38 protein-coding genes (2 of these 38 running past the window's edge) are annotated in these 57,671 nt (G+C 67.3%); 16 read left to right on the top strand and 22 right to left on the bottom strand.

From position 1 onward, the window contains the following. From OG225_RS38775 to OG225_RS38745, 7 genes are all read left to right on the top strand, one after another. On the top strand, window positions 1–1,199 hold the 3' portion of the coding sequence (locus OG225_RS38775; protein ID WP_405179605.1) for a hypothetical protein. It extends 343 nt beyond the left edge of the window; only the last 1,199 of its 1,542 coding nucleotides appear in the window; its start codon lies off the left edge, out of view; its stop codon occupies window positions 1,197–1,199. Between the two features lie 509 nt (window positions 1,200–1,708). Next, window positions 1,709–2,713, top strand: coding sequence for a 3-oxoacyl-[acyl-carrier-protein] synthase III C-terminal domain-containing protein (locus OG225_RS38770; protein ID WP_405179604.1), 1,005 nt, complete (start codon window positions 1,709–1,711; stop codon window positions 2,711–2,713). Then, window positions 2,703–4,373 carry an AMP-binding protein gene (locus tag OG225_RS38765; protein WP_405179603.1) on the top strand — a complete coding sequence of 557 codons (1,671 nt, stop codon included), beginning with the start codon at window positions 2,703–2,705 and terminating at the stop codon, window positions 4,371–4,373. Before OG225_RS38770 ends, OG225_RS38765 begins: the two co-directional genes overlap by 11 nt. Before the next feature lie 14 nt (window positions 4,374–4,387). After that, on the top strand, window positions 4,388–4,666 hold the full coding sequence (locus tag OG225_RS38760) for an acyl carrier protein (RefSeq protein ID WP_405183508.1): 279 nt from the start codon (window positions 4,388–4,390) through the stop codon (window positions 4,664–4,666). After that, on the top strand, window positions 4,663–5,901 hold the full coding sequence (locus OG225_RS38755; RefSeq protein WP_405179602.1) for a cytochrome P450: 1,239 nt from the start codon (window positions 4,663–4,665) through the stop codon (window positions 5,899–5,901). The genes OG225_RS38760 and OG225_RS38755 overlap by 4 nt, the downstream gene beginning before the upstream one ends. Beyond that, window positions 5,898–7,190 (top strand): cytochrome P450, encoded by a 1,293-nt coding sequence (locus OG225_RS38750; protein ID WP_405179601.1) that lies wholly within the window; start codon window positions 5,898–5,900, stop codon window positions 7,188–7,190. Before OG225_RS38755 ends, OG225_RS38750 begins: the two co-directional genes overlap by 4 nt. 18 nt (window positions 7,191–7,208) lie before the next feature. Further along, complete coding sequence (locus tag OG225_RS38745; RefSeq protein ID WP_405179600.1) at window positions 7,209–7,595, top strand: hypothetical protein; 387 nt, start codon at window positions 7,209–7,211, stop codon at window positions 7,593–7,595. Between the two features lie 55 nt (window positions 7,596–7,650). Here the strand turns inward: OG225_RS38745 and OG225_RS38740 are convergent, their stop codons facing one another. The 6 genes from OG225_RS38740 to rplN all read right to left on the bottom strand — a co-directional run bounded on the left by OG225_RS38740 (window position 7,651) and on the right by rplN (window position 12,840). Then, window positions 7,651–8,853, bottom strand: coding sequence for a histidine decarboxylase (locus OG225_RS38740; protein WP_405179599.1), 1,203 nt, complete (start codon window positions 8,851–8,853; stop codon window positions 7,651–7,653). A 152-nt stretch (window positions 8,854–9,005) separates the two neighbouring features. Continuing rightward, a complete protein-coding gene (locus OG225_RS38735) occupies window positions 9,006–10,088 on the bottom strand; it encodes a GDSL-type esterase/lipase family protein (protein WP_405179598.1) in 1,083 nt (360 codons plus the stop codon). Window positions 10,089–11,364: 1,276 nt separating this feature from the next. Further along, window positions 11,365–11,550, bottom strand: coding sequence for a type Z 30S ribosomal protein S14 (locus OG225_RS38730; RefSeq protein WP_109525397.1), 186 nt, complete (start codon window positions 11,548–11,550; stop codon window positions 11,365–11,367). Window positions 11,551–11,554: 4 nt separating this feature from the next. Then, entirely contained in the window at window positions 11,555–12,151 is a 597-nt protein-coding gene (rplE, locus tag OG225_RS38725; RefSeq protein WP_405179597.1) for a 50S ribosomal protein L5, read from the bottom strand. A gap of 1 nt (window position 12,152) precedes the next feature. Continuing rightward, window positions 12,153–12,470 (bottom strand): 50S ribosomal protein L24, encoded by a 318-nt coding sequence (gene rplX, locus OG225_RS38720; RefSeq protein WP_109525395.1) that lies wholly within the window; start codon window positions 12,468–12,470, stop codon window positions 12,153–12,155. Window position 12,471: 1 nt separating this feature from the next. Continuing rightward, window positions 12,472–12,840: a 50S ribosomal protein L14 gene (rplN, locus tag OG225_RS38715; protein ID WP_109525394.1), complete on the bottom strand. Its 369-nt coding sequence runs from the start codon at window positions 12,838–12,840 to the stop codon at window positions 12,472–12,474. Window positions 12,841–13,201: 361 nt separating this feature from the next. Between rplN and OG225_RS38710 the strand changes: the two genes are divergently transcribed. Continuing rightward, window positions 13,202–15,250, top strand: coding sequence for a M13 family metallopeptidase (locus OG225_RS38710; protein WP_405179596.1), 2,049 nt, complete (start codon window positions 13,202–13,204; stop codon window positions 15,248–15,250). Window positions 15,251–15,298: 48 nt separating this feature from the next. Here OG225_RS38710 and OG225_RS38705 read toward each other — a convergent pair whose 3' ends face one another. Next, entirely contained in the window at window positions 15,299–17,080 is a 1,782-nt protein-coding gene (locus tag OG225_RS38705; RefSeq protein ID WP_405179595.1) for an MFS transporter, read from the bottom strand. Window positions 17,081–17,283: 203 nt separating this feature from the next. Between OG225_RS38705 and OG225_RS38700 the strand changes: the two genes are divergently transcribed. Further along, the gene (locus OG225_RS38700) at window positions 17,284–18,663 is read left to right on the top strand and encodes a SagB family peptide dehydrogenase (protein ID WP_405179594.1); all 1,380 of its coding nucleotides are present in this window, start codon (window positions 17,284–17,286) and stop codon (window positions 18,661–18,663) included. On the opposite strand, the gene OG225_RS38695 is transcribed toward OG225_RS38700, so the two are convergent. The 9 genes from OG225_RS38695 to OG225_RS38655 all read right to left on the bottom strand — a co-directional run bounded on the left by OG225_RS38695 (window position 18,638) and on the right by OG225_RS38655 (window position 37,136). Then, the gene (locus OG225_RS38695; RefSeq protein ID WP_405179593.1) at window positions 18,638–19,714 is read right to left on the bottom strand and encodes a DUF6545 domain-containing protein; all 1,077 of its coding nucleotides are present in this window, start codon (window positions 19,712–19,714) and stop codon (window positions 18,638–18,640) included. The genes OG225_RS38700 and OG225_RS38695 overlap by 26 nt on opposite strands. 120 nt (window positions 19,715–19,834) lie before the next feature. After that, on the bottom strand, window positions 19,835–23,377 hold the full coding sequence (locus OG225_RS38690; protein WP_405179592.1) for an amino acid adenylation domain-containing protein: 3,543 nt from the start codon (window positions 23,375–23,377) through the stop codon (window positions 19,835–19,837). 108 nt (window positions 23,378–23,485) lie between these two features. After that, window positions 23,486–24,274 carry an ABC transporter permease gene (locus OG225_RS38685; RefSeq protein WP_405179591.1) on the bottom strand — a complete coding sequence of 263 codons (789 nt, stop codon included), beginning with the start codon at window positions 24,272–24,274 and terminating at the stop codon, window positions 23,486–23,488. Continuing rightward, on the bottom strand, window positions 24,271–25,059 hold the full coding sequence (locus tag OG225_RS38680) for an ABC transporter permease (protein WP_405179590.1): 789 nt from the start codon (window positions 25,057–25,059) through the stop codon (window positions 24,271–24,273). Before OG225_RS38680 ends, OG225_RS38685 begins: the two co-directional genes overlap by 4 nt. Beyond that, the gene (locus OG225_RS38675) at window positions 25,056–26,015 is read right to left on the bottom strand and encodes an ATP-binding cassette domain-containing protein (protein WP_405179589.1); all 960 of its coding nucleotides are present in this window, start codon (window positions 26,013–26,015) and stop codon (window positions 25,056–25,058) included. The genes OG225_RS38680 and OG225_RS38675 overlap by 4 nt, the downstream gene beginning before the upstream one ends. A gap of 7 nt (window positions 26,016–26,022) precedes the next feature. Then, window positions 26,023–30,312 (bottom strand): nocobactin polyketide synthase NbtC, encoded by a 4,290-nt coding sequence (gene nbtC, locus OG225_RS38670; protein ID WP_405183507.1) that lies wholly within the window; start codon window positions 30,310–30,312, stop codon window positions 26,023–26,025. A 34-nt stretch (window positions 30,313–30,346) separates the two neighbouring features. Then, window positions 30,347–31,690 (bottom strand): polyketide synthase, encoded by a 1,344-nt coding sequence (locus OG225_RS38665; RefSeq protein ID WP_405179588.1) that lies wholly within the window; start codon window positions 31,688–31,690, stop codon window positions 30,347–30,349. After that, window positions 31,687–32,445, bottom strand: a complete 759-nt coding sequence (locus OG225_RS38660) for a thioesterase II family protein (RefSeq protein ID WP_405183506.1) — start codon at window positions 32,443–32,445, stop codon at window positions 31,687–31,689. Before OG225_RS38660 ends, OG225_RS38665 begins: the two co-directional genes overlap by 4 nt. Window positions 32,446–32,570: 125 nt before the next feature. After that, complete coding sequence (locus tag OG225_RS38655; protein ID WP_405179587.1) at window positions 32,571–37,136, bottom strand: amino acid adenylation domain-containing protein; 4,566 nt, start codon at window positions 37,134–37,136, stop codon at window positions 32,571–32,573. 231 nt (window positions 37,137–37,367) lie between these two features. Here OG225_RS38655 and OG225_RS38650 point away from each other — a divergent pair, with 231 nt between their 5' ends. Beyond that, on the top strand, window positions 37,368–38,345 hold the full coding sequence (locus tag OG225_RS38650; protein ID WP_405179586.1) for an ABC transporter substrate-binding protein: 978 nt from the start codon (window positions 37,368–37,370) through the stop codon (window positions 38,343–38,345). 70 nt (window positions 38,346–38,415) lie between these two features. On the opposite strand, the gene OG225_RS38645 is transcribed toward OG225_RS38650, so the two are convergent. From OG225_RS38645 to OG225_RS38635, 3 genes are all read right to left on the bottom strand, one after another. Next, window positions 38,416–43,503, bottom strand: coding sequence for an amino acid adenylation domain-containing protein (locus OG225_RS38645; RefSeq protein WP_405179585.1), 5,088 nt, complete (start codon window positions 43,501–43,503; stop codon window positions 38,416–38,418). Between the two features lie 69 nt (window positions 43,504–43,572). After that, window positions 43,573–44,508: a methionyl-tRNA formyltransferase gene (locus tag OG225_RS38640; protein WP_405179584.1), complete on the bottom strand. Its 936-nt coding sequence runs from the start codon at window positions 44,506–44,508 to the stop codon at window positions 43,573–43,575. Window positions 44,509–44,579: 71 nt separating this feature from the next. Further along, on the bottom strand, window positions 44,580–45,866 hold the full coding sequence (locus tag OG225_RS38635) for a SidA/IucD/PvdA family monooxygenase (RefSeq protein ID WP_405179583.1): 1,287 nt from the start codon (window positions 45,864–45,866) through the stop codon (window positions 44,580–44,582). Between the two features lie 154 nt (window positions 45,867–46,020). On the opposite strand from OG225_RS38635, the gene OG225_RS38630 reads away from it, so the two are divergent. Together OG225_RS38630 and OG225_RS38625 are read left to right on the top strand one after the other, a co-directional pair. Continuing rightward, complete coding sequence (locus tag OG225_RS38630; protein WP_405179582.1) at window positions 46,021–46,491, top strand: hypothetical protein; 471 nt, start codon at window positions 46,021–46,023, stop codon at window positions 46,489–46,491. A 132-nt stretch (window positions 46,492–46,623) separates the two neighbouring features. Next, window positions 46,624–47,331 (top strand): siderophore-interacting protein, encoded by a 708-nt coding sequence (locus OG225_RS38625; RefSeq protein WP_405179581.1) that lies wholly within the window; start codon window positions 46,624–46,626, stop codon window positions 47,329–47,331. 60 nt (window positions 47,332–47,391) lie between these two features. Here the strand turns inward: OG225_RS38625 and OG225_RS38620 are convergent, their stop codons facing one another. After that, a complete protein-coding gene (locus tag OG225_RS38620; protein ID WP_405179580.1) occupies window positions 47,392–49,128 on the bottom strand; it encodes an ABC transporter ATP-binding protein in 1,737 nt (578 codons plus the stop codon). Next, window positions 49,125–50,969: an ABC transporter ATP-binding protein gene (locus OG225_RS38615; protein ID WP_405179579.1), complete on the bottom strand. Its 1,845-nt coding sequence runs from the start codon at window positions 50,967–50,969 to the stop codon at window positions 49,125–49,127. Before OG225_RS38615 ends, OG225_RS38620 begins: the two co-directional genes overlap by 4 nt. Before the next feature lie 168 nt (window positions 50,970–51,137). On the opposite strand from OG225_RS38615, the gene OG225_RS38610 reads away from it, so the two are divergent. From OG225_RS38610 to OG225_RS38595, 4 genes are all read left to right on the top strand, one after another. Then, window positions 51,138–51,590 carry a TIGR03667 family PPOX class F420-dependent oxidoreductase gene (locus OG225_RS38610; RefSeq protein ID WP_405179578.1) on the top strand — a complete coding sequence of 151 codons (453 nt, stop codon included), beginning with the start codon at window positions 51,138–51,140 and terminating at the stop codon, window positions 51,588–51,590. Window positions 51,591–51,697: 107 nt separating this feature from the next. Further along, entirely contained in the window at window positions 51,698–52,639 is a 942-nt protein-coding gene (locus OG225_RS38605; RefSeq protein ID WP_405179577.1) for an RluA family pseudouridine synthase, read from the top strand. Between the two features lie 95 nt (window positions 52,640–52,734). Further along, window positions 52,735–53,478, top strand: a complete 744-nt coding sequence (locus OG225_RS38600; RefSeq protein ID WP_405179576.1) for a CPBP family intramembrane glutamic endopeptidase — start codon at window positions 52,735–52,737, stop codon at window positions 53,476–53,478. Between the two features lie 430 nt (window positions 53,479–53,908). Further along, window positions 53,909–56,857: a hypothetical protein gene (locus tag OG225_RS38595; protein WP_405179575.1), complete on the top strand. Its 2,949-nt coding sequence runs from the start codon at window positions 53,909–53,911 to the stop codon at window positions 56,855–56,857. A gap of 14 nt (window positions 56,858–56,871) precedes the next feature. On the opposite strand, the gene OG225_RS38590 is transcribed toward OG225_RS38595, so the two are convergent. Beyond that, window positions 56,872–57,671 carry the 3' portion of a phosphatase gene (locus OG225_RS38590; RefSeq protein ID WP_405179574.1) on the bottom strand. 4 nt of this gene lie beyond the right edge of the window, so the window shows 800 of its 804 coding nt (coding positions 5–804); the start codon falls outside the window, past its right edge — the gene reads right to left on this strand; the stop codon is at window positions 56,872–56,874.

Below are 57,671 nucleotides of genomic sequence, written 5' to 3'. Positions count from 1 at the left end.
GGGAACTCGCGGCGAGCACCATCCGCAATGCCTGCCACACTTATCGCCAGGTAGCGCAGGAATATCCGCACGTGGCGGGCACCTGCGCGGACGGCCTCGGTAAATGCGGAGTGTGGCTGGGCAGGCTCGACCAGAATTCCGCCGTCGCCGCCACCGCGGACGCGGCCCGTATCCGCGCAGAACTGGCCGGCGCGACCCCGGAACTCGCGGGGAAATATCTGGCCAGTCTGAGCACACTGTTGCGCACCCTGATGGTAGGACGTTCGCGCAAACAAGCGATTTCGATGTACCGGGAGCGGTACTCGTCGTTCACCCCGATGAGTTTGCAGATCCGTTTGCGCGCGTGCGCGGTCAAAGATCTCGATCTCACCCCGAAATCGTTGAACGCCCTGCTGGAACTGGAATGCCGGACACTGGAACAGGCGGGACGGCTGACCCAGCAGCAGATCCTACGTAAGACCTCGGGCGATCTGTCGACCGTCGAGGAGATCAACTGGCGGCTGGCCCTGGTCGGCATGCGCCCGTTGATGCCGGGATCGGATCCCGAACCGCCCTCGATGCCGGTGGAGATCGGGGCGACCTTCGGCGCACTCGGAGTACGCTGCCCCGACCGCGACGCGATCGCCAAACTCAAAGCCGCCATCACCGTGGCCTACGGGACCGACGATGTGCAGCCGGTCGACAACGCCACCTACGCGGCGGAGGCATCCGAGTCCGCGATCGGAGCGGCCGAACTGAATACCGCCGCCACCCTCGGCGAGGATGTCGTCGTCATCGAGATGTCCGACGGTGGCTGGGTCACCGTGATGAGCCTGAACTGGGAACTCACCCCCGTCGGCAAACATCCACTGGCCCTGCGGCTTTCGGAGTACTGGCCCGTCATCACGGTGAATGCCACCGAGAATCTGTCCTACGAACTGTGCCGCTACGACGGCGGCAAGCCGACCGAGTACGCGGCACTCGGCCGTCCGCCGGGTTCCGCCGCACTGGATGAACCGTTGCGGCCGTTGGATTTCGAATGGCTGTCGGCCTACGGCGCGCATTTCGCCACCGAGAACAAGTTGCGGGTCGCCTTCGGCAACACCAAGAGTTTCGCGAATCTCACCTATCTGCCGGAGTCGGGCATCCGCCAGATCCGCAAGACAGTGCCGCTGATCGACCACGATCACGTGCTGTACTTCCGCAAAAGCGCGCCCTGATCCGTCAAACCCGCGGCCGGATAGCGTGCCGCCGGAAGATCGCCCGGCCGTGTCGCTGATTTCTCCCCTCCGACTTGCGGGCTCGATTTTCGGCAGCGGCACCACGAACCCCGGCGGCCGGGACATCCGCCTGTGGTTGCAGCGCCACGGCTCAGCGGCGCCGTCACGGCACCGGTAGCAGCACCACGCCTTCGCAGAACCGGAGCCCAGCGGCAGCACCCGGCTCCGACGGTAGCTGCGGTGCCGTCTCCGGGGACGGCAATCTCGTGCCGGGCACCGCGGCGATCATGCAGGGGTGGGCGAAAATGTTTGCCAGTTCACATATCTACCCGATTGCACCAGGTAGAGCCGTGAGCTGTCGACAAGCTACGAAAGAGATGTCACCGGCCGGAAAGGCTACATTTCATTATTTCCCCCCGTTCGGACGCACTTCACGGCAACGCTTTTCGGTGTAAAGCACTATCGGCCCGAACTCAGGGACATGACATGCTCTCAGCACAGGACAGCGCATGCGAGTAGGCGGTCGGTTATTCATTTCGGCGGCGACAATAGCGTTACCCGAGGGATGTGAGGCACTCGCCGACGCCGTCGCAGCGGGTGTGATCACCGCGGAACTGGCCGCGTCATCGGATACCGAGAAGCTCCGGGTCGCCGAGACAGGGCAGACCGCGCTGTCGTTGGCCCTCATGGCCGCGCGAGAAGCTCTGGCGGACGCGGAGCTACCGGCAGCGGATATCGGGCTGCTCGCCCACGCCTGGATGGTCGATACCGCCGACGATTGGAAGTTCGCGCCCCGCCTGGCCCGACTGCTCGGAGCCAAGCACGCGATGGCCTCCAGCACCCGGCAGATGAGCAACGGCGGTGCTGTCGCCACCCAGTTCGCGCTCGCCCAACTACTCACCGAACCCAGGATCGACAACGCGCTCGTCGTCACCGCCGACGTCCTCGGCCCCGGCGCGACACAGCGCTGGCAACTCGGCGATTCCGGTGCCGCACTGTCCGATTCGGCGACCGCGCTGGTACTGAGCCGCACCTTCGGCTCGCTGTCGGTGCGGTCGATCGTCTCGCGCGGCTGCCCGGAACAGGAGGCGTCGTTCGTCGACGACGATCCGCTGCTGCACGCTTCCCCGTTCTCCGACACCTCCAACAGCGCCTTCTCCGGACCGTTCGCCTTCCGACTGCGCGGTCGCGTCCGCACCGCCATCCACCAGGCCCGCGAGGACGCCGATCTCGCCGAGAACGATCAGCGGCTCACCGTGACGGTGCTGCCCCGAGTCAATTCGACACTCATCGCGACCCTGACCGAGGGATTATTGCCGACCGAAGAGGTCGTCCATCTCTCGGCCGACACCGGCCATCTGTTCGCCGGTGACCTCACCGCGAACCTGAACCATCTACGAACCCGACGACCGCTCGCCGCAGGCGAATACGCGTTGCTGCTCAATATCGGACTGGGATTCACCGTCACAGCGATGATTGTGCGCGGCGAAGAGGAGGAACAAAGTGGCCGATAAGCCACGGACACTGGTCGAACTATCGGATTCGCTGCACCGCAGCGACCGCGCTATCACCTTCGCCGAGACCAATACCGTCCTGGCGCACCGGGATCTGCCCGCCACCACGCGTCCGGTCATACACGCTCTGCGCGCCGCGGGCGCCGGTCCCGGCGATGTGGTCGGCCTGCTGATGCCGACCAGCCCGCAATGGCTCGCCGGATTCTTCGGCGTCGTCGGCACCGGCGCGGCGGTCACCGCGCTGCCACTGCCGCCGATGGTGCTCGATCCCGTCCCGGTCGCCGAACATCTGGAACCGATCGTGCGGGCAGGCGGGTTGCGACATGTGCTCGCGGTCGGCATCGGACTCAAGGTCGCCGCGGCACTCGCGGCGCGGGTGCCCGGCCTGCTGGTGCTCGATATGGATCGGCTGCCGGAAGCCGAAGCGGACCCGGTTTCGGTCGCCGAGGACACGCTGGCCGTCGTGCAGTTCAGTTCGGGCAGCACCTCGCGTCCCAAGGGCGTGCGCCTGACCCACGGTCAGTTCCTCACGGGCGTGGACGCGATCAACACCCATATCACGACCACGGCCGATGATGTTCTGGTGCAGTGGGTTCCGCTGTTCCACGATATGGGCTTGGTCTCGCTCATGTGCTCGTTGCTCACCCCGAACGACGCGCATCTGTTCAACGCTCTCACCTTCATCAAGGATCCCGGTGCGATCCTGCGGCGCACCGCGGAGGCGGGCGGCACCATCACCAATGGCCCGAATTTCTCCTTCGACAAACTGATCGCCGCGGCGGCGACCACTTTCGGGGCCGAATCGGGCAAGCCGCTGTCGAAGTGGCGACTCGCGCTCAACGGCGCGGAACCGGTTCGCCCGCATACTGTTCGGGAATTCGCGCGCGTCTTCGGCCCGCTCGGTGTGCCGGAGACGACGATGTTCCCCGGCTACGGTATGGCGGAGGCGACGCTGGCGGTCACCCTGCCCCGCCCCGACACCGTCCCGCGCACCCTGACCGTCGACCGCAACGATCTGGTGCCGGGCAGGCCCTATCGGCTGGCAGCGCCCGATTCCCCGAACGCTCGGGATCTGGTCGGCGTCGGTGTCGCGGTACCGGGAATCTCGTTGCGCATCACCGGACTAGACGGTGTCGAACTGCCGGACGGGCATGTCGGCGAGATCCGGATCCAGGGCCCCGCGGTCACTTCCGGCTACCTGCGTGACGACGAGATCACCGCGGCCACCATCGAGGACGGCTGGTTGCGCACCGGCGACCTCGGCCTGCTGGAGAACGGTGAACTGATCATCGTCGGTCGGGTCAAGGAGATGATCGTGGTCCAGGGCCGCAATTTCTTCCCCGATGACGTCGAGGAGGCCGCGCGTCGGGTCCCCGGCGTCTACAAGGGCCATTGCGTCGCGGTGGCCGACTCCGATGCCGAACGCATGATCGTGGTGGCCGAGAGCGAACACGAGGCCGCGACACCGGAAGGCGACGCCGTCGTCGCCGATATCAGCAGCGCGGTATCGCGCACGCTGGCACTGTCCGCGGTGTCGGTACTGCTGGTGCCCGCGAAATCCCTTCCGCGCACGACGAGCGGCAAATGGCAACGAACGCTGGTCGCCGAACTCGCTCGCGCATACCTGTCCAGCCAGTCCCCCAGCACGCCCGTTGCTTAGAAAGTGAGTTCGTGATGACTCAGTCCCTGACCGAACAGACCACCGAAATCGCCAATGTGCTGCGCGAGGAGCTGGCCCGGCTGCTCGAATGCCGGCCCGAACAGGTCGATCTCGGCCTCCGACTCACCGAACTGCCCGGTGTCGACTCCATGCGCCTGGTACAGACCGTCGTCGCCTGCGAGAAGCACTGGAATATCGTCCTCGACGAGGACGAGCTGGTGGAGGTCCGCACCGGCGAGGATCTGCGTGATCTGATCGCCCACACCGTGGCAACGGCCTCCGCGTCGGCATGACAGCGCCCATCGACAGCGGCACGACCGCGACGAAGTTCCAGTTCCCCGACACCCCGGACCAGAACCGGTTCGAAGCGGTCTGCGAGAATCTGCGTGAGCTCGCACCGGTGGTCTGCGTCGATCTGCCGGATGGCCTGGAAGCCTGGGTCATCACCCGGTACGCCGACGGCAAACGCGCCTTCATGGATCCGAGGCTGGTGAAGGATCTGCGCAATCTCACCGATCCCTCGCACGGCCTCGGCGGCGCGCGGTACGCCGAGGATACTTTCGCCGTCGAAGGTCGCCACATGCTCAACAGCGACGGCGTCGAACACACGCGGCTGCGCAAAGCGGTGGGGTCCGAGCTGTCATCGGCGGCCATCGCGCGACGTCGACCCGAGATCGAACAGGTGTGCCGGGATCTCGTCCGCGATTTCCGCGACGAGCCCACCGCCGAACTGATGGACGCCTACGCCAGGCCGGTTCCGGAGATCGTCATGGCGCGGGTGCTCGGTATCGAGGACGATATCCTCCGCTCGGCGGCCGTGTTCAGCCGCAGGCTGGGCGAGCGGGCAGATCCGGCGGCACCGGATATGCGCAAGGCCTACCACGATCTGGTCGATATGATCGTCGACTGCACACGTAATCCCGGCGACGCACCTGAGGGTACCGTGCTCTCCGCCCTGCACCGGGCGCACGCGGCGAAGACGATCAGCCGTCGTGAACTCCTTTCGACGGTCTCCATGCTGCTCGGCGCCGGGATCTCCTCCACCGCCATCGCGATCGGCCACAGCGCATCGACCCTGCTCAGTAGCGCGAGCACATTACGCGGGCTGCTCGATGACGAGCGCGAAGCCGCGGTGCTGGTAGAGGAACTGCTCCGGCACCATCCGCCATTCCCGTTCTCCCCGTGGCGCTTCGCACGCGAAGCCGTCGAGGTGGCCGGGGTGACGATTCCCGCCGGTGCGGTCGTATTCGTGCTGCTGGCGGCGGTGAACCGCGACCCGGCGGTGATCGCCGACGCCACCGCCCTCGTACCCGACCGGCGGGATCGGGCAACACATCTCACCTTCGGCTACGGCCCGCATTTCTGCATCGGCGCGCACCTGGCCCGCACCGAGATCGCCGTCGCACTGTCTGTGCTCTTCGAGGAATTGCCGCACCTTCGGTTGGCCTCGACCGAAACACAGTGGTACGGACTCCTGTTCGACCGGACCCCGGCGACGCTGCCGGTCCTTACCGGAGCGATGTCATGACCTCCATGTTGCAGACCTCGTTCATGCAGGAATCGACCCGGATGGCGCGCGAGCACGGACCGGTGTTCAAACGTGAATTCTTCAACTTGGAATTCACATTCGTCACCGGCGCCGAACTCGTCGGCGAACTGTCCGATGACCGTCGGTTCGAGAAACACGTGCTGCCCGCGCTGGAAGTCGCCAGGCCCGCGATCGGCGACGGACTACTCACCGCCTACAACCACGAACCCAATTGGCGCAAAGCGCACGACCTGCTGATGCCCGCGTTCTCCCAGTCGGCCATGCGCATGTATCACCCGCTCATGCTCGATGTCTGCCGTCAGTTGATCGAGGCGTGGGATCGGGCGGCGGGCCACGAATCCGTGCACGTCACCGATTCGATGGCCAAGCTGACGCTGGAGGTCATCGGCCGAACCGGATTCGGCTACTCCTTCGGCTCTTTCGAGCGCGCCACAACCCATCCGTTCGTGGTCGCGCTCGAGGACGTGCTCAATCACGGTCAGCGCCTGGTCACCCGGCCGCCGATGGCGGGCGGTTTCCTCGGTAAGCGCGCGGCCGAACGCAACGAGGAGAATATCGCCTACCTCAACGGCATCGTCGACGAAGTGATGGCCAACCGCGTCGGCGGCGATCACGGGAACGATCTACTCGGACTCATGCTCGATTCCGATGTGCTCGACCCGGTCAACGTCCGCAATCAGGTGCTGACCTTCCTCGCGGCCGGGCACGAGACGACTTCGGCGGCAATGTCTTTCACGCTGTACTACCTGGCCGCCGATCCGGAGATCATGGATAGAGCGCGCACCGAGGTCGATTCGGTCATCGGCGACGCCGAACCCACCTTCGAACAGGTCGCCAAACTGCGCTACCTGCGGCGCGCCATCGACGAATCACTTCGGTTGTGGCCGACCGCGCCCGGCTATTCGCGGGTGGCCAAAGAGGACACGGTGCTCGGCGGAAAATACGAGATGCCGGCGGGCGAACCCTTCTTCGTCCTGCTGCCCGCCCTGCACCGGGACTGGGTCTGGGGCGACGAACCCGAGCGCTTCGATCCGGATCGCTTTCTGCCCGAACAGGTTCGATCCCGGCCCGGCCACGCCTTCAAACCGTTCGGGACCGGAATTCGCGCCTGCATCGGCCGCCAGTTCGCGCTGCACCAGATCGCGCTGGTCATGAGCAGGATCTTGCAACGCTACAACGCGACACTGCCCGCGGACTACCGGCTGCGCGCTTCGGAGGGACTGACGTTCTCCCCGATCGGGCTTACCCTCGACCTGACACCGCGTTAGCGAAATGAGGACGCAGACATGGCAGATCGCATCGAAGTCGACCCGACGGCATTGGAGAAGGCGGCATTCGTCACCGACGGTCTGGCGAAATCGGTCAAGGGTGTCGCCGACCGTCTGAGACAGCGTCTCGATGCCATCGAGATCCCGTCGACCGGACAGCCGTGGGGAAACGACAAGATGGGCAAGACGTTCGTCGAAGGTAAGAATCAGGACGGCTACGGTCCCGCGAAGACCAATACCTTCGGGGGCCTCGCCGGAATCCAGACCACCCTGGAGAAATTCGCCACGGGACAGGTCGACGCCGCGAAAACCTTGCGGAACGCGGAATCGGGGTCGACCTTCAACCTCACTCCGGGTAACAACGCGCACGGCGGTAGGCGGTCGGGACCGCCCAGTTCGCCGTAGCCCGCACCACGGGCGTACTGCGAGGGCACGGACATCATGTCCGTGCCCTCGTTCGTTATCCGCGAGCGCCCGCCGCACCCGATTCCAGGATGTCGAGGCACAGCGAATCGATCATGGACTCGCGAACATGCGGCAACGTGACGATATGCGCGCGCTCGCCTTCGGTGGCGAGATGATATTTGCGGCAGATGCTCTCGGCGGGCCGGTCGAAGACGACGATGATCGACTCCTCGTGCCGCATCGGATCCAACCCGGACGCGGCCAGGGCGGTCACCGCGTACGCGGCAGTCCTCAGCGAGCGCCTGGCATGCTGTTCCAGACCGGCGAATCCCTTATCGGACAGTGCGTACCACAACAGGACACTGGCCATCCCCGCACGGGAACAGCCGAGTGTGGCATCGGTCGCGCCGACGTACTCACCTTCGACCTCGGCGCGCACCAATTCCGCCCGGCACAATGCCAACGCGCACGGCACCGGCATTCCCAGCCCCTTGTGCATACTGATCGCCAGACTTCCGACCTCGGGCCTGGCGAACCCCCACTTCGCACCGTGCGCGGTGAACGGCACGACCAGCCCGCCCAGCGTGGCGTCCAGATGCACATAGAACCGACCCGTGGAACCGGCGGCGGCGGCGATGGCGTCGACATCGTCGATGGCACCGGTCATGGTGGTCCCCAGGGTCGCCACCACCACCGCGCCACGGCCCGCGTCGTGGCGGCAGACTTCGGCGAGCGCGTCGACATCCATTCGGCCCGACTCGTCACAGTCGACGACCACGAGTTCCCTTCGCATCAGCCGCGCCGCCTTGCGGACCGAGTAGTGTGCCGCACTGCTGCAATAGATCTTCGCTTCGGGTAGTAGCGCGCATCCCCGATCCAGTCCGAAGAGATTCGCCTCACTGCCACTCGCGCTGACATAACCGTAGGTGTGTTCGGGACGACCGTTCGCCAATTCCGTGATGGCGTCCACGACAGCGCATTCCATCGGTTTGGCGCTGATCGCTGCCTTCTCCGCACTCCTGGGATCACCCACATTGTTGACGAATATGTCGAGAAGTCCGCTCAGCTCGCTGAACGAGAAGTCCATATTGGCCGGGAACCCGAGGAAGTAGGGCTTATCCGCCCGCATTGCGGCGATGAAGGTGTCGATGCGGTCGCGAATCTCCCCGACCGGACGTGGGAAAGAACCGATGGCATAGTCGTCGGCCCCCACCCAGACCGACCCGCCCCCACTTCCGAGTTCAGCTGTCGTGTTCACCAGTTCTCCAGTTCTCCAGGCACTTTCGAGCTACCACAACGCGGTCAAGCTATCGCTGGTCGCCCGCCTGCCACTGGCCCACCGGTGAACCCGCAGTGAACTCTGCCGGTCGGTGCAGATGCCCGATCACCGACGACCATGCCGATCACGCACTACGGAATCAGCGCCGCGAGCGGGACGATGTCGGCCATCATGGCGTAGCCCGCGGCCCCAGGATGGATCGCATCAGGTGATCCGGTCTCTGGGCGCTGACGGTTTTCCGAAGTCTCGGTGAGTGCTCGATCGAAGTCGATGACGGTGACATCGGTCCGCGCACGAATCCAGGCGTTGAGCGCTTGCCTCTGATCATCGCCGAACGAGTCCGGCACCATATCCGCGAAGATCACCGTACGTGAGACACGAGGAACGTAAGTTCCCAGAAAAACCTTCAGCCCCGCGGCGTGCGCTGCGTCGATCAATTGTCGAAGCCCGGCCTGCACCTCGACGGCGGTCCGCCCGCAGAAGCGCACATCGTTGCCACCTTCGTTGATGATGACCGTTCGCACATTCGGCACAGCCAGGACGTCGCGAGCGAACCTGTCGAGCGCGGAACGGCCGAACAGTGGTTCCAGTTGGCTGCAAGGCAGCACCGAGTTGCCCCCGATCCCCGCATTCACCACCGAGACGGGCATGCCTGCCGCCTGAATACGGTCGGCCAGCCGGGCCGGGTAATCGGTGTTGGAGTCCGGCGTGGACAGGGTCCCCTCGGTGATGGAGTCACCGAAGGCCACGACCGTTGCCGCGGTAGCCGGGCTGTCGGCGTCGAGCCTGGTCAGGAACGGCACAAACGTGTTTACGGTGGGGAACTCGGCACCGGTGGTGTCTCCCGCTCGGTCACCCGCGCCGGGCGCGGTGCCATAACTGGTCTTGCTGAAAGCAGTGACGCCGCTGCCGGTCACCTGCGGAACAATAGACGGCACATGATAGGAAACCGCGAGATCCTGGCCGAAGGCGAAATCGATCGCCACGGCGTCGCTGAGTACCGACGCGCCGGCGGCCACGACGACCTCCCTCGCACCGCCGAACGTCACGGTTACCGCCGTGCCAGGCCGTATCCCAGCGTCGGAGGCCCTGATGGCAACCGAGGCGGCGCGGAAGGTCACCGGTGCGATGCCGTACTCGTTGGATAGGGTGATCCGTGCGGCCCGCCCGCTTATCGATGGATGCACGATCGTACGGAACGACTGGTCGGACACGGGAGGGTAGGTCGCCCCCGACGGTGCTGATTGCCAAGCCCCCGACCAGATTCGGCTGATTCCGGGATCCGCGGCCACGATACCTGTGAATGAGGCCGCCGCCGCCACGACGACGAGAGCGGCGCACATACCGGCACGGACCGCGTGACGCATCGCGCGTCCACTCAGGCTGTGCGCGTTGCGCTTCGGGAATGTCGAAATCATTCGGTTTCCTCTTCGGTTCGATGTGCGGAACAACCGCATCGACATTGCTGAGCGCGACTCGGTACCGGGCCGAGGTCGACTTCGAGCAGCGACGTCGTCAACCCTGACACCCATCGGGGAAACCGGCGGCGCAGTCGTCGAACCCCGACCGAACCGCAGGGCTTCCGAGTCCTACGGTCGGGTTCACAAGTTCTCCAGGCACTTTCGAGCTACCGCAACGCGGTCACGTTATCGGTGATCGCCTGCCTGTGAATTGCCAGCAGGTGCACCAGCGGTGAACACTGTCGGTACCCGAAAGCGCCGCTCCGCAGCGCGGACGACGGTCGGGATATAATCAACAGCGTGGCCATGGGAGATCTGGTGATGGCCGGGTTTGCAGAACTCGGATTCAATCGCTACGCGGGAATGTAGGCATAGATTTCGCAGCGGGCCGCAATGTCGTATCGATCGATCCAGGTTCCGAACACCCCAACCAGAACGGTGATCTGCACGCCCGCTGCTGTTCGGCCTCGCCGAGACCGCGGCGATGGGCGCAGCCCTCTCCACATCGGTGACCTACTGAATGAGACCTTCGTCGTGGCCAGGGGCGGCAAAATCGACTACCTCGCCCGGGCGAGGCCTGATCACGGACCGTTCCTCGCGACATCGGAACTCGCCACAGACCTCGTAGGGCAAGTGCGTAGCGACATCGTGGCCCGGACACCGATCGAGTTCGACGTTCCGGTGCGAATCACCGACTGTACCGAGAAGCTCGTCGCGGACGCGTCTTTTACCGCCGTGATCCGCCCACGCCGATCCCAACCTCACTCGTGATCCGGGCCGACTACCCATTCCCAATCAATATGCCCTGTTCAGACATCGAAGTCATGCACCCATGGGCGACCGCGCCACCGTAGCCCACACGCCTGCGCCTGATGCGGAGAACCGCGGGACGAATCCGGGAACACCGCTCCCTCCCAGGCGGTCGGGCACCCGGCCACGTGATCACCACCGGAACGCGTCAAGGCACGGACTCGACTAGTCCGTGCCTTGACGATGTGTTCAGTTGGGTGCGCCCACTACGGGCGCGGGCTCACCAGGAGCTCTTGTGCACGCCGGGGAGCTCGCCGCGGTGCGCCATTTCGCGCAGGCAGATGCGGCAGAGGCCGAACTTGCGGAAGACCGCGTGCGGGCGACCGCAGCGCTGGCAGCGGGTGTAGCCGCGGACCGCGAACTTCGGCTTGGCGTTGGCCTTGTTGACCAGTGCTTTCTTAGCCATGTGCTCAGTTCTCCTTGAACGGGAAGCCGAGGTGCTTGAGCAGGGCACGGCCTTCTTCGTTATTGGTCGCGGTGGTGACCACGGTGATGTCCATACCGCGCGGGCGGTCGATGGAGTCCACGTCGATCTCGTGGAACATCGACTGCTCGCTCAGGCCGAACGTGTAGTTGCCGTTGCCGTCGAACTGCTTCGGCGACAGGCCGCGGAAGTCGCGGATACGGGGCAGCGCGATGGAGACCAGGCGGTCGAGGAACTCCCACATGCGATCGCCACGCAGGGTGACCTTCGCGCCGATGGGCATACCCTCACGCAGCTTGAACTGCGCGATGGACTTGGTCGCCTTGCGGATCTCCGGCTTCTGACCGGTGATCAGCTCGAGATCCTTGACGGCGCCGTTGATCAGCTTCGCGTCACGGGCGGCGTCGCCGACACCCATGTTCACGACGACCTTGACCACGCCGGGGATCTGCATGACGTTGGCGTAGTTGAACTCGCCGTTCAGCGCGTCCTTGATCTCGGCGCGGTAGCGCGCCTTGAGCCGGGGCTGGGCAGGAGCGGAGCCTGCGGAGCTCCCGGATACAACAGTCTCGGAGGTGGTCATATCAGATGTCCTTCCCGTTCTTACGGGAGATCCGGACGCGCTTGCCGCTCTCCTCGTCGGTGCGGTAGCCGACGCGAGTCGGGTTGCCGTCCGAGTCGACGATCATCACGTTGGACACGTGGATCGGAGCTTCCTGGGTCACGATGCCGCCCGAGGAGGCGCCGCGCTGGTTGGCCGAATCCGCGACGTGCTTCTTGATCCGGTTCACGCCTTCGACGAGGACCTTGTTGTTCGCCGGGTAGGCCTGGATGACCTTGCCCTTGGCGCCCTTGTCCTTGCCCGCGATGACGAGAACGGTGTCACCCTTGTGCACCTTCATGTCAGAGCACCTCCGGAGCCAGCGAGACGATCTTCATGAACTTCTTGTCGCGCAGTTCGCGCCCGACCGGGCCGAAGATGCGGGTGCCGCGAGGATCGTTGTCCGGCTTGATCAGCACGGCCGCGTTCTCGTCGAACTTGATGTAGGAACCGTCCGGACGGCGGCGCTCCTTGACGGTGCGCACGATGACGGCCTTGACGACGTCACCCCGCTTGACGTTGCCACCGGGGATGGCGTCCTTGACAGTGGCGACGATGATGTCGCCGATTCCGGCATAGCGGCGCGACGAACCACCGAGAACGCGGATGCAAAGGATTTCCTTCGCTCCCGTGTTGTCGGCGACGCGCAGCCGCGACTCCTGCTGAATCACTTCAGCCTCCTTGACCTGGACGTATAAGCACGCCGGATTGCCGACCCGACGGGCATGGTCATGTCACCACCCGAACGCGCGCCTACCAGCGGTTTCATCGGATCCGAGCGGAAACTCGAACGCCGACCACTGGGGGTTCACGGCCGGATTGCGGGTACAGCTCCCGCAGGCAACCGGTCAAGCATAGGCGAAGCCCCAGGTCCGGCCAAAATCGGGGTCGGTCGGGAGCCGGTCGGTGGCCGCGAGCTGAGGTGGCGCTGTGAATTCGCGCCCGCCACCCGTCACCCCGGTAGCCTCGGTCCGAATACCGGCTGCCATTTCGTAACACGTGCGGCGTCGCCGCATCGGGGAGAGGATTCTCGTGACATCATCCGGTCGTCCGGTCCAACTGGATCGCCGTACCTTCCTGGTCGCGCTCGGTGTCGCCGCGCCCGCCGCCGCCTTCCTGGCTTCTTGTTCGACGGATTCGGACAACCAGCAGGTACGGCTGACCGGCGTCGACATGGGCGGTGCCGACAACGCGATCCGGCCGCAGGACGATCTGTACCGGCACGTCAACGGGACCTGGCTGCGCGACTACAAGCTGCCGCCGGACAAATCCACGGTCGGCGCGATCACCGAGGCGAACGACCGCACCCTCGACCAGCTGCGCGCGATCATCGAGGGCATCGAGAATCCGAAGTCGGGTACCCCGGAACAGCAGATTCGCGATCTCTACGACGCCAGGCTGGACACCGACGAGATCGAACGGCTCGGCATGACGCCGCTGGCCGATCTGTACGCCGCCATCGACGGCGCGACCACCAAGGCCGATCTGGCCAAGGTGATGGCGCAGCTGCCGATCGGCGGGCTGATCGGGATAGGCATCGGCATCGATCGGAAGAATTCGACGGCCTATATCCCGACCATCGGCCAATCCGGGCTCGGCCTCGGTGAGCAGTACTACCGCAAACCCGAATTCGCCACCCAGCTCGCGGGCTACAAGACGTATCTGGAGAAGATGGCCGCTGGCGCGGGATTCCCCGATCCGGTCGGCATGGCCCAGCGGGTGGTCGCGCTGGAGACCAGGATGGCGGCGGCGCACTGGGACAATGTCCGGCTGCGTAATACCGATGCTACCTACAACCCGATGAGCTGGGCCGAATTGGTCGCGCTCGCGCCCCAATTCGACTGGGAACCGTGGATGGCGGGCAATACCGACCGGCCGCGGGCGCTGTTCGAGCGTCTGGTCGTCGGGCAGCCGTCGTATGTCACGGCGGCGGGCCGGTTGTGGACGGAAGTCGATATCGCGCAGTGGCGTGAGTACCTGAAATTGCAGACGACCGCGTCGTTCGCGCGCTTCCTGCCCAAGGCCATCTCCGACGCCCGATTCGATTTCGTGGGCAGGGTGCTCAGCGGGCTGGAGGAACGCCCGGAACTGTGGAAGTCGGCGGTCGGCGTCGTCGACGACAATCTCGGCGATCAGCTCGGCAAACTGTATGTCGCCAAGCACTTCCCGCCCGCGGCGAAGGAGCGGGCCAAGGAGATGGTGGCCGACCTGATGGCCGCCTACAAGGACAATTTCACCCATTCCTCGTGGATGTCGCAGCCCACCCGCGACGCGTCGATCGCCAAACTCGACAAGATGAACGTGAAGATCGGCTACACGGACAAGTGGGACGACTACTCCAAGCTGGTCATCACGCCGGGCAAACTGGTCGAATCACTGCGCGCGGTCAATGTCTTCGAGTCGAAGCGGGCCTTCGACCGGCTCGGCAATCCGGTGGACAAGGCGGAGTGGTCGATGTCGCCGCAGACGGTGAACGCCTACTACTCCCCGACCAACAACGAGATCGTCTTTCCCGCCGCCTATCTGCAACCGCCGTTCTTCGACAAGGACGCCACCACCGCGGTCAATTTCGGCGCGGTGGGTGCGACGATCGGCCACGAGATCGGCCACGGCTTCGACGACCAGGGTTCCAAATACGACGGTGACGGCAATCGGCGCGACTGGTGGACCCCGGAGGATCTGCGCGCGTTCGAGGTGAAGACCGAACAGATCATCGGCCAGTACAACGCGCTGACCCCGGAGGGGCTCGATCCGGCCACCTATCACGTCGACGGGGCTCTCACGGTCGGCGAGAACCTGGCCGACCTGCGCGGATTGCAGATCGCGCTGGCCGCGTACCGGATCGCCGCGCGGCGCGAGGGCGTCGAACCGAACTACCGCGAGATGTTCCTCGCCCACGCGAGGGCATGGCGGGAGAAGCAGACCGACGAATACACCATCCAGTTGTTGCAGGACACTCACTCCCCCAACGAGTTCCGGTGCAACCAGGTGGTCCGCAACATCGCCGAGTTCTACACCACGTTCGGGGTGCTAGAGGCCGACAAGTTGTTCCTGCCCGCGGATCAGCGCGTCACGTTGTGAACCGCGTCCGGCGGCACGCCACGCGTGCCGCCGGGGTGGGAGTTCCGGTCAGCGGGCCGCTACCGGGACCGGGACGACCCGGTCGGCCTCGGCGAGTTCCTCGTCCTCGTCGCGCGCGCGGTCGTTACCCGCGAACCAGGAGGCGAAGGCCGCGAACAGCATCATGACGGCGGCCGCGATGAAGACCACGACCAGTCCGGAGTGGAACGGCCCGGTGAGCAGGTTCGGGAAGAATTCCTGACCGGTCAGCACGTCGGCGTTCACGCCGGGTTTGCTCAATTCGCCCGAAGGGCCGAGTAGTTCCTCGATCGGATTGAAGCCGAGGAAGGCGGCGAACATACTCGCCACCGGCGGCATCCCCGCCAGTTCCGAGGCCGCTCCCGCCGAGACGCCCTGGGCGCGCAGGCCCGCGTCGAGGGCCGACGGCAGGGTCGCCGCGAGGCCGACGACCATGAGGGAGAAGAAGATTCCCATGGACAGGGCATTGCCGCCGTTGAACAGCGTGCCGCGCATTCCCGACGCGGCCCCGCGCTGCGACGCGGGCACGCTCGACATGATGGCGGCGGTGTTGGGCGAGAGGAACAGTCCACTGCCGATACCGTTGAGCAGGATGATCAGCGCGAAGACCCAGTAGTCGAAATCGACGGGGATGACGAGCATCAGGATGAAGGTGAGGCCGGTGAGCAGCGCGCCGCCGGTGGTGAGCAGGCGCGCGCCGTAGCGATCGGAGAGCCAGCCCGATACCGGCCCGGCGGCCAGGAAGCCCACGGTCAGCGGCAGCAGGTAGATACCTGCCCACAGCGGAGTCGTCTCGAAGTCGTACCCGTGCAGCGGCAACCAGATGCCCTGCAACCAGATGATCAGCATGAACTGCATGCCGCCGCGGCCGATGGAGGCCATCAGATTCGCGAAATTTCCGAGTCCGAACGCGCGGTTGCGGAACAGCGCGAGGTCGAACATGGGTTGTGCGACGCGTTTCTCCACCACGCAGAACGCGACGAGCAGGGCGAGCCCACCGAGGACGGAGCCCAGGACGAAGGGGCTGGTCCAGCCGGTGGCGTGGCCGCCGTGCGGCTGGATTCCATAGGTGATGCCGGTGAGCAGGGCGGTGAGACCGAGACCGAAGGTGATGGTGCCCGCCCAGTCCAGCCTGCCCGAGGTACGCACACCCACTTCGTGCAATGAGCGATACGACCACACCGCGCCGATGATGCCGATCGGGACGCTCACCCAGAACACCGCGCGCCAATCCCATTCGGAGAGCACACCGCCGATGAGCAGGCCGAGGAATGATCCGGCCACCGCGGCGACCATATTGATCCCCAGTGCGGTGCCGCGCTGATTGGCCGGGAAGGCGTCGGTCAGGATCGCCGAGGCGTTCGCCATCAGCATGGCGCCGCCGACACCCTGCACCACCCGCCAGACGATGATCCACATCGCCCCGGCCCCGCCGTGCCACGGGTCGAAGGACAGCGCGACGGCGCAGATCGCGAATACCGTGAAGCCGAGGTTGTAGATCCGCACCCTGCCGTAGATATCGCCGAGCCGCCCGAACATGACGACGAGGACGGCGGTGGCGAGCAGATATCCCATCAGCATCCACAGCAGATAGCCGACATTGCCCGCGTCCAGCGGATTCAGGCCGATTCCGCGGAAGATGGCGGGCAGCGAGATCAGCAGGATGGACGAGTTGACGGCGGTGAGCAACACCCCGAGGGTGGTGTTGGTCAGCACGATCCATTTGTAGCGGGGATGGTCACGGTCGTAGCGAAGTCGGCGCCGGATGGTCCGGACATCGCCCTGGTCGAGATCGACGGATTGATTGGTCACGGCAGCCCTTCGGAGATATTTACCTCAGCAAACTATATAATTAGCGTATGTAACGATCAAGTCGCGATCCCGCCATTCGGACCCGGACCACCCCTTCGGCGGGAGGGGTTGAATAGGTTAGGCTTGGCTGACTTGCCCTGTCGGCTCCGTGCCGAGCCGGGGATGTCTCGCCCAGATCGGCTCGACCAGCGGAGGTAAGCGGCTTGTCCGCCGTCACATATCCCGAACAGACCAGGTTCGCGCTGCGCACCGGCGTCACCTGCCTGACCACACCGGCGGGCGCGATACTGCTGAACCCACCGCACAACGAGAAGCTGACCGGCCTCGCGGGCGGACAACTCCACGCGCTCAAAACCCTGAACAAAGGGCCCGCGACCGTCGCCGAGATGGCGGCCGGAGCGGACGGCGCCGATGTGGCGGGCCTGATGGATCGGCTCGCCGACGCGGGCTGGCTCGCGGTCACCGTCCGCGACAGCGGACGCGACCTGTATACGATCCGCCCGTTCGGCCAGCCCGCCCCGCGCCCGACGACCCCGCCGCGCTGGTCCGCGACGCTGTCGAAATTCGCGGTACTGCACCGGGATTCGGAAGGTTTCGTCCTCGAGCACCCGCGCGGCTGGTGCGATCTGCGGATCCACGACCCCCGACTGCTCGCCCTGCTCGACGGGCCGGGCGCGGCCGACGCCAACGTGCCGATCGCGGTGAAGACGCAATTCGCCGAAGACCTGCACTGGTGCGGATTCATGGTTCCGGACGAGACCAGCGAGGACCGCGAGTTCGGCACCCGCAGCTGGAGCGCGCCCGATCTGTGGTTCCACCGTCGCAGCACGCTCGGCGAACGCACCGTCACCTGGGAACATTTCGGCCCGACCAAATGGGGTAAGGGCCAGTTCCCGCAGCCTGCGGCGCGCAAGCCGAACTACCCGGGCGAGCCGGTCGCGCTGACCACACCGGATCTGACCGCCAGACGCGAGCAGGATCCGAGTTTCACGGCCGTCCTCGAGGACCGGGTGTCGACGCGGGCATTCGATGACGCGCGCCCGATCTCGGTGGAGCAGTTGGCCGAACTGCTCTACCGCACGGGACGCACGCGCGGCAGCCAGACCGTCGGCGAAGGCGAGGAACTCCTCTCGCGGCCCTACCCCTCCGGCGGCGGTGTCTACGAACTCGAGCTGTACCCGGTGGTGCGTAACGTCGCCGGGTTGGCGCCGGGCATGTATCACTACGACTCGTTCGACCATGTGCTGCGGCCGGTCGCCGACGCGGATTCGCCCGCGGTGTCACGGCTGCTGAAGTCGACGCGCGCGACGTTGGCCGAGGGCGCCGATCCGCAGGTGCTGCTCATCATGGCGGCCCGCTCCGGACGGGTCATGTGGACCTACGAGCAGGTCGCCTACGCCGCCATCCTCAAACATGTCGGCGTGCTGATGCAGACCATCTACCTGGCGTCGACGGCGATGGGCCTCGGCGCGTGCGCCCAGGGGTTCGGCGATACCGCCGCCTTCGTCTCGGCGGCCGGTGTCGACGAGCTGGAGGAATGCAGCGTCGGGAGCATGATCATCGGTTCCCCGGCACCGCGCTGAGCCCCGAGCGATCGGTGGCGATGTAGGCCAGTTCGGCCTCGGGCCACCGATCCGCCAGTGCCAAGAGATGGCGCAATTCCACATCGTGGCTGTCCGCGCTCGAACGCGCGGGGAGTCCGAGCTGCGCGCCGCCCAGGATCACCAAGGCGCGGCGGCCGATGTCGTCGTCGTGATCACCGTCGGCCTGCCTGCGCAGATGTAGCAGCGCGTCGCGGATCTCGATCGCCATCCGGTATCGACGCTCGGCCGGTTCGCGAGGCGTGTCGTCGGGGGTCAACGCGACGTGGGGCACCGCTGCGGTGAGCGCGGACCACAGCGGACGCAACCTGCGGCAATCCCGGCTGTCCCGGTCCCACCCGAGCCCTACCGCCGCCATGCGCGCCAGCGGGATCGCCAGCAGCGTCGTGATGACGGCGAGGGAGGTGAACCCGGCCAGCGCCAAGCCCTTTCCCGGATCGTCCGGCCGGACCCCCATCCCGTACAGCACGACCAGTGCCACCGAGTAACAACTCCAGAACACGCCCACGCAGATCAGCGCGCCGTAGGCGACCCGTTCGACCATCGGGGTATCGGCGGAGCGGACCTCACGCAGACTCGCGCGCATCAGCAGGAATCCGGACACCGCGAGCGGCAGACCCGAGGTGGCGGAGCAGATACTGTGCCAGCGCGACGAGAGTTCCACCGGTATCAGGTGCAGCACGACCGCCAGATTGACCAGCACGGTCGACGCCGATCCGCACAGGGCGACCAGGTCGTATCGGCGCTGACGACGGTAGGCGCCCTGCCCGCTCCCGGCGTCGAACATCCGCGCCGCACCGTATATCGCGCTCGCGGTGAAGAACCCGGTGATCGCGCCCAGGTGGCCGACGACAACGGGAACTGCGGACCACGTGGTCGCCAGCGCGATGAGCATGCCCGCCCCGGCCAGACCGAGCGCCCGATTGATCAGGCGATCGACCGCGCTGTCGCGCACGAAGAACAACCGCAGGATGGTGACCACGATCGCGAAAGCGGTGATCACCAGCACCGGAAGGACGGGTACGCCCGTCACGAGCGCGTATCCCGCTCGGCCGCCACCCCGGTTACGCCAACGGCCGGATTCCTCATGGACCGAAACGATAGGCGCGCGCGCCACCGAACGCACCGCCGGGTGCGGTGCCCCGCCATCGGCTCAGGCCTCGGCGAGGATCTCCTCGTCCGACATCGCGGCGACCTCGAGGTAGAGGCGCGCGACGGCGGGCAGCCGGTCCGGGGTGCAACGATCGGCTTCGCGTTTACCGAGCCGCTCGGCCAGACTCGCGACGGTACGGGTCGCGAAGATATCGGCGACCAGCGCGTGGTCGACCTCCAGCCATGCCCTGACCCTCGCGATGACCGTGGTGGCCAGCACCGAATCGCCGCCGAGAGCGAAGAAGTCGTCGTGCACGCCGACCGATTCCGCGCCGAGTACCCCGGCGACGATATCGGCGAGCGCGGCCTCGACCTCGTTGCGCGCTGCACTGTTCGCGGTATCGCCCGCACCCGGTTCGAGGAGCGTGATCACGGCCCTTCGATCCAGTTTGCCGTTATCGGTGAGTGGCATCCGATCGAGGTATTCGACCCTGGTCGGAATCATGTAGCCGGGCAGAAGATCCGCGACGGCTGCGGTGATGTCGCCGACGGTGATGTCGCCGACGGCGTCGCTGTCCCCCGCGATCGCGGCGACCAGTGTGGGCGCGCCCGCGCCGACGACGGCCGCGACGGCGTGCCGCACACCGGGCACCGTGCGCAACGCGCTCTCCACCTCACCGAGTTCGACCCGGTAGCCGCGGATCTGCACCTGGTGATCGGCGCGGCCGAGGAATTCGATGGTGCCGTCGGGCCAGTATCTGGCCATATCGCCGGTCCGGTACCAGCGCAAACCCTCGTATTCGACGAATCGCTCGGCGGTGCGTTCGGGATCGTTGCGATAGCCCGCGGCGACATTGGCTCCGCCGACCCAGAATTCGCCAGGCACCCAGTCGGGGCAGTCCCGCCCGGCAGGCGAGACGACCCGGCACCGCACATTGCGCAGCGGAATTCCGAACGGCACCGTCGCCCACTCGGTGGGCGGTTCGCCGACGACCTCGCAGATGGTGTTGTGGATGGATGTCTCGGTGGCCCCGCCCAATCCGGAGAAGCGGGCGCCCGGCACCTGGGCGGCCAGCCGCCGCGCCAGATCCGCGCCGACCCAGTCGCCGCCGAGCGTCACCGCCCGCAGCGAATCGCCCAGCCGGTCACCGCCGATCTCCAGGATCATGTCGAGCATGCTCGGCACGCAGTTCAGGATCGAGACACGGTGGTGGCGTAGCAATTCCACCCAACTGGTGGCTTCGGCGCGCTGCTCGGGGTCGACGGCGACGATCGAACCGCCGACGGCGAACATGCCGAAGATGTCGTAGACCGACGCGTCGAATTCCAACGCGGACAGGGCGAGTACGCGATCGGCGTCCCCGACGTCGAACCATTCGTTGACCGCGTCGATGGTGTTCATCGCGCCCCGGTGCGGCACATCGACGCCCTTGGGCACACCCGTGGAACCGGAGGTGAAGATCACGTAGGCGATCGCGTCGGTCTCGGGCACGACCGGTGCGGGGAGGGGTTGCGCGTACTCGCTCGCGGCATCGATGCTCAGGCACGGGATCGGCACGCCCATATCCGCACCGGGGACCGTCAACGCCGCGACGATCGCGCCGGTGCGCAGGATTTCGGCACGCCTGCCGACCGGCTGATCGAAGCCGATGGGCACGTAGGTCGCGCCCGCGGCGAGGACACCGAGGACGGCCAGGATCTGATTCGGGCCCTTGGGCAGCTGGACCGCGACGGCGTCACCGGGCCGCACGCCTTCGGCTTTCAGCGCCCCGGCGACGGCGAGCGCGCGGGTGGCGAGTTCGCCGTAGGTCCATCGGCCCGTCTCGGGTCCGAGGCCCCACACCACGGCGGGAGCGCCGGGGGTGTATCCGGCGTAGTCGAAGAAACCCTCGTGTAGGCAGCGCCCGCTGACCGGGCCGTCGGTCGCGTTGACCGCGGCCCTGACCTCGACCTGCGCGCGCGGCAGCCGGACCGCGGCTTCGGCGTTCCAGCCCGCCTCGCCGTCGCCGAGCCGCCCGATCGCCTTGGTGTAGTGGTCGAACATCGCGTCGACCAGACCGGGCGGGAACGCCGACTCGCGAACGTCCCAGTTGAGCAGCAGACCGCCGCGCACCTCGGTGACCTGGGCGTCGAGCAGGACCTGCGGGCCCTGCGAGATGATCCACACCGGTTCGCCGAAGGTTTCGGTGACCCGGTCGGCGAACAGTTCGCCCAGGTTCAGCGCGCTGGTGTAGACGACGGGGGCCAGTACCGGTTCGCCGCGATGCCTGCCCAGATCACGCAGCACCTCCAGACCGGAATAGGCGGTGTGCGCGCCGCTTTCGTGCATGGCGCGCTGCAACGCGGCGGCCCGTTCGGCCACCGACATGTTCTCGGTGACGTCGACCTCGAGCATGATCGAGGAGGTGAAATCACCGATCACCCGGTCGATTTCGGGATGCACCGGCTCGCGGTGGAACAGCGGGACGTTCAACAGGAATGTGCTCTGCGCGGACCAGCCGCCGATGGTCTCGGCGAAGATCGCCGCCAAGGCCATGGCCGGGGTGATGCCGCGCTGATGCGCCGCGGCGAGCAGTCGGTCCTTGGCCTCGGGCGCCAGCCAGTGGTCGTAGCGGACCGTGCGCTCGGGTGCGCTGCGGTCCCCGACGGGGACGGTCGGAAGTTCCGGCGCGCCCGGCAGTTCCGGCAGGCGCTGTTGCCACCATCGCCGGTCGCGTTCGCGGGCGGCGGTGTTGCCGTCGCGTTCGGTGCGGTACCGGCGATAGGTGTAGCCGGGGGCCGACACGGTCGCGCCGTGGTAGAGCTCGGCGAGTTCGGAGATCAGCACGCGGTAGCTCATCGCGTCGCCCGCCAGCATGTCGACGTCGAGATGCAGTCTGGCGCTGTCCTCGTCGCGCAGGGTGAGCGCGATGTCGATGACCTGGCCGTCTTCGATGGCGAGGCGCTGGTGGGTCTTGCGGTCGCGCAGTTCCAGCAGGGCGGCCTCGGTCGCTTCGCAGGTCGCACCGCGCAGATCGACCACGGCGAAAACCGGTCGGCCGGGCTTCGGCATTGTCTGCTGGGTGCCGTCGGGCAGGAATCTGGTTCGCAGCATCGGGTGCGCGGCGATCAGATCGGTCACCGCGCGTTCGAGGCGCACCGGATCGATACGGCCGCCGTCGAATTCGACGTAGAGGTGGGCCGCGACGCCGCCGAGTTCCTGTTCGTCGGACCGCCCGATCCAGTACGCGTGCTGCATGGTGGCCAGCGGGAACGGCGCGTCCGAGGTATCGGTGGTATCGGTGGTGTCGGTGGCCTCCGGTTCGACCGAGGACCGTTCTTCGACCGCCTCGGCCTGCGCACCGGCGGCGTCGACGCCGAGCAGCGCGTGCCACGACTCCACCGTCGGAGTGGCGGCGAGTTGCGCGAAATTGATGTCGGCTCCGCGTTTGCGCCAGCCGCCCGCGAGTTTCATCGTGCGGATCGAGTCCAGGCCCAGCTGGATGAGATCGTCGTGATCGGCGAAATCGCCCGCCGCGATACCGAGTTGACCCGCCACGGCGGCCCTGATCTCGTCCCTGCTGATACTCGACGTGCCGTCACCCGGCTGCCGTGCCGACTCCATGCCGCTGTCACTCCTTGCCTGCCGCCGCTTCCGGCGGATCGAGTCTGCCCGAGAGGCAGCTTAACGCATTTAGATAGGGTTGCCTAACCTATCTTTCCGGATCGGCGCTCAGCTACGCGCGGCCTTGCGGTACCCGCGTACCGCCAGCGCGCCGAAGACGAGGACCAGGCCGATCGACCAGACGACCGTCCACAACAGCGGGGTCGCGATGGGACCGCCGAGGGTGAACCCGCGCATGGCGTCGATGGCACAGCTCATCGGCTGCCATCGCACGACCGGCTGCAACCAGCCCGGATAGTTGTCCACCGGAACGAATCCCGAATTGAAGAACATGCCGAGCAGCACCACGATGGCGAAGAACTGCACGACCTTGTCGCCCGCGCGGCTCACCCCGACCACGATCACCAGCGGTGCGAAGCCGATGATCACGATCACCGGTACCGCTAGCACGCCGAGCGCCCCGAGCAAACCCTGCTGGAACCGCAACCCGAGTACGACACCGACCACCAGCACCACGGCGGTCGCGGCGGCGGCGCGCGCGCATTCGGCGATCAGGCGGCCCGCCAGACCGGTGGCGCGGTGGATCGGCAGCACCCAGAACCTGCGCAACAGTCCGTTCTCCCGCTCGCGGAACAGCGACATGCCGGTGCCGGTCGCGCCGTACATCGCCCCGGCCACCGCGATCATCGGCACGAAACCGTAGGTGGGATCGACATCGGAGGCCGAGTCCAGCGATTTCGCCAGAACCAGTTCGTACATCAGAAGCAGCAGAATCGGCAGCACGAGCGTGGTAGTGATGACGTCGGGTTGCCGCGACCACCGCCGCAGCAGCCTGCCCGCCTCGATCAGGCTCTGCGAGAGCAACGACGGCGCGGGCGGATGGTCGACTGTGGTCACGATCGCCGTCCCTGTGCCAGCACCGCGAAGGTGGCGCCGAGGACCAGCAGTCCGGCGATCCAGATCGCGGCGACGCCGAGGGTCGCGGTGAACCGGCCGTCGGCCAGTTCGCGCAGCGCGTCGGTCACCTGCGATACCGGCTGGTTGCGGACCCACGGCTGGATCCACCCCGGAAACCCCTCCGCCGGAACGAAACCCGTTGAGGTCATGACGAGCAGCAGTTGCGGGCCGAAGAGTACGGTGCCGCTGAGATCGGAATTCCTGGTCACGGTGCCGAGCGCGTCGGTGTTGAGTACGAGGGCGGTGCCGAAGGCCAGCGCGACCGCGACGAAAACCAGCGCCGCACCGACATCGTGGAACCGGAAGCCGAAGACGGTGCCGATCACCAGCGAACCCGCGAGCGCCGCGAGCGCGCGCACCGCGTTCGCCGACATCCGCGCCGTCAGCGGCACCCACGCGGGTACCGGCATCGCGCGCAGCCGGGTGGCCATGCCGCCGACGACCTCGCGCGCCGCGCGGTCCCCGGCGAACATCCCGGTGAAGAACATGGCGTACACCGCGATCAGCGGCAGCAGATACTGGGCGTAGTCGATGCCGCCCGCCTCCATCGACCGCCGCAGCGGCACGTAGAAGCACAGGTAGAACACCAGCGGGGCCGAGAAGGCCAGCGCGAGATCACCTTCGCGCACCGTCGTGCGGATACCGCGGCCGCTCAGCGCGCTCCACTGGGTCGATGCCGGGATGCGCGACTCGTCCCCGGGGATCGGCACCGAGGAAACCGTCACGACGGCACCCCGGATTCGGCCAACGCGCCGGGTTTGGTCAATTCGATGAAGACCTCGTCCAGCGACGGGCGGCGCAGCGCGATATCGATCAATTCGATACCGGCGGCGTTGATCCGGTTCAGCGCCTCCGACAGCGTCACCGCACCGTCCGGCGCGGGCAGCGCGACCCGGTCCGCCGATTCGGCGACGGTGACCGCGCCGAGTCCGGACAGCGCCGTCACCACCGCGGGCACATCCCCCGCGTCGACCGGAACCACCTCGCAGTAGCTCGATCCCGAACGCGCCTTGAGCTGGTCGGCGGTGCCCTCCGCGATGACGCGACCCTTGTCGATCACGATGATGTTGTCGCTCAACGCGTCCGCCTCTTCGAGGTACTGCGTGGTGAGCAGAATCGTCACGCCCTGTGCCTTGAGCGAACGGATCAGCGACCACAGCCCCTGCCTGCTGACCGGATCGAGTCCGGTGGTCGGCTCATCGAGGAAGACCACGCGCGGTGGCCGCACCAGGCCGCAGGCGATATCGATACGTCTGCGCATACCGCCGGAGTACTGACCGACCCGCCGATCGGCGGATTCGGTCAGCGAGAACTCCTCGAGCAGTTCGGCGGCCCGCTGTGCCGCGGCCTTGCGGCGCAGGCCCATCAGTCGTCCGAACAGGACCAGATTCTCTCTGCCGGTGAGCATTTCGTCGAGTGCGGCGTACTGGCCGGTGAGCATGATCTCCGAGCGCACCCGGGCCGCCTGCTTCACCACGTCGAACCCCATGACCGTGGCACGGCCGGAATCGGGTTCGACCAGGGTGGACAGCACCGACACGGTGGTGGTCTTACCCGCGCCGTTCGGCCCGAGCACACCGAGCACCGTGCCCTGCTCCACCCCGAAGGTGACCCCGCGCAACGCTTCTACGGCTCCGAAGGATTTGCGCACGTCCTCGACGACGATCGCCTGATCCGGCATGGTCGATTCACTCCCCTCGGCCGCGTACGCCGATGAATACTCGCTGATCCAGCAGGGCCACCGGATGGTCGCCCTCGGGAAGGACGAGTTCCGGGTGCAGCCCCGCCGCCACCAGTTGCTCGCGCCATTCCTGTTCGGTCAGGAAGATCCGGTCCGTACCCGCGCGCACGTCGGCCAGACCCGCGTGCGGCTGATCCTGGGCGGGCGACATCAGGAAGTGCACCGAGGTCAGCTGTTCGCAATGCGCGTGGCAGGTCTCGATGATCACCACCGCGCCACCGGGATTCAGCAGATCGTGCAATTGCCCGAGGGTCACCCCGATGTCGAAGGCGTTGTGCAGCACGTTGGCGGCGATCACGATGTCGTAGCGCGGCTGCTTCGCCAGATCCGCGTTCATGTCGACGAGTCCGTAACGCATCCACGGATAGTCGGCGAACCGGGCCTTGGCGGCCTCGAGGAAGAACGTGGACACATCGGTGAAGTGGTATTCGACCGGCAGCCCGGACAGCGCCGCGGTGACGTCGTCGGTGGTGCCGCCGATGCCCGCGCCCAGTTCCAGGACGCGCACCGGCGATCGGTCACCGCGCAGGCCGTCGACCAGGTCCGCGACCGCCCGGCCCGCGGCCAGATTCAGGTAGCGGCTGCTGAGGTTGTCGCGGTAGGCGGCCTCGGCGGTGGTCATATCCCCGTTGGGGAACAACAACTCCTGCAAGCGCATGGTGTCGGCGGCGAGTTCGGTCAGGTGATCGTCGGAAGCCTGGAGGAAGGTCGCGAGAGGACGCGAGTAGCCGAGATCGGCACACACCTCGACCAGGTCGGGCCGGATCGGCGACCGCACCGCGCGTACGAAGCGGAAACCGTTGTCCACGTCGCCGTCGACGCTGCCGTGCGCGCCGAGGGCCTGTAGCCACTGCCGCAGCAGCCAGCGGTGGCGCGGCGCGAATTCCATGCGCTCGGCGATATCGTCGACGGTGCGAATCTCGCTGTCGGACAACGCGGGCCGCACTGCCGCCAGCATCGCACCGAGGCCGTACAGGTCGATATCCGCGCGCGCCGATGCGAATCGCTGTGCGTCGAAATCGCTCGGAACCGCATGCTGAGCAGCGAGTTTCGCCCTTGCGATCCGTTCCGTGGCGCTCAGCACCGCACCCGACGGCAGGGTTTCCACGACCGGCGCCGAACGTGTCAGCGGCGCGACAACCGCTTCGACGGCTTCCGGCGCGGCACCACCGTGCTCGGTGTCGACGAGGCGCACCACGTCGGCGAGCGAGGCTCCGCCGATGAGATCGGCCACGGGCAGATCGGTGCCGAACGCGCTCTTGACCCGCCTGCGCAGTTCGAGGGCTTGCAACGAATCCAGTCCGATGGCGACCAGCGGCTTGGTGGCGTCGATGGTGTCGATATCGTCGGCGCCGATGATCTCGGCCAGCAGCCGGGTCACGCGCGCCGACACATCGCCGCCCACCGCGGCCGGAGCCGCGGCGGTGAGCGCCGGTGCCGGGGCCGCCGCGACGACGGGCGTCTGGAGTCCGGACAGCAGGGGGCCGTAGCCGAAGGCGCCGAATACGGTGCGCCCGCGATCCCAGTCGAAGGCGGCCACGACCGCGTTGCCCGGCAGCCCGCCGAGACCGAGCGCGATCGCGTCCGCCGACGCCATCGGCAGGTAGCCGACCTCGGCCAGTCGCGCGATATCGCCGTTGCCGCGACCTTCGAAGACCGACCACTGACCCCACTGCACCGAGACGCAGTCCAGACCGTCGTCCCGGCGCTGACGCGCGAACGCGTCGACCATCCGATTGGCGGCGGCGTAGACAACGGTGCCGCGTCCGCCGAGCGTGGCGGCCAGCGACGAGCACAGCACGATCCGGCAGTCGGCGGACAGGTTCACGGCATCCAGCACGTTCGCGATACCGGCGACCTTGCCGGACAGGGCCTGTCCGACCTGCCCGTGGGTGATCTCGGTGAGTTCGAGTTCCCCGATCGCCGAATTGTCGGCCGCCGCGTGGATGACGAGTTGCGCGGGCGTGTCGCGGAGCCGGTCGGCCAGCAGCGCGACCGACGCGCTGTCACCGATATCGCAGGCGACGACGCCGATCTCGGCCGAGCCGAGCGCGCGAAGCGTACGCAGCCGCCCCGCGACCGCCTCGGTCTCCCCCGACCGGCTGACCAGGGTGACGCGCCGCGCGCCGGAGCGCACCGCGTGTTCGCAGAACTCGAGGCCCAGGCTTCCGGTGCCGCCGGTGATGACGACGTTCTCCGCCGTGACCGGACCGATCGAGTCCGACCGATCGGCCTCGACGAGCCGCTTGGCGTACAGATTGCCCTCGCGCAGCGCCAGTTCCGGCTCGTCGGCCGTGTGCAGCGCGGTGATGATCGAGGTCACGGCGGCCGCATCGGATTGTCCCGGTGCGAGATCCAGATGCCGGAAGGCGACCCCCGGATATTCCGCGCCCGCCGAACGGAATCCGGCCGCCACCGCGGCGTGTACCGGATTCGGCGACGCGTCCTCGGGAACGACGGCCTCGCCGCCGACCGTGAGGAGCCAGTATTCGGTGACGGCCGCCTCGGGTTTGAACAGCCAGCGTCGCGCGCCGAAGAATGCCGCGGTCTCCGCGATGGCGGCGGTCACATCCACCTCGGGCATGGCGGGCAGCAGCACCACCACGGTGTCGATACCACCGTCGCCGATACCCGCCTCGGTATCGAGCAGACGACCGCCCAAACCCTGATTCGTCGCGTATTCGACCAGTGCCGCGGCCAATTCGGCGCTCTCACCGGTGTGATCGACGATCCCGAGCGCGCGGGGCGCGGTCATCGAACGCCGCACCAGCCTGGCCCAGTTCTCGACGAGCAGTCGCGGCGCCGGACCTGTCCGGACCACCTCGACCGGTTCCGGCCGCACCGGCGCGGCCTGTGCCCTGGCCGCGCCGTTCGCGCGGGCCCCGGCGTTGCCGCGGTGCACGTCGTGGGCGAGCCACAACGTCATCTCGTTCATCCGCACATTCGGGAAATCGAGCAGCGGCAGCGGGACCGGGGCATCGGATTCGACGCGCAGACTGTCCCACCGGTAGTTCAGGTCGTTGACGGCAAGTACCGCGAGATTGCGGGTGAAAACCCTCAGATCGGTCGCGGTGCGGCTCGACGTGCCGCTCACCAGGGTGGCGCGATCGCTCGCGAACGTGGCGAGGCTTTCCTCCACGGCCAGTTGCAGTGTCGGATGTTCGGCGAGTTCGACGAAGGTGTCGACCTCCCGCGCGACGGCGGCGGCGACGGCCCGGTCGAAGCGGACCGGATTGCGCAGATTCCAGAACCAGTACTCGTCGACCGGCAGATCGGCGGTGATCGCGTCACCGAGAGTCGCGCCGAGGCAATCGATCTCGCTGTCGAGGAAGCGCTCGTTCTCCAGCCTGCTGTGCACGGCGTCACGGATGACGTCGCGGAATTCGTTGAGCAGATGGGTATGCGCCGGGTAGCGCACCTTGATCACCCGGGCGAACCGGCCGCGTTCGGCGAGGACGTCCACCACGCTCTGCACGGTGTCGCGATCGCCGGAGATGCCGACCTGGCGCGGTGAGTTGACCACCGAGACCTGCGCCCAACCGGATTCGCGCGCGAGCACTTCCTCGCATTCGTCACGGTCGGCCGCGACGACGGCCATCGCGTACCGGTCCGAGGCGATCTTGTCGACCGCGCGGGCCCTGGTGCCGACGACGACGATCGCGTCGGCCAGGCTCATCGCGCCGGACAGGTACGCCGCCGCGATCTCGCCCTGGCTGTGCCCGACGGTGGCCTGGGCTTCCACACCGACCGAACGCCACATCGCGCCGAGCGCGACCATCTGCACGAACAGCGCGGGCTGCACGATCTGCGCGTTGTCATCGGCTTCGGCGTCGGGGTCGAGCAGATACGGCAGCGGGGATTCACCGAACAGGTCGCGGAAGATCGCGTCGCAGCGGTCGGCCTCGGCGCGGAAGGCGGGGACCAGATCGTAGAAGAGTGTGCCCATACCCGGGCGCTGGGTGCCCTGACCGGGCAGCACGTACGCGAGCCGACGCGCGGCGGCGGGTTCGGCGCCCGCGACCACGGCCGGATGGTCGTATCCGTCGCGCACGGCGGTCAGCGCCGCGTCGAGTTCGGCGCGGTCGTTCACCATCAGCAGGGCGCGGTACCGCCGGGCGACCCTGGTGCGCAACAGCATGTCCGCCACCCGATCCGGGCCGAGTTTCGGGCGATCGGAGACGTAGGCGAGGATGGCCGCGGCTTCTTCGCGCAGCGTGGCGGGCGTATCCGCGGACAGCAGGACCGGAATCGAACCGCCGGGAAGTCGATAACTAGAAATCGTCGTTCTCCTCACAAACGGGCATCGCGATGATGGCGTGCGCGTTGGATCCCCCGGCGCCGAACGAGGACACCGCGCCGTAGCGCACGCCGTTCGTCGGTTCCCATGGCTGAAGTTTCGTGGCCAGCCGCAGACTCGACCGGTCCCAATCCACCCGGGTGGTGGGATTGTCGGAGAACAGGGTCGGCGGAATCATGCCGTGCCTGCCCGCGAGCAGGAGTTTGACCAGACCGAGCATGCCCGCCGCCGCCTGGGCGTGACCGGCGTTCGATTTCACCGAACCGAGCAGCGGTTCCGAACCCGCCGTGCCGTAGGTGTTCTGGAGTGCGACCAATTCGACCGGGTCGCCCGCGCGGGTGGCGGTGCCGTGGCCCTCGATCATGCCGACGAGCGCCGGATCGATACCCGATTTGTCGAGGGTCTTGCGGATCAGCCGTTCCTGGGCGTCGGTGCGCGGCGCCAGGATCGGTTTGCCCTTGCCGTTGTGATTGTGATTGGACGCGAGGATGCGGCCGTGGATCCGGTGACCGAGTCGTTTCGCCCGCGATTCGCGTTCGACGATGACGATGCCCGCGCCTTCGCCCCACAGGGTTCCGGTGGCGTCGTCGGAATAGGACCGGCAGTGACCGTCGGTCGACAGCGCGTTGGCCTTGGCGAATTCGTAGTAGGCCATCGGCGAGCCCATGACGCAGACCGCACCGGCCAGAGCCCATTCGCAATCGCCGTCGCGCACGGCGGCGGCGGCGAGGTGGACGGCGGTCAGCGACGAGGCGCAGGCCGAGTCGACGGTCATCGACGGACCCGTCAGCCCGAGACAGTGCGACACCCGGCCCGCGACGCTGAGCAGTCCGTAGCCGATGGTCCGAAGACCGTTGTATTCGTTCACTTCCGAGGCCGGCGGGCCGTATTCCATCGGCGAGCAGCCGATGAAACAGCCCGCGTCCTCACCGGCGAGCGCGCCGGGATTGATTCCCGAATTCTCCAGTGCGCGCCAGGCGACGCGCAACGCCACCCGCTGCTGCGGATCGGTCGCGAGTGCCTCGCGCCGGTTGATGCCGAAGAAGGACGGATCGAATTCTGCGGCGTCGGCGAGGAATCCGCCCGCGTCGCTGACGTGACTCCAGCCCTCCAACTCCGAGACCGAGAGCAGGTCGTCGACCGGCCAACCGCGGTCACGCGGGAACGGCCCGATCAATTCCTTCGACGCCTCCAGTGCGGACCAATACGATCCCGGGCTGTCGACTCCGCCGGGCGCCTCGATGGCCATACCGGAAATGACGATGTGATCGACGTCGGACGCCGTTGCTGCTGTCACCGCTGATCCTCTCGAGTTCATACCGGCGATCCGGGGCGCGCCTGTTCGGCGAGCAACTCCGTGATGGCGTCGACGTGGTTGTTCAGATAGAAATGGCCGCCGTCGAACATCGTGATCTCGACGTCGTCGCCGTGGCGGTGCCAGCCGTGCAGGTCGGCCATCGAGACGATGGGGTCCCGATCACCGCCGATGGCGTGGATCCTGGTGCCGACGCGCACCGTCTCGGGGCATCGGTAGGACTCCGACGCCCGATGGTCGGCCTTGATGGCGGGCAGGGACAGACGCATGATCTCGCGGCTGGCCAGGACATCGGAACTGATGCCCTCGAGCATGACGAGATGGTCGAGCAGTTCGTCGTCGTCTTCCGGTGTCGGCTTGCGATATTCGGCACGCGAGGGCGCCACCGCCGCCGAGATCGTCAGCTGCCGCACGTCCACACCGGCGGCGAGCGCGAGTCGGACGAATTCGAAGGACACCAGCGCGCCCATGCTGTGCCCGAACGCGATGATCGGTACGTCGCGGTTGTACGGGGAGAGCCGGAATTCCGCGAAAGCGCCCGCGGCGATATCCGGCAGCGAGGTCAACGCGGGTTCGCTCGCACGATCCTGACGTCCGGGATATTGGAAGATGATGACGTCGAAGTGCGCACTGAGCGCTTTGGAGATCGTCCGGTACGCCGACGCCGACGCGCCCGCGTGCGGAAAGATCAACAGCGGCAGCCGCTCGGGCGAATCCGGTTTGTGGAACTTCCTGATCCATCCCGGTTTGTGCTGCATAGTGCTACCCACTTTCGAAACTCCCGCCGACAACTACAGCGGAAGCAAATCCGCGAACCGTTCGATACATGTTTCACCGCAGCAGATCCCGGCCCTGCGCAAGGTAAGGGTATCATAACCTAACTTCAGTGTTCGAGTGCTTCCGCCAGCGCCGCCACGCTCCGACTCCAGAGCGCGGACACGCGGTCGATCTCGTGCTCGGTGAACAATTCGGTGCTCCAGCGCCACGTGATCATCAGCCTCGGACCGTCCTCGGCGTTGTGCACGGCGGCGAGCAGACCGAGCGAATAGCGCAGCGGCAGATCGGGTTCCGGCGCGATCGGCATCGCCTGCGTGAGTGCCGGATCGGTGATCATCGACCAGGTCCGGTCGGTACCGCCGCCGAGATCGACCCGGCCGAGATAGTTGAATTCGACCTGCGGTTCCTTGGTACCGGTCAGTTCGGGAACGCCGAGCACCGAGTGCAACAACCCGTAGTCGAGACCCTGTTCGGGCACCGAGGCGATGTGGGCGACAACGGAATCCAGCAGCTTGCGGGCCAGCGCCGGATCGGCCTCGGCCCGGTCCACGTCGACGGCCGCCGCACCCGCGCCGAGCCGGACCGGATAGGTGGCCGAGAACCAGCCGACGGTGCCCGAGGTGTCGGCACCGACGACGGCGTCGGCCCTGCCGTGGCTCTCCAACCCGATCAGCGCACCGCCGTCGTGGACCTGGCCGCGTTCGCGACGCCACGAGACCAGTGTCATCGTCAACGCCGCCAGCAGGAATTCCCGCACGCCGTCGGACCTGTTCAGCGCCCTGGTGATGCGCGCGGTGGTCGCCGAGGGGATCTCGGTCGGGGTGAGACGCAACGAGGACCAGGTGTCGGTCCGCGCGGGAACGCGCTGTCCGACCGCGGGATCGGGGCCGTCGACCTGCTCGACCCAGTAGTCGCGCTGGGCGAGCACCTCGGGCTGTCCGGCCCGATCCCACATCAGCTGACACCACTGCCGGTAGGACGTCGGTTCGGCCATGGCCTTGGGGACCGCGCCCGCCACGACCTGATCCCACGCCGCGGCCAGATCGGCCGTGAGGATGCCCCAGGACACCACATCCACCGCGAGATGGTGGATCGCCAGCAGCAGGATGTCGCCGCCGGGCGCGCCCCGGAACCACACCGCCCGCACCATCTCCGCGGCGGCGGGGTCGAGCCCATCCAGCGCGGACCGCCCGGCCGAGGCCAGCACCTCGGCGAAAGTATCCGCGGGGCCGTCGAATTCGACTCGGGTGAGGATATCGGCGGCCGAGACCGCACCGGGTTCGCGGGTGACCAGACGCGGACCGTCGTCGGTGTCGTCGAGCCGGGAGCGCAGGGTGTCGTGCCCGTCGAGCACGGCCTGCAACACGGCTTCGAGATCGCCCGCCGACATCGCCTCGGGCAGGGTGAGCAACAGGTGCTGGGCCAGCCTGCGGAAGTGGGGCTGACGACGCATCCAGGAGACGATCGGCAGCGGCAGAACCGGACCGTAGTCCTCGGCGCTCGCGACCCGCGCCGCCAGCGCGGTGACCCGGCTGTCGACTGCGGCGGCCAGATCACGGATGGTCGGGGCGGCGAGCACCATGCGCACGTCGATCGCGATGCCGTGCCGCCGTGCCTTGTTGACCAGCGAGATCGCCACGATGCTGTCCATGCCGAGTGCGAAGAAATCGTCCTCGACGCCGGGGGTGCGTCCGTCGAAGACCTCGGTGAGCACGGTGGTCAGGGCGGTCTCGGTCTCGGTCTCGGGTTCCGCGGCCGAACCCGAACCGTCACCGGCGAGCGAGCGTTCGGCGAGCACGGCGAGTTCGCGCACATCGAGTTTGCCGTTGGCGTTCACCGGGAGCCGTTCCAGGACCACTAGCCGCGCGGGAATCATGTAGGCGGGCAGACGATCGGCCAGCGCCGAACGCACGGCGACCGGATCGGCGGCGCTGCCGGGCGCGCACACCACGAATCCGACCAGGGTCACCGCGTCGCCGCGTCGCACCACCGTCGCCGCCGCGCCCGCGATCGCGGGCACTGTCCGCAGGGCCGTCTCGACCTCGCCGATCTCGATGCGATAGCCGCGGATCTTCACCTGATCGTCGGCGCGGCCGAGGTAGGCGATATTGCCGCCGGGCAGTCGGCGCACCAGATCACCGGTGCGGTACATGCGCCGTCCGCCCGCGAACGGGTCGGCCACGAACCGGCCAGCGGTACCCGCCGGGCGTCCGACGTAACCGCGCGCCAGCTGCGGACCGGCGAGATACAACTCCCCGACCACGCCGACCGGCGCCGGGCGCAGCCGCGAATCCAGCACGTACGCCGACGTTCCCGCGGTGGGCCCGCCGATCGTCGGCACCTCGAGGCCGGTCGCCCCCGGTGCGGTGACATCGGCGACGACCGCTTCGACGGTCGTCTCGGTCGGGCCGTAGCAGTTGTGCACGGCGACATTCGGCAGCGCGCGCAGTCGGCTCCACAGCTGGGTGTCGATGGCCTCGCCGCCGAGAGCGAGCACAGCGGGCGGACCGTCGAGCAGGCCCGCCGCGGCCAGCTGCCGGAACATCGACGGCGTCGTGTCGATCATGTCGATGCCGTGCTCGGCCATCCCGTCGACCAGGCGTCGCGCGTCGCGCATGGCGGCGTCGTCGAACAGGTGGACGGCGTGGCCGTCGAGCAGGCCGACCATCGGCTGCCAGGACGCGTCGAAACTCAGCGACCAGGCGTGCGCGATCCGCAGCGGCCGTCCCAGCCTGGCGCGCGCGGGCCGGTACACCCGTTCCCGGTGATCGGCGGCATACGCGACGACGGCCGAGTGCGAGTTCACCACGCCCTTGGGTTCGCCCGTCGATCCCGAGGTGAAGATGATGTAGGCGCTGTGCGCCGGATTCCGCGCGATCACGGGCAATTCGGCCCGCCGCGCGGACGGGGCGAGATCATCGAGGTCGAGCACGAGGGCCCGGTCGAGTTCCGCGCCGTATCCGTCGCAGACCAGCACCAGTTTCGGCCGCGCCTGTCGAAGAATCGATTCGACGCGGGCGGCGGGCAGCGCGGTATCCACCGGCACGTAGGCGGCCCCCGCGGCGAGCACGCCGAGGACGGAGACGATCGCGCGCTCGTCGCGCGGCAGCGAGATCGCGACGACGTCTTCGGGTTCGATACCGCGCGCGAGCAGCACACCGGCGAGTTCCCGTGCCCGCTCGGACAGTTCACGGTAGGTCAGTCGCACGGTGTCGGTGGTGAGGGCGACGGCGTCGGGCGTCGCGGCGACCTGGCGTTCGAACAGCTCGAAGATCGTCGCGTCGTGATCCCTCGGCACCTCGGCGGTGGTGTCGAACAGCCGGGCTTCGGCGCGCGCGGCGTCGGGCAGCACGTCGAGGTCCTCGGTGGGCAGTTCGCCCGAGTCCGGCAGGCGACGCAACACGGCGAGCATGGCCGCGCCGATGTCGTCGGGCAGGTAGGGCACCGATTCCCGCATCGCCTCGACCACGACGGCCAGTTCGTCCTCGTGCACGTGCGCGACGACGGTCAGCGGATAGTGCGTCAGATTCTTGGCCATCATGGGCCGGAAGGTGACCCCGGCGACGGTATTCGCCCCGACCGCGTCGTCCATGGGCGCGTTCTGGAAGACGAACATGGTGTCGAACAGCGAGCTGTATCCCGCCGCGCGCTGCACCGAGGACAGACTCAGATATCCGACGTCGCGCATGGCGGCCGATTCGCGCTGTAGCCGAGCGGCTTCGGCGGCCACCGAAGCGGACGGATCGACTCCGAACACCACGGGGATGGTGTTCAGGAACAGGCCGATCATCCGCTCGACGCCCGAGATCTGCTCGGGGCGGCCGGTGACGATGGTGCCGTAGACGACGTCGCCGCGGTCGGTGAGCCGCGACAGCAGAATCGTCCAGGCGAACTGCACCGTCGAATTCAGCGTCAGTCCGTGCTGTCGCGCCCAGACGCGCAGGCGGGCGGTTTCCCGCGCGGACAGGACGAATCGGGTGACCTCGGCGATCTCGGTCGACGCGCCCCTGGCGATTCCCATGCTGGTGCCGCCGTCGGCGATCATCAACGGTCCGCTCAGATCGCCCAATTGCTCGGCCCACCAGCGCTGTGCCGCCGACATGTCCTTGGCGCCGAGCCAGCCGATGTAGTCGCGGTACGGCCGCACCGGCGGCAGCGCGTCCGCCGCGCCGCCCGCCTGGTACAGCGCGCGGAGTTCGCCGAACATCACGCCGAGCGACCAGCCGTCCATCAGGATGTGGTGGATCGTCATGATCAGCCGCCATCGCGCGGTGCCGTCCTCGGCGGGCGGCAGCGTCAGCAGCGTTGCCCGCAGCGACGGTCCCCTGGCGAGGTCGAACGGGCGGCTCAGTTCCTCCGCCTCGACCGCGTCCAACTCGTCGGGCACTGCGGCGCGCACGGTCCACGGTAGTTCGACCCGGCGCGGCACGATCTGAACGGGTTTGGGCACGTCGCGATCCCAGAACACCGCGCGCAGGTTGGGGTGGCGGCGCAGCAGCGTCTCCAGGCAACCGCGCAGCAGTTCCGCGTCGAGCGGGCCGTCGATATCGACCACGAACGGAATCGTGTAGACGTCCTGGCCGTCGCCGGTCAGCTGGGACAGCGAGAAAAGGCCCTCCTGCAAGGGGCTGAGCGCCAGTACGTCCTCGATCTCCGCCATGGCCTCACTCATTACCGCTCTCCTGATCGCCGCCACCAAAAGGTAGGCTTGCCTAACTCATGTGATGGTAGCCGAGACCGACGCGGAGATATACACATGTGGTTTGGCTAACCTAATGCGATGATCGATGAGCCCCGCGCAACCGACACGGCGATGCCGCACGGAAACGTAGGTAGGTCGTCTACCGCATGGGACGACTCGGCAACCCGGGTCAGGGCTCAACCCGACGATGGAGGTTCAACAATGAAATCCGGGCGAACATACAGCATCTGGGCCCGCGTGGCGGGCGCTGTACTCGCGGGTGCCATGGCATTCGGCCTGGCGGCATGCGGATCCGACGAGGCCTCCGCGGGCGGCGGCGACTCCCTCACGATCCAGCACGCCCGTGGCGAGACCACGATCGACGGGACCCCGGAGCGGATCGTGGTCCTCGGCAATCAGTGGCTGGACACCGCGTTGGCACTCGGTGTGACCCCGGTCGGATATCTCGACAACGTCGCGGTGCTGTCCAAGAGCACACCGCCGTGGCAGGGCCCGATCGCGCCGTCGGCGAAACAGATCGAGGCCACCGGCAATATCCCCGAACAGGTCGCCGCGCTGGAGCCGGATCTGATCCTGGCCGACACCTTCATCGCCGATCAGCCGCGCTACGACGCGTTCTCCAAGATCGCGCCGACCCTGCCCGGCCTGAGCAAGGAGATCGTCTCCCCCTGGCAGGAACTGGTGACCACGCTCGGCAAGATACTGCACAAGGAAGACGCCGCCACCGCCCTCATCGCGGGCGTCGACTCCAAGATCACCGCCATCACCCAGGCCAATCCCGGCCTGAAGGGTAAGACCTTCGCCAGCACCTGGCTCGGCGGCCCGAGCCAGCTCATGGTGCTGACCGACCCGAACGACGGTTCCGGCAAGGTTTTCGGACAGCTCGGCCTCGGAATCCCGCAGAACCTCATCGATATGCCGTCCAGCCAGGGCCGCGTCTCGCTCTCGCCGGAACGTCTCGACGAACTGACCTCGGATCTGCTGCTCGCCGGATACACCCCGGGTATGGAGAGCAAATACCGCGAACTGCCCGGGTACTCGGACCTGCCCTCGGTCCGCAAGGGCGGGGTCGTCTTCCTGAGCACCCAGGAGATCACCGCGGTCAATCAGCCGACCGTGCAGTCGATCCCGTACATCCTGGACAAGCTGACACCCGCGCTGGTCAGCATCTCCAAGTAGTCCGGAACACGACCGCCCCGGTCACCCGATTCGCTCGGGTGACCGGGGCGGTGTCGTTCCTACGCGGTGATCAGCCCTGCGAGGCCCACGAACTCTGGAGCGCGGCGAGCGCGTTCGCGTCCAGGCCCGACGCCGACATCGGCGCGGTCTCCTGCTCCTCGGCGGTCACCTCGGGCGGGTTGGCGATCGCCTCGTCCACGGCGGCGGCCAGATCCGCGATCGTGAAGTACTCGAACACCATCTGCGGGCTCAGCGGCAGATCCGCCTCGGCCGCGCGGGCCGCCCACTTGATCGCGATGACGCTGTCACCGCCCAAGCCGAAGAAACCGTCCTCGCGGCCGACCTCGTCGATCTCGAGCAATTCCTCGAGGATGGAGGCCAGGGTGCGCTCGGTGTCGGTTCGCGGTGCGACATAACCGGTTTCCCCTTCGACAGCCGCGGCCGCGTAGCGGATCACCGAACGGCCGGTGTCCCACCCCTGCGGCAGCACGTCGAGTTCGCCGACGACGCGGTCCGGCTGTTCGGCGAAGGCCTCGAGCACACCCACCAGCACATCGGCGAAGATCTGGCCGGTCTCGGCGTTGTACAGATCCGGATTCACCACGACGCGCGCCATCAGGTCGCCGTTGGTCTCCACCGAGTAGTCCAGGTGGAAGTCCATGAAGGAGACGTCGTAGTAGCCCGCGATACCGCTGAGCGTGGTCGAGCCGTCCTCGGTGAACGGGACCGTGGTCGGCCGATGCCGGAAGTGCATCATGACCTGGAACAACGGATTACGCGACAGCGAGCGTGCCGGATTCAGCGTCTCGACCAGCCGCTCGAAGGGCACACCCTGGTGGCTGATCGCGTCGAGCGCCGCGTTGCGCGTGCGCTCCAACATGCCGCGCGGAGTCGGATTCCCCGAGACGTTGTGGCGCATCACCACCACATTGGCGAACAGGCCGACGAGTTCGTCGGTGGTCTGGCCGATGCGGTTGGCGACCGCCGCGCCGATCGCGACGTCCTCGCCGCCGCCGAGCACGTTCACCACGGCCGCGCTGACCGCCTGGCAGAGCATGAATTCGGTCGCGCCGACCTCGTCGGCCCTGGCCCGCAGCGCGTTCCAGGTCGCGGCGGGCACCACGCGCGCCGCGCTGAAACCGTTGCGGCCCAGCACCTGCGGACGCGGATGGTCGTGGGCGACGCAGATCTCGTCGGGCAGTCCGGCGAGGGTGTCGCGCCAGTAGTCCAACTGCGCCCGACCGTACGGACTGACCTCGCGGCCCGCCCCTCGGTCGAAGATCTCACGCTGCCAGATCGCGAAATCGGCGAACTGGATCGGCAATTCGGACCAGCCGGGCGCCGCGCCCGACAGCCGGGCCCGGTAGGCGACGGTGAGATCGTCGAGGAAGATCTGGCAGGAGCGCATATCCGCGATGATGTGGTGCATCAGGATGGACAGCACATGCTTGTCCGGGGCGAGTTCGAGCAGACGGAACCGCACCATCGGCTCGGCCGCGAGATCGAACACGTAGTCCCAGTCCGCCGCGAGTTCGGCGTCCAGCCTGGCGTCGACATCGGCGGCGTCACCGATCCGCACCAGCGGAACCGGCACCGGTCCGGCGGGGGCGATCGCCTGGTAGGGTGTGCCGTCGTGCTCGGGGAACGTGGTGCGCAGGGACTCGTGCCTGGCCACCACGTCGTCGATGGCGGCGCGCAACACGTCCACGTCGAACGGTCCGTCGAAACGCACCGGGTAGCTGACGTTCTCGCCGTCGATCGCGCCCTCCAGCCGCCGTTGCAGCCAGTAGACGCGCTGGGAGTAGGACAGCGGGACATGTTCCGGACGATCACGGCGCGCCAACGCGGGCTTCGCGGCCCGTGATTCGGTGACCGGCGCGGGCTCGCTCGGCTGTTCTTCTGTCTCGAAACCACCGGTCTCGAAACCGTCGATCTCGTCGAGGTCGATATCGAATTCGTCGCGGAACGCGGCGACCAGGTGGGCCGCAAGCGCGGTCACCGTCGGCTTGTCGAACGGCACCCGCATATCGATCTCGATGCCGAATTCGGCGCGGATCATGGTGATCAGCCGAGCCGCGAGCAGCGAATGCCCGCCCAGTTCGAAGAACGAGTCGTCCGCGCCGACCCGCTCACGGGTGAACAGCGTGGCGAACAGTCCGGCGATACGGACCTCGGTGGGGGTCTGCGGTTCCCGGTAGGCGCGGGTCTCGGCGAATACCGGGGCGGGCAGCGCGCGCTTGTCCAGTTTGCCGTGCGCGGTCAGCGGCACCGCGTCGATGACGGCGAAGGCCGAAGGCACCATGTACTCGGGCAGGGTGGTCGCCACGTGGGCGCGGATCTCGTCGAGATCGACCTCCGCGCCCGAGGCGGGTACGACGTAGGCGGCCAGGATCGGACCGAGCATCTCGTGCTCGGCGACGATCACCACGCAGTGCGCGACCGTCGGGTGATCGGTGACGGTGGCCTCGACCTCGCCGAGTTCGATCCGGTGTCCGCGAACCTTGACCTGTTCGTCGGCGCGGCCGATGAATTCGATCTCGCCCTCGGCATTGCGCCTGGCGAGGTCACCGGTGCGGTACAGCCGCCCGCCTTCGAGGAACGGATCGGCGACGAACCGCTCCGAGGTCAGGCCGGGCCGATGCAGATAGCCGCGCGCCAGCTGACGGCCACCGAGGTAGATCTCGCCGACCACACCCGACGGCACCAACTGCAAGGCGTCATCGAGCAGGTAGAGGTACACGTTCTGGTTCGGCAGTCCGATCGGCACGATGCCGTTGCCCTGCGGGCCGTCGACCTCCATGTGCGCCGAACACACCACCGCCTCGGTGGGGCCGTAGTGGTTGCGCAGTTCCGCGTCGAACTGGGTGGCGAAACGATCGGCCACCTCACCCGCGAGCGCCTCGCCGCCGACGGGCACGCGCCGCAGCGTGCGCCAGTCGTTGACCTCGGGCAGCACCAGGAAGGTGGCGAGCATGGACGGCACCATGTGCAGCACCGTGACGCCGTGGCGGGTGACCAGATCGGCGACGTAGGGGATGTCGCGGTAGGCGTTCGGTTTCGGGATCACCACGCGCGCGCCCGCGGTCAGGGTGACGAAGATATCGAGCAGGGAGGCGTCGAAGCTGACCGAGGTCGATTGCAGCACCCGGTCCTGCGGGGTGAGATCCCATTCCGCGTTGAAACCCGACAGATGTTCGGCGATCGCGTCGTGCGGTACGGGAACACCTTTCGGCTTACCGGTGGAACCGGAGGTGTAGATGACGTAGGCGGTATTCGACGGGTGCAGCGCCGCCGAGCGGTCGGCGTCGACCGGATCGCGGTCGGGCAGCGTCGCGGCCTGCTCCTCGGCGGCGGCCACCGTCACCTCGTCCAGCGTCAGCCTGGGGTCGGCGTCCTCGAGCAGGTACTCGGTGCGCTCGGCCGGATAGGCCGGGTCGATCGGCAGGTACGCGGCCCCGGCCTTCTGCACCGCCAGGATCGCGACGACGAATTCGACCGAGGTGGCCAGGCGCAGCGCGACGAGGTCTTCGGGGCCGACGCCGTTGCCGATCAGCCAGTGCGCCAACCGGTTCGCCCGCTGGTTCAGCCCGCGATAGGTCAGTTCGACCTGGTCGGACACCATCGCGACGGCATCGGGCGTCGAGTCGACCTGACGTTCGAACATGGCGACCATGGTGGTCGGCCGCTCGTCGACGAGCGTGCCGCGCGATACCGCGAGCAACTCCCCGCGGTCGGCGTCGCCGAGCAGATCCAGATCACGCAGACGCTGTTCGGGATCCCGGACCGCGCTGTCGAGCAGCTGGACGTAGTGGTCGAGCAACTGCGCGACCAGCGACTGTTCCAGTTCGTCGACCTGATAGGTGGCCTCCACCCGCGAGCCCGCGGCGTCGGAGACGACCATCAAGCCGAGCGGCTCCTGGGAGACGACGCTGCCGAGCGGCAGTTCGGTGGCCTCGATTCCGGGCAGGTCGAATCCGTTTGCCTGGCCGCGAACGGTGAAGCTGAGCTGCACCAGCTGCGACATGGCGTCACTGCCCGCCACCCGCTCCGGGCTCACCGCCTGGATCACGCGATCCACGCCGATGTCCTGGTGGGTGAACGCGCCGACGACGGCGTCCCTGGTCTGTTCGAGCAGCGTGGCGAAGGTGTCGGCGCTCTCCGGCATCGCGCGCACCAGCACGGTGTTGCCGAAATATCCGATCAACGCCTCCGCGTTCGCGTCACGGCGGTTGACCACTGGCATCGAGACCAGGAAATCCGTCGCGGCGGTGTAGCGCCGGATCAACGCCTGGAAACCGGCGAGCAGCACCGTGAACGGGGTCGCCGAATGCGCGCGACCGGTCGAGGCCACCAGCGCCATCAACTCTGCGGGCAGTTCACGAACCACATGATCGGCGCTCTTGGAACCCGTGCCACCGGTGCGGCGACTCGGCAGTTCCAGCCGCTCGGGCAGCGGGGTCAGCGCGGAACGCCAGAATTCCAGGCCGGCGCTCTCGTCGCGCTCGGCCTGCCCGAGTACCTCGACATCGACGTACTGCGCGCGGATCTCGGGCAGTACGCCCTCACCCCGATAGGCCGCGTTGAGTTCGGCGAAGAAGACCGGCCACGAGTCGTCGTCCCAGCCGATGTGGTGGACGACCAGAACCAGGACGAAGGATTCGGCGTCGGTCCTGATCAGCGTCGGACGCAACGGCAGATCGGAGGACAGCGCGAACGGGCGGGCGAATTCGCGTCGCGCGAGCACCTCGACCCGACGCTGGCGGACACTGTCCGGCAGGTCGGTCAGATCGTGCTGCTGCCAGGGGATCTCGACGTCGTCGCGGGATATCTGGTACGGCTCGCCGCTCTCGCCCGTGTGATAGGTCGTGCGCAAGACCTCGTGCCTGGACACGATGGTCGCGAACGCGGCCCGCAGCCGGTCCGGGTCGACGGTTCCGTCGAGCCGGTAGGCGACGCAGACATTCAGTGTGGTGTCGCTCGGATCGAGCCGCTGCACGAACCACATCCGCTGTTGGGCGGCCGAGAGCGCGCTCGGCTCACCCGGAACGCGAGCGGGCACGGTCGGCGCGGTCTGGTTCTCGGGCGACGCCTGCACACCCTGCTCGCGCAAGCGTCTCTGCAACAGCTGCTTGCGGCGCTCGAGAATGTCGTCTGCCATGTTCGTCCTTCGAATCGTCTGTCTGGCTTGATGTCCGGACGCGCCGGATATGCGGTGAGGGCGATCAGGTCACTGATCGGTGAGGTAGCCACCGCGCGCGAAGAACGCGGTTCCGTCGTGCTCGACACCGTCGGCGTCGCGCACGCGGGTGATCACCAGCGCGTGATTGTCACCGCGCTGCGCGTCGACTCCGGTCACCACGGCGCCGCCGCCCTCTTGGACGATGACGCGCCCCGGTGTCCCGCCGTAGCGCGCCTCGGAGACCCGCGCGGACAGCACCTCGATACGCTCGCCGCGGTAATGGCTGAACGCGCGCGGATACGGCGCGGACAGCGCGCGCACGAAACGCTCCAGATCCTGGGCCGACCATGTCAGGTCGATCCGGCTGTCGCGGTCGGAACGCTTGTGGAAGTAGGTGCGTTCGGCCCTGTTCTGCGGCCGCCACGCGGCGGTGCCCTGGTCCAGCGCGGTCAGCGCCTCGTTGATCGCGTCCGGAATCAATTCCATGCCGCGCAGCACGAGTTCGGTGCCGGTGTCGGTGGGGCCGATGGGAATCGAGCGCTGCACGATGATGTCGCCGGTGTCGAGGCCCTCGTCCATGCGATGCACGGTCAGACCGGTCTCGGACGCGCCGCTGATCAACGCCCACAGCACCGGGGAGAAGCCGGTGAACCGCGGAAGCAGTGAGTCGTGCAGGTTCAGGGTGCCGTGCGCGGGCAGGTTGTACAGTTCGGCGGGCATCCACGTGTACCAGCTGTTCACCACGATGACATCGGGTTCGGCCCGCTTGACCAGGTCGATGGTCTCCGCGTCGGCGCGTTCGGTGAGGTGCACGGGTATCCCGTGTTCGCGCGCCAGTTCCTCGACCGAATCCGAGAAGATCGCCTTGTAGGACTGCTCGCTCGCCGGGTGGGTCACCGCGAGCACCACCTCATGTTCCGAGTCGATCAAGGCCTGCAAGGTTTTACGACCCCAGGTCTGGAATCCGAACGACACGATACGCATGAAATGAACCTTCCCTCACGAATACAAAGGTTAGCCTAGCCTATTTCAGCCGGGCCGGGTCGTCGACCGGATCAGTCGACGGGAACGGCGGATTTGCGACGCCTGCCCGCGGATTGGCGCACCGTCGCCGTCTGCAACACCCGATCCGAAAGCGCGCCGAGGCAACTGAGATTCGGGAATCCCGGCCCCTGGGCCAGCGCGGCCAGATTCGGCAGGTACAACTTGCTGTCCAGACCCGAGACCGCCAGGTCGTAACCGATGGACGCCTCGATCCTGGCGTGCGTCAACTCTCCGCCGACGGCGAGTTCGAGCAGATCCTCGGCATCGGCGTCGAACAGGTCGAGGAACCACAGCGGACGGCCGCCGGTCGCGTCGATCACCAGATCGCAGGTGTGCAACTGGTCCGGACGCATCTCGTTGCGCAGGGTCAGCGCGACGCAGTCGTCCTGATCCGCGACCCGCACCACCCGGCCCTGCATGTGGTGCACGCGGTTGTCGGCGAGCAGACTCTCCTGAACCCGGACCGAGAACACGCCGCGATCGGTGCGCCGGATGACATCGCGGCGCTCGTCGACGCTGAGCGTGCCCCATTTGATGGGATCGCTGAAAAGCGAATTCTCGAAATAGCTCTCGCCGCGGGTGTAGATGGTCGCCATCGGCGAGATCACCGAGATCGACAGCATGCCGTGCCGAATCAACTCGTCCAGCGCGGAACCCGCGGTCTCACCGCCGCCGATCACGGCGACCCGGGAGGCGACGGGGAGACTGCGCTTGCCCGCGAGATCCCAGAACTGCGCGATGCTGAGCACCTTGGGATGTTTCGCGAGCGCCTTCTGACTGCGGCCCTGGCCGGTGATCATCAGGCCGTCCGCCTCGATCTCGGTGGCGACGCCGTCGCCGTCCAGCGCGGTCACCCGCCAGCCGTCGGCCGCTGCGGCGATCGAGTCGACGGTGCCGTAGACGACTTCGAGATCGACTGCGCGCGCGACCCATTGCAGGTACTTGGCCCAGACGTGGTGCTGCGGACTCGGCCTGCCCCGGTCGATCCACTCGGCGTAGGTGCCCTGGTCGACGAGGAACGAGGTCCAGCTGAAGGCCATCATGGCGTCGTTGATGTCCCGGTTGCGCCCGCGCGCCCAGGTGGAGTGGTACGGGAAGCCGATATCTTTCTCGGGACTCGTGCCGAGCCGGTGTTGCCCGTCGGTCCAGCCACCCGTCGGAAGCCAATTCCCCCCGACCGCCTGGGCTTCGACCACCACGACGCGCGGCGCGGGCAGACCCAGTTCACGCAGCACATGGGCCTTGGCCGCGACCGCGATGGCCTTCGGCCCGGCCCCGACCACTACTAGTGTTCCCACCGGTACTCCCCTCTCGACTCGCGTCATACTCGTGGGCGCGCCCACGTCGACCAACACTTTGCATCTATGTTTGCATAGGCTTACCTTACAGTGAAGGCGCGCGCTCGACCCAACCCGTGGGCGAACCGCACACTGGAACGATTGGAATGAACACATGATCGGAATCAGCCGAAAGACCATGGCCGCCATCGCGGTCGCGGCCTCGGTCCTGACGGGTGGCCTCGGCACCGTCGCTACCACCGCGGTCGCCCAGGCCGCCCCGATGACGGCCCCGATGCGCGCGAACACCCCCGGTGTCGGCGAACTCCGAGCCAAGGTATCGGTGCTGTTCAACACGGGTGCGTCACGTTCGGCGCGCGCCGCCGAACTGGAGAACGGCGAGGCGGGCCTGCCCGCGTTCGATCGCGCCGCCACCCTGATCGCCATCGCGCCCGCCGGCTGGCACTGGGATGTCGTCGGTCCGGTCACCAACGACGGCGACGTGGTGTACGCCCGTCTGCTGACCGCCACCGACGGTTACGACCCGTGGTACTTCGACTTCTCCTGGCGCCAGATCAACGGCACCTGGAAGCTGACCCAGGAATCCGTCTGCGAAATCGGCAACTTCGTCGGCACGGGCTGCTGAACGCCGTCACCGTCGACTGAACGCGGTACGACACCGCGACAACCGGAATGCCCCGCCTCGGTGCGGGGCATTCCGCGTCCCTCGGGCTCGCGCCCGTGACGCCGGTAGCTTTATTAGGTTACCCTCAGTCGCATGAGCAGAGGATTCAACGGCGTCGTGGTCAAGGCGTGGGGCGGAAAGGACTACCGGCTCACCGTCACCTCGACCGAAGAGGTGACCGACAAATTCGTCCGGCTCGGCTTCGACGCGGGCGGCCTGCTCGCCGACCATCCGGTGCATCCCACCCAGTGGGTGCGCGTGTGGATTCCGGAGGAGGGCAGCGAGAAACTGCACCAACGCGCCTTCACCCTCGTCGATCCCGATCCCGAAGGTGATCGGTTCTCGATGGAATTCGCTCTGCACCACGGACCCGCCGCCGAGTGGGCCAGGAACGCCTCGGTCGGCGACCCACTGGACGCGAGCGTGCTCGGCTCGAAATTCGAACTGCCGCAGACCGCTCCGAGCGAATACCTCGTCTTCGGTGACACCGCCTCGCTGCCCGCGATCAATTCGCTGCTCGACGCCATCGGCGACACGCCGGCGCGAGTGTGGCTGGAATGGCAGTACGAATCGGACAAGACCCTGCCGGTGCGCAACAAGCCACATCACGAGGTGAGCTGGTGGCAGCGCGTCGACGACGGCAGGCTGCTGCGCGAGCAGGCACTCGAAATCACCTGCGGTACCGACGCGTTCGGCTGGGTCGCCTGCGACGGCGCCACCACCCGTTCGATCGTCAAAACCCTGCGGACCACACACGGCCTGTCGAAGAATTCGATCAAATACCAGGCCTACTGGAAATAGTCGTCACATGACGGTGCCGCCCGTTACTTCGAGTAGCGGGCGGCACCGTCACGAAAGTTGTCAGACCGCAGCGGGTTCCAGACGCCAACCCACGGCGCGCGACCTCTCGTTCCAGAAATCGGCGTATCGGCCCGCGAGCGCGAGCAACTCCTCGTGTGTCCCGCGTTCGACGATCGTGCCGCCGTCGACGAACAAGATCTGATCGGCGTGGGCGACGGTCGCCAGCCGATGCGCGACCACGATAACCGTTTTGCCCCTGGTCAATTCGTGCACGCCGCGCACCACGACGGCCTCACTGTGCGGGTCGAGCGCGCTGGTCGCCTCGTCGAGCAATACGATCGGCGCGTCCTTGAGCAACGCGCGTGCGATCGAAACACGTTGCCGCTCACCGCCGGACAGCGCCGCGCCACCCTCCCCGACGGCGGTGTCCATACCGTCGGGAAGGCGCTCCACGATCTCGTCGACCCGAGCCGCGGTCGCCGCCCGCCACAACTGCTCCTCGGACGCGTCCGGTTTGCCGATCCGGATGTTCTCGGCCACCGAACGGTCGAACAGGTAGACGTTCTGGAACACCAACGAGAGCTGATCGAGCAGCGTATCCGACGGCTGTTCGCGCACATCGTGTTCGCCCACCGCGACCCGACCGGAGTCCACGTCGTAGAACCGCGCGGCCAGTCGAAGCAGTGTCGTCTTACCCGCGCCGCTCGGCCCGACGATCGCCGTCGTCGTGCCCGCGGGCACGCTGAAGGTGATATCGGTCAGCACGGGTTCACCCGGCCGGTAGCCGAAACTCACACCGTCGAAGACGACCGTCGCCGCCCCCGGCGTCACGGGCGCGCTCGCCTCGGGCAACGTCGGCTCGTCCAGCAGAGCGCTGACCCGCTCCACGGCGGTCGCGGCGGCGCGCAGGCCGTTCTCCAACTGCGCGGCAAGATTGAGCGGTTCGATGAACCGCGAACTGACCGCGATCAGCGCGATGGCCGCGGCGACCGAGATCGCGCCGTCGGTCACCCGCGCGACGACGATGTAGGCCAGCACCAGGAACACCGCCTGCACGAACAGCGCGAACACGATCAACCCCGGTACCGAGGTGAAGACCTGGCGCGCGATCGCCGCCCGCTGCCGGTGCAGCGCGGAGTCCAGCGCTTTGTTCCCCGCGCCGACGGCCCCGAACGCGCGCAGCACCGACTGGGCCTGGGCGAATTCGACCACGCGGGCGTCGGCCTCGGCCGCCGCCTCGTGCGCGTGTGCGTCGGCGCGCTGATAGGCCCGCCCCGCCACGCCGTTGATCGCGAACAGCACCGGGGCCGAGAGCAGCATGGCCAGCGCGATTCGCCAATCGATCAGCAGCATGCCGAGCGCGACACCGAGCGGAACGACGACGCCGCCGAGCACCTTGGCGACCAGATAGGCCACCGCGCCCTGGATTTCGCGGACATTCTCCACGGCGATCCGCGAAAGCCGACCGGAACTGCGGGTTTCGAACCACCCGAGCGGCAGGGCGTTGAGATGGTCACCGATCCGGGTCTGCAATCCGCGTTGCATGCCCACCGCGATGCGCAGGCCGATCGACGCCTGGAGGTATCCGAAGACCGCGAAAGCGACGACGGCGGCCAGCATGCCCAGCGCCCAGACCCACGCGCGCTCCAGATCGTCGTCGAACACCGCCTCCAGCGTCGGCACCAACAGCAGATACGCGGCGGCCTGGCTCAGCGACTGTGCGACGATGGCCGCGAGCAGCTTCGGCGTGAGCGGGGCGAATCGGGCCGGAACCAGCCCGAGCAATGTGCCGATCATCGGGACTCCTCGCTTCCGATCAGCGCGACCGTGCTCAGCGCCGCCTCGTTGATCTCCCACAGTCGCTGATAGGTGCCGCCCGCCTCGCGCAGACTCTCGTGGTCACCCTGTTCCACCAGGGTTCCCCCCTCCAGCACCAGGATTCGATCGACACCGGTGATGGTGTGCAGACGATGCGCGATCACCAGCACCGTGCGCCCGGCGACCAGGACCGCGAGCGCGTCCTGCACCGCCGCCTCCGATTCCGGATCGGCGAAGGCGGTCGCCTCGTCGAGCACGAGCACCGGACTGTCGGCGAGCAGGGCGCGGGCGATCGAGAGCCTTTGCGCCTCGCCGCCGGACAGACTGGCGTCGCCGCCGATCTCGGAGTCGTAGCCGCGCGGCAACGCCATGATCCGATCATGGATCTGGGCCGCGCGCGCGGCCTGCTCCAGCGCGGCGTCGTCGGCGTCCTCGCGAGCCAGCCGGAGGTTGTCGCGAATCGTGCCGCGAATCAGCCGGACGTCCTGGAAGACGAATCCGACGGTGCGATATAGCTCCTCGGTGGTGAACTCGCGAATATCGCGGCCCCCGATGGTGATCCGGCCCGCGTTCACATCGTAGAAACGGGGAAGCAGCTTGGCCAGCGTCGACTTGCCCGAACCGCTCGGGCCGACGAGCGCGGTCAGCGTGCCCGGCGTCAACTCGAAGCTGACATCGCGCAGCACCGAATGGTCGTCGCGGTAACCGAATTCGACGGATTCGAACCGAACCGTTCCCGCGGTCGCCGGGTCCTGCGTCGCCCCCGCGCCCGCGGGCAGTTCGGGGGTCTGCTGTAGGTCGTGCAGTCGCAGCACCGCCGCGCTCGCCGCGCGCAACGCCTGTCCGCCGTAGCCGAGTCCGAGCAGCGCGCTGCCGAGTCCGAGGCCGACCAGCAGGAACGGCAGGATATCGAGCGGCTCCAGCCACTCGAGTCCGACCGCGCCCAGCCCGGCGGCCACGATCACCAGCATCACGAAAACCGGGGCGATCACGACGTCGGAAACGGCCTGCAACCGGATGATCGGCGTCTTCCACCGATCGAAACTGCCGGCCTGCGAATCCACGGCCTCCTGGTACACGCTGTGCGCCTTGCCCGCTTGTCCGAACGCGCGCACCACCTGGATACCGTCGGCGAATTCGATGGTCGCCTCCCGCGTCCGCTGCTCCCAGCGGTTGTAGACCGCGAGCCGGTCACGACTGTTCTGATCCATCATCATGGCCAGCGTGACCGCGTAGAACACCAGGGGAAGCAGCAGGACGAGGGTCATCCGCCAGTCGACGGTGAACAGATAGCCGAGGGTGACCAGCGGCATGACGAGCGCGCCGACGAATTCCAGTCGCGCGTGCGCGACCAGATAGTGCAGGGCCTCGACGTCGTCCTGGAGGTATTTCTTCACCTCGGCCGAGGTGCGCTCGCCGAACCAGCCGAGCGGCACCCTGGTCAGTTTCTCCGCCAGCGCCCGGCGCACGGTCAATTGATAACCGGCGTCGACCAGGTGCGACCAGGTCAGCGCGACGGCCTGCAACAGACCTCGGACGACCAGGACAACGACCGCGCCGCCGAGCAGCCACCACACGCGATCGGTGTCGACCGGATCATCGAGCAGTTCCCGGCACGCCTCGACGATCAGGATGAACGGAACCACGTTGCAGACCGACGAGATGGCGATGATGATGCTCGCCGCCGTCAGTGCCGGTCTGACGGGCGCGAGAATTTCCTTGCGGGCCTGGGCTTCCTGCTGTTTACGTTCCTTCGCCACCGTCTTGGGTGGCCGGTTCCCCGTCTCCGCCGTGGGTAGCGGCGTGACCTCCACCGTCATTGGACCTCGCCTCTCGCGCTCGTGTGGCTCACCGAATCGGCCTCATCTTCACATAGTCGGCGCGAGGAAGATAGGTAAGGCTAAGTTACCCGCTCCCGGCGTCTCGCGAAGACCGGACAACTCGGACACATACGGAATCGCGCGCCGGACCGCCGCGTTGTGCACGGCATGACCTCTACGGCATCCGATCGCTCAGCACCGTCCGTCGTCGACACCGAGACCGAACTCGGCGCCAAAATCACCGCCCGATTGAACAGCGAGCACGTCATCTGGCTGACCACCGTCGGCCCGAGCGGCACACCCCAGCCGAATCCGGTGTGGTTCCAATGGCGTGACGGCGAATTCCTGATATTCAGCCAGGACGACAAGCCGAAAGTTCGGAATATCATTCGTAATTCACGAGTTTCTCTGAACCTCAACTGCACCGAGTGGGGCGACGAGGTCACCGTTCTCACCGGCGCCGCCCGTATCGCCGACGAACCCCCGAGCGAAGCGGAAATCGCCGCTTACACAACGAAATACACCGAAGGCATGGTCAGCATCTCGATGACACCCGAGCAGTTCTACGCCGAATACTCCGCCGCTATCCGAATCACGCCCGATCGACTGCGCGGATTCTGAGTCGTTCCGATCCGCAGCGCCTGCACAACGATATTTTCGACCGCTCCCCGGCGTCGAATTTCGACCGGTCGTCGGCCCTGGACAGCCGACGACTAGGGTCGTCTCCGATGAGAAGGAGGCAGCAGCCGCCGTTGCCCAAGCGGTTCGGCTTGGATCCGGCCCGGCTACGGCTGCCGGAGGACGGTACGTGGGCAACCATCCGGGAACACCTGGTCGAACGGCTGCCCCGGGTCGATCCCGCGCGGATCGATGAACTGTTGCGCGCAGGCGCCATCGTCGACATGGACGGCCCCATCGCTCCGGACGCACCCTACGCACCCGGCGGGGCCGTCTGGTTCCACCGCGATCTGCCGCTCGAGACCGATGTCCCGTTCGACATCGGCATCGTGCACCGCGACGACACCCTGCTCGTCATCGACAAACCACATTTCCTGGCGACGATTCCGCGCGGACAGCACATCCGGCAGACCGCGCTGGTGCGGTTGCGGCACGAACTCGACCTGCCCGACCTCATACCCGCCCATCGACTCGACCGGGTGACCGCGGGGCTGGTGCTGTTCATCATCGATCCCGCCAGGCGCGGCGCCTATCAGACGATGTTCCACCGTCGTACGGTGCGCAAGGAATACGAGGCCATCGCGCCCTACGATCCGACGCTGACGCTGCCGAGGACCGTGCGCAGCCGCATCGTCAAGGAGAAGCAGGTGCTCGCCGCGCGGGAGGTGGAGGGCGAACCCAATGCCGAGACCGTGGTGGAACTGGTCGAGGAGCGCGACGGACTCGCACGCTACCGATTGCGGCCGCACACCGGGCGCACCCATCAACTGCGACTGCATATGAACAGCCTCGGCGTGCCGATCCTGGGCGACGACTTCTACCCGAGGGTGACCGACAAACCGGTCGACGATTTCACCCGACCGCTGCAATTACTGGCCGCCGCGCTGGAGTTCACCGATCCGATCAGTGGGGAACTCCGGCAGTTCCGGACACAGCGGTCGCTCCAGGTGTGGACCGATCCCCACGGGTGGGCGGGTTCCGGCGGCGGGTAACCGGTTCCGCTACCCCTGACCAGGACCGTTCCCCGGTGACGATGGTTGCGTCACAAACACTCGCGGACTCGGAGTCCGTCCGTACACTGGGCCGGGTGCTTGGAACCGACCTCGAGGAAGCGGCCCCGCCCCGCCCCCTCCTGCATGCCTATATCGATGTGGCCGTCGTTGTCGTCGTTCTCGCGGGAACCAATCTGATCGCGCATTTCACCACCGCGTGGGCGAGTATCGTCACCGTTCCCGTCGCCGCGATCGTGCTGCTCGCGCTGGTGCGCAGGCGCGGTCTCGGATGGTCCGAACTCGGTCTCTCACCCCGGCACTGGCGACGCGGCACCCTCTACGCGCTCGCCGCAGTCGGCGTCGTCCTCACCGCCGTGGCAATCGGCGCGCTATTGCCGATGACCCGCCCCTTCTTCCTGGCCGACCGCTACGCCACGATCTCCGGCGCGCTCATCGCCTCGATGATCGTGATCCCGTTGCAGACGGTGATCCCGGAGGAACTCGCCTTCCGCGGCGTCCTGCACGGAACCCTCGATCGGGCCTATGGCGCACGCGGGGTGTTCGCCGCCGGATCACTGCTTTTCGGTCTGTGGCATATCGCCTCCTCGTTCGGCCTGACCTCCAACAATCGCGGCCTGTCCGGATTCCTCGGCGGCGGCGTCGTCGGTCAGATCGCTGGCATCGCGCTGGCAGTGGCCGCCACCGCGGTCGCCGGTGTCGTCTTCACCTGGTTGCGCCGCCGCAGCGGCAGCCTGCTGGCCCCGATCGCACTGCACTGGTCGGTCAACGGCGCGGGCGCGCTCGCCGCCGCCATCGTCTGGCACACCACCGTCTCCTGACCATTTCGGAGCGGTCGGCAAGTTCGTCGCAATCATTTCCCGCGAACCGACGAATCGGTCCGAACGGCCGCTTTCGCATGCCATTCCTTTATTCGTTTTCGACGTATCTCGGGCATATCACGACGTCGCGAATCAGCGGCGCGAGCGCGCGAAATCATCGGTGAACACGGCCTGATTCCGGCGGACCGTCGACGGCATTCCCCGGTATCGAGCCCCCGCGTCCCGGCGGTTCGCACGGCCGTGCGCGCCGTGAGCTTCATCATTCAACCGATGCCCACCGGGGTAAATATGCGTTGTTCACAACACGCCCCCACGTGGCATTGACCGCGGCGGGGCAGCGGGATTACTCTCACTGCGTTCAAACATATGTTCGAGCAACTTTGTCGCCACCGATGAATCGGCACGATACCCGTTCCAGGGAAGGTTCGCGATGCCCGACGAACAGTCGACCGGCACCTCCGAGATCGCCGCGCTGGCGGACCGGGTCGCGACGGCCCGTGGCATGCTGCCGCTCCAGCACGACGCCGCCCTGGTAGAGGTACTCTCCGACGCCGAGATCATGGCCGAACGCGAACTCGCCGAGTGGATCCGCGCGCAACGACGCGGTCAGCGGCGACGCTCGGTCCAGGACGAACTGGCCGCCGAGAAACGCGACCGTCGCACCGCCACCTCCATTCAACGAGCCGACGAAGCCGATGCCAGATGGCATCGGCGCGCGCTCGCCGCACGCCGACGGGTCGCGAACCAGGACGCCAGGCTCGCTCAGCTCTACCGACGCGCCGAATGGTCGTCGCGGGTGCTGATCGGCGTCGTCGTCCTCGGCATGGTCTGGGCCGGGGTCAACGTGCAGCACAATCTGGTGCCCAGTGGCGACATGTCCGATCCGCTGTACTGGCTGAGCTACGGCATCGAGGCGATGATCTCGATCCCGATCATCACGATCATGGTGGTCGCGACCACCGCCGCCAGCTGGGGCAGAGAACTGCCGCGCGGCAAGGTGGTCGTCTTCGAGACCGCGCTGCTCGGCACCACCGTCGCGCTCAACACCGGCCCGCACCTGGCCGCCGGACACTGGGGCAAAGCCGCCGAATTCGCCATCGCACCGGTCATGGTCGGCGTGGTCATCTGGCTGCACGCCTGGGTCGCCACCCGATACGCGCAGCTCATCGACAGTGTGCCGATCGTCGACGACACGGCAGCGCCGAAACTGGGCGGAAGTATCTACGCGTCGTCGTCGGCGGGCGACGAGTACCGCGAACATCGCGGCGACACGAGTGCCGAGCGGGCCGTCGAAGACGGGCGTTCCGGTGACGAGCCCCTGTCGTCACCGATCCCGATGACACTGCTCGGTCGCCCCGGTCCGACCGAGCGTCCGCGACGCAACGGACACGAGGGCGACATCGCGCCGCACCGCGAGCACAACGGCAGGAACGGACACAACGGCGTCAACGGCTCCACAGCGCATTCGGGACACAACGGCAACGAGCCCAAGCGTCGCAACGGCAACGAGCCGTCGGCACGGTGGGACGACCGCGCCTCGGAGATCTTCACCCACGAACTGGTGTCGGTCGCCGACCTGCGGACCGGAGTGAACGGTGCGGCACGCGCCACCGGGCGTGCGAACGGTCGCACCGTCCGCACGCCGAACGGGCGCACGGTGCACGGTCCCGACGATTCGGTGCCCCACCCTGCCCCTCGATCCGATCGGCCCGTCGACGGGTCGGCTGTCCATCCGGCCGAGCGGAATGCGGATCAGAGGCGGGGACTCGGGTTCTCCGCGCTGGAGGAGTCCGCACCGGAGTTCGTGGAGCAGCGCGAATCTGTCCGGCGCGATGTGGCGGCATCCGTCCGTGACGAGTACGCCGTCGATGTTGACGGAACACTTGTCGCAGAGGCGGATGAGGCCGCCTCCGACACGCACGCCTCGTCCGCTGCGTCCGTCGGCAACGGCGGCAACGGCGGCAACGGCGGCAACGGCGGCAACGGCGGCAACGGCGGCAACGGCGGCAACGGCGGCAACGTATCCGAACTGGCCCAGGAATACACCCGGCCCTCGGATGGGCCCGGCGTCCCGACGGCGACCGACAGTGCACCGGTTCACCGCGAATTCGATTCGACGCCTGCGTCTTCGGTTCCGCCCTCGGTTCAGGCTCCGTCTCCAGTTCAGATTCCGTCTCCAGCTCAGATTCCGGCTTCGGTTCAGATTCCGGCTTCCACTCCTGCGCCGACTCCCGCTCCTGCGCCGACTCCGGCTCCGACTCCCGCTCCTGCGCCGACTCCGGCTCCGGCTCCGGCTCCGGCTCCGGCTCCGGCTCACGATGGTGTGACGCCAGGAGCGGACGATTCCCATACCGCCGTCGCGCCGAACATCGACGGACGCGACACCGTGACCGAATCGGTGCAACGCGCTGTGGTCGGCCGCCCCGACCACAGCGGAGCGGTCAGCGACCTGAACGGCCACGCACATCCCAGCGCCGAATCCGGTGCGACGGCATCCACACCGGCGGAACCCGACTTCACCACGCGAAGCATCGAATCCGATCGTGAAAACACCACCACGGATGGCACCCACACCGCGACCGAGGTCGACGCCATCACCGTCACCGACGCGCACACACACGCGTCGACCGCAGGTCACGACAGCTCGACCGACAACCCGCGCAGCGAAGACTCGGCAGCCGAGTCGAACCACTCGTCCGGCAATTCCGATCCCGCAATCACAACCGAGTTCCCGTCGGCCAGTCCCGAACCGTCCATCGCGACGGCAACCCTCGCACCGCTCCCGCACCGGACCAGCGGGGCGGTCACATCATTGGCCGACCAACGCGCCGCGCGTCGAAACGCCATGAACGGCCACCCCGCAGGATCCGCCCTCGTCAACAGCGCCCCCACCGCCACCCGGCCCGCCGAACCCCCGCTGATCCCCCTCGAAGACCTCCCCGGTACCGACCAGCCCGCCCCGGCGGAATCCCACCGAAGGACCCCGCGCTCCACCTTCCCGGCCTCCGCCGATCAGAGCGCGGCGGTGGATACCGAACAGCTCACCCTCGACGCCGATCCCGGCCCGGAACCGCGCCACCCGCGCCTCACCCTGGACGCCATCGCCGCCGCACGCAACGCCGTCAACGACCTCGAGCCCGAATTCGACGAACCCGATCCCGACGCGGACGGGGATGTGGAGATCTGGTCGGTGGCCCGCACCATCATCGATCGTGGTTTCTCCCGGCTCCCGGTCGGTCAGGTCGCGGAGATCCTGACCCTCGCGGATCAGTCGTGGACCCCGGCGGGCATCGGCAACGAGGTCGGCGTCCCCACCTCCGCCGTGACGAGGGTGCTCGACGCGGTGGTCAAGGTTCGTCGGCCCTTCGCCGTGAGCTGATCAGGCGAGGTCGATCACTCGGACAGTCCGGCACGGGCGAGCAGGTAGGCGATCAGCGGTTCGTAGTGCTCCTCGGGTCGGATGCCGTCGTCCAGCGGCACCGTCACGACGATCTTGCCTTCGGCCTGCCCCGCGAACAGCGCGGGATCGTTGCAGTCGGCGAATCCGACGACATCGATACCGGCATCACCCGCCGCGCCCGCCCAACCGTGATCGGCGATGACCAGATCCGGCCACGAGCCGTTGTCGAGTTCGCGCAGCATCGCCCGCATCGGATGCGGATCGTGGGTGTGGGCGGGTGCGCCGTCTGGCCGGACCACGGCCGCGACCCCCGAGTTGTACCGGATTTCTCGACGGCGCGGACCGTAGTGTTCGTCGGCCTCGTAGGACCAGCCCGCGGCGGGCGTGAGCACGGCACAACCCACCGCACGCAGCCGATCCTCCACCGCGCGATAGACATTCATGAGGGTGCCCGGATGACCGGTGGCGAGCAGCACCGTTTCCCGCCGCCCGGCCGCCTCCCCGATCCTCGTGCCCATCACGTCGAGGGCATCGAGCGTGAGATCGGGGTCGATGGTGTCCACGCCGCGCAGGAAGCACGCGTCCGAGCTCACCCCGCACAGCCTCGCCATCATGTCGAGGGCTTCGTCGAAGGTCCAATCCTTCAACGTCAACCCGAACTGATAGTGCGGATCCTTGCCCACCATGCGCCGGAGATGCTCGAGATTCACCTCCCTCGGTGTCGCGACATCCCCCGCGATCCGAGTCCGCACCAACTGCTCCCGCAGCGCCCGTCGATCGACCTGTCCGAATC

Source organism: Nocardia sp. NBC_01377, from assembly GCF_045040005.1.
Classification (GTDB): Bacteria; Actinomycetota; Actinomycetes; order Mycobacteriales; family Mycobacteriaceae; genus Nocardia; species Nocardia noduli.
The sequence above is the reverse complement of the archived record's forward strand: the minus strand, read 5'-3'. Positions and strand labels throughout refer to the sequence as shown.

Coding starts and splice junctions, on each gene's coding strand:
- OG225_RS38640 (WP_405179584.1), bottom strand. CDS start 44,508: ATGCGTATCGTGTCGTTCGGATTCCAGACCTGGGGTCGTAAAACCTTG.
- OG225_RS38750 (WP_405179601.1), top strand. CDS start 5,898: ATGACCTCCATGTTGCAGACCTCGTTCATGCAGGAATCGACCCGGATG.
- OG225_RS38655 (WP_405179587.1), bottom strand. CDS start 37,136: ATGAGTGAGGCCATGGCGGAGATCGAGGACGTACTGGCGCTCAGCCCC.
- OG225_RS38620 (WP_405179580.1), bottom strand. CDS start 49,128: ATGATCGGCACATTGCTCGGGCTGGTTCCGGCCCGATTCGCCCCGCTC.
- OG225_RS38755 (WP_405179602.1), top strand. CDS start 4,663: ATGACAGCGCCCATCGACAGCGGCACGACCGCGACGAAGTTCCAGTTC.
- OG225_RS38665 (WP_405179588.1), bottom strand. CDS start 31,690: ATGAACTCGAGAGGATCAGCGGTGACAGCAGCAACGGCGTCCGACGTC.
- OG225_RS38630 (WP_405179582.1), top strand. CDS start 46,021: ATGATCGGAATCAGCCGAAAGACCATGGCCGCCATCGCGGTCGCGGCC.
- OG225_RS38770 (WP_405179604.1), top strand. CDS start 1,709: ATGCGAGTAGGCGGTCGGTTATTCATTTCGGCGGCGACAATAGCGTTA.
- OG225_RS38660 (WP_405183506.1), bottom strand. CDS start 32,445: ATGCAGCACAAACCGGGATGGATCAGGAAGTTCCACAAACCGGATTCG.
- OG225_RS38730 (WP_109525397.1), bottom strand. CDS start 11,550: ATGGCTAAGAAAGCACTGGTCAACAAGGCCAACGCCAAGCCGAAGTTC.
- OG225_RS38625 (WP_405179581.1), top strand. CDS start 46,624: ATGAGCAGAGGATTCAACGGCGTCGTGGTCAAGGCGTGGGGCGGAAAG.
- OG225_RS38615 (WP_405179579.1), bottom strand. CDS start 50,969: ATGACGGTGGAGGTCACGCCGCTACCCACGGCGGAGACGGGGAACCGG.
- rplE (WP_405179597.1), bottom strand. CDS start 12,151: ATGACCACCTCCGAGACTGTTGTATCCGGGAGCTCCGCAGGCTCCGCT.
- OG225_RS38610 (WP_405179578.1), top strand. CDS start 51,138: ATGACCTCTACGGCATCCGATCGCTCAGCACCGTCCGTCGTCGACACC.
- OG225_RS38690 (WP_405179592.1), bottom strand. CDS start 23,377: ATGGAGTCGGCACGGCAGCCGGGTGACGGCACGTCGAGTATCAGCAGG.
- OG225_RS38605 (WP_405179577.1), top strand. CDS start 51,698: ATGAGAAGGAGGCAGCAGCCGCCGTTGCCCAAGCGGTTCGGCTTGGAT.
- OG225_RS38650 (WP_405179586.1), top strand. CDS start 37,368: ATGAAATCCGGGCGAACATACAGCATCTGGGCCCGCGTGGCGGGCGCT.
- OG225_RS38745 (WP_405179600.1), top strand. CDS start 7,209: ATGGCAGATCGCATCGAAGTCGACCCGACGGCATTGGAGAAGGCGGCA.
- OG225_RS38675 (WP_405179589.1), bottom strand. CDS start 26,015: ATGCCGGATCAGGCGATCGTCGTCGAGGACGTGCGCAAATCCTTCGGA.
- rplX (WP_109525395.1), bottom strand. CDS start 12,470: ATGAAGGTGCACAAGGGTGACACCGTTCTCGTCATCGCGGGCAAGGAC.
- OG225_RS38595 (WP_405179575.1), top strand. CDS start 53,909: ATGCCCGACGAACAGTCGACCGGCACCTCCGAGATCGCCGCGCTGGCG.
- OG225_RS38645 (WP_405179585.1), bottom strand. CDS start 43,503: ATGGCAGACGACATTCTCGAGCGCCGCAAGCAGCTGTTGCAGAGACGC.
- OG225_RS38760 (WP_405183508.1), top strand. CDS start 4,388: ATGACTCAGTCCCTGACCGAACAGACCACCGAAATCGCCAATGTGCTG.